Raw genomic sequence first — 57,671 nt, forward strand, 5'->3', positions numbered from 1 at the left:
GGGTTCGCGACGATCTTCTGGGTCTCGGTCGTCAGCGCCGTGACTTCGGTGGCGGTGCCGGTCTCCTGCGCGGTCGTCGAAGCGTCGGCGGCCGCGGGCGGTGCTGCCGAGTCCTTCATCGGTTTCGAGGGCTTCTTCGGCGGTGTCGCCGAACCCTGGGTTTTCGACGGCAATGAGGGGGTTGTTGTTGACGTCGTCGAGGACGTTGTCGGGGAAACAGCCGACGACGCGGTCGAGGAAGGTGTCGCAGAGGTCGTCGATTCCGACGGGCCGGGCGTGGTCCCGGCGGAGGCCGACGCCGGTGTCGCGACGATCAGGGCGGTGGCGGCGGCCGCGATGCCCGCGGTCAGCCGCCTTCGAGTTCTCGAGAATTGTGAGTGCCCTGAAAAGGCACCTGGGGGCATGATCATGAAGCCTCCGATAGAAACAGGATGACAGGTTTCGTGCATTGTTGAGAAGCCCGATGAACACCTGTCCGAGGTGGGCGGGCCACCCGTGGCGATCGCACACGCTAGCGGTATGTTCCGAAGGTGCTCAATGGGTATCCACAGGCTGCCTTGCCTGTGGACCTTGACCGCATTAGGACAGTGGGGCCTTCTATCCAGGTTGATCAGTGGTCTGTATCGTCTCCAAGCGGCACGTATACATGTTCGTATTCAGTCTTCTCGTCACCGGGTGGGGTCTCGACATGCGTGGGTGCGCTCTGGTTTCTGCTGTGTCGTCGGTGTCTCGCCGGATTGTCGGGACTGTTGTCGCAGGTGCGACGATCGCGAGCTTCGTCGTGGGGCCCGGTGCCGGGGCCGCGGCTGCATCGACGGCGTCGACAGCGAAGCGACCTGCGGTGCCTGATATCAAGCGCGCATCAGCACATCCCTTTCCGCTGCAAAAGGCGGCCGGTTCTACCCCGATGCCTGCTTTGCAGGTGACGGGCACATGGCCGGCGGCCCGGGAATTGGACGTTCCCGTTGTGCACCCGACGAAAGCGGGTTCGGCCCAAAGCCGGCAGGATGGCGACCCGACCTCAACAACCTCAACGGCGGTGATTCCGTTGTCGTTGACGGTCAGGGGTTCCTCAGCCGCCGCAGATTCCGGCACCGCCGGGAATAGGGCTGTCGAGCCGACTGTCCACGTGCAAATGGCAGACCGGGCCACTGCTGTGAAGGCCGGCGTGGACGGTGTCCTTTTCACGGTGGTGCCGCCACCGGGCTTCCAGCCGTTCGATGCGACGGCGGTGGTGGACTATAGCGGTTTCGCCGGCGCGGCCGGTGCCGACTACGGCAGTCGTCTGCGGTTGGTGGAGCTCCCGGCGTGTGTGTTGACCACGCCTGCCGTTCCTGCTTGTCAGGTGCAGAAACCGATCGCCGGCGGACGCAACGACGCCTCCGGCCGCAAGCTCACCGCTGACGTGTCGGTCGGTTCTGGCGCGGATGCCTTCGGCGGTTCGTCGGGGCACCGGATCAGTCTGGCGCGTACCGATGTGACGGCGAGTGTGGCCGCGACACGGCTGGTGCTCGCAGCTACTGCCGGGACTTCCGGAACCAACGGCGACTTCACGGCGACGTCGTTGTCGCCGTCGGGTTCGTGGTCGGCCGGCGGCGACAGCGGCGCGTTCACGTGGTCGTATCCGATCGCGGTCCCGCCGGTGGCGGCAGGTTCGGCGCCGTCGGTCGCGCTGTCCTACGACTCCGCCGGCATCGACGGCAAGACAGCGACCACCAACAACCAGCCGTCGTGGATCGGTGAGGGCTGGGACTATTCTCCGGGCTTCATCGAGCGCAGTTACCGGTCCTGCTCCACCTTCACGGATCTGCCGACGGCATCACAGACCCCTGATAACTGTTGGGCCGGGCAGATTCTGACATTGAGTCTCAACGGCAGTTCCAACGCGCTGGTCTGGGATCCGGTCACACAGCAGGTGAAGCTCCAGTCCGACGACGGATCCCGAGTCCAGCGTCTGACGGGTGCCAACAACGGCGCTCTCGGCGGTGAGTACTGGAAGGTCACCACGCCGGACGGTACCCAGTACTTCTTCGGCCGGGGCGGCGGTCCCGGGCAGACGACTCAGGGCGGTACCAGCTCGACCTGGACCGAGCCGGTTTTCGGCGCCCACTCCGGGGACCCGTGCTACAGCTCTTCGGGGTTCTCGTCTTCCGTGTGTACGCAGGCGTGGCGGTGGAACCTGGACTACGTCGAGGACGCCCACGGCAACGGCACCATGTATTACTACACGCCGGAGACCAACTACTACGGCAAGAACGGCTCCACGACCGGTGTGCAGTACACCCGCGGCGGGTATCTCAACAAGATCGACTACGGGCTGCGGGACGAGAACGGGTCGGTGTACGGCCCGGCCACGCCGGACCAGGTGCTGTTCACCGTCGGCGAGCGCTGCATACCGGGCACGCCTTCCGGGAACACCTGCGCGGATTCCCAGTTCACGACATCCAACAGCTCCTACTGGCCTGATGTGCCGATCGACCAGTCCTGTGCGTCCGGAGCCACGTGCAACGTGAACGCTCCGACGTTCTGGTCCCGGGAGATGTTGACGAACATCACCACGCGGTACTGGAACGGCTCGGCGTATGTGAAGGTCGACTCCTACGATCTGGGGCACCAGTTCCCCAACGGTGGCGATCCGGCTTTGTGGCTGAGTTCGATCACGCGTACCGGGTATGCGGCCGACGGTTCGTCGATCGCGATGCCGACGATCACGACCAAGGGCCAGCTGCTGGCCAACCGGGTGCCGAACTACAACAGCCTGCCGCCGATGCTGCACTGGCGGTTGACGGACCTGTTCGGCGACACCGGCGCGGTGACCTCGATCAGCTACTCCACCGGGTGTTCGTCCACGACGATCCCCTCAGATGCCTCCACGAACACCTCGCAGTGCATGCCGGTCTACTGGACCCCGACCGGGTACTCGGCACCGATCTTCGACTGGTTCGACAAGTACGTGGTCACCAAGGTGACGACGCGCGACCCGAGCGCCTTGACCGCAGCTGAGGCCACCAGCTACGCCTATGTGGGACCCGCGGCCTGGCACTTCGACGACAACGAGGTGGTGAAACCGGCCAACCGGACCTACGGCCAGTTTCGCGGATACGGCGAGGTCGACGTCAAGACCGGCGATCCCGACGCGCACGAGCAGCTGACCAAGACCGCGACCTTCTACTACCGCGGCATGAACGGCGACACGCTGCCCGGCGGCAAAACCCGCAGCGCGTCGATCAGCAACAGCCTTGGCGAGACCACCACCGACGACTACCGGTATCTGGACTCGCCGTATGAGACCGATGTGTTCAACGGCGACGGCGGTGCGCGGGTATCCGCGACCCTGACCGACTACACCGTAGCTGCCACCACGGCGACGCGGCCGCGTACCGGGCTTCCTTCTTTGACCGCGGATCTGGTCCGGACCGCCAGAACCAGGAAGCTCACCGACCTGGCCACCGGCACCTACCAGACCGCGACCACCACGAGCGCCTACGACGGGCTCGGCCGGGTGATCGCCTCGGATGCCAGCGGTGACAATGTGCCGGAGGTGTGCACCACCACGGCCTATGCCGACAACACGGCGCTGTGGATCAGGGACAAGCCCTCCGAGGTGATCCAGTCCCAGCAAGCGTGCCCGTCGGCCGGGACCGCGCAGTCCGCCGTGGTGGCCGACACGCGGACCTTCTACGACGGCTCGGTGACTCTTGGGCAGCTGGCCGGACCGGGTAACGCGACGCGAACCGATGTGCTGAACAACACCAACGGTGCGGCGGCCGCGTTCTTTACCAAGACCAGTTCCGGCTATGACACCTCCGGCCGCGTCACCTCCAGCGTCGATGCGCTCGGGCGCACCACCGGCACGGTATACACGCCCTCCGACGGCGGTGTCCTAACCCAGATCGCGGTCACGAACCCGGCGAGTCAGACCATGACCACGGTGGACAACCCCGACCGCGGCACCATCGCCTCCAGCACGGACGTCGCCGGCCACGTGACCTCGGCGACCTACGACGCACTGGGGCGCATGACGCAGCTGTGGAAGCCGGGTCGGGTGCAGGGCACGAACGCCCCGAACGAGACCTACTCCTACCTGATCCAGACCGCCGGCCCTGAGGTCGTGACCGGCAACGTGCTGGTCGACTACGGCACTGGCACCAACTACGTCACGACAGCCAAGCTCAGCGACGCCCTGGGCCGCCCGATACAGACTCAGACCGCGACCGAAGGCGGCGGGTCCCAGGTCTCGGATACGTTCTACGACGGCCACGGCTGGACCGTCGCCACCAACGACCACTACCTGATCAGCCAAGCCCCGTCGAATGTCGTGCAAAGCGTCCCGATCAACGCCGTCGACGCCCGCACCGTGAACACCTACGACGGGACCGGGCGCGTCACCCTGGCCAGCAAGTACAAACTGGGCAACGTCACACAGACCACGCAGACGATCTACGGCGGCGACCGGACCACGGTGATCCCGCCGACCGGCGGCGTCATCACCACCACGGTGAAGGATGTGCGCGGCCGGACCAGCGAACTCGACCAGTACACCGTCGCCCCCACCGTCAGCGGCAATGTAGTCTCCGGCGGCTTCTCCCAGCCGACCACATACAACTACGACGCTCTGGGACGGCAGACCCAGATCGCCTCCTCCGGCTCCACCTGGACGTTCACGCTGGACATGCTCGGGAACAAGCTCTCGCAGAACGACCCCGACACGGGCATCTCCAGCACCCAGTACGACCTGGACAACGAAGTCACCTCCACCACTGACGCCCGCGGGCAGAACCTCGCCTACACCTACGACATCCTCGGCCGTAAAACCGCCGAATTCTCGGGCTCGACCACCGGCACCAAGCTCGCGTCCTGGACCTGGGACACCCTGCAAGCCGGCAAGCTCTCCAACGAAACCCGGTACACCACCACCGGCAACTACGTCACCGGTACCAGCAGCTACGACGGCATGGGCAACCCCATGGCCCAGTACGTCACCCTGCCGTTCCAGGAGACCGGTATGAAGGGCACTTGGACCACCGGCTACTCGTACTCCTCGACCGGACTGCAGTTGTCCATCGGCCCCGCGCCGGTCGCGGGCGTCCCGGGCGAGACCATCACCAACACCTACGACGCCTTCGGCAAGCCGGTCGAGGTCGCGGGCACCTCCGTCACCGCGTCCCAGAACATGAACGGCTACGGGCTCCCCGGGCAGATCACCTACGGCGGCGGCGCCAGCAACAACGTGTGGCGCTCCTTTACCTACGACGCGCAGACGCTGAAGGTCACCGACGACAACGTCACCGCGCAACTGGCCACACCCCAGGTCAACGACACCCAGTACAGCTACGATCCGTCCGGCCAGATCACCCAGATCAACGACACCGAAGGCCCCAAGGGCATCTCGCCGGTCGATGACCAGTGCTTCACCTACGACAGCCTGGACCGCCTGAACGCGGCCTGGTCCGCCACCGACGCCTGCGCCGCCGCCCCGAACAACGGCGCCGGCGGCAACATCGGCGGCCCCAATCCCTACTGGCTGTCCTGGACCTTCAACGCCAACGGCACCCGCGCGTCGCAGACCACGCACGCCCTGCCCGCCGCCACCGGCGGCGACACCACCACCAACTATTCGTACAACATCGGCGGCACTCACAGCCTCGCAGCCACGATAACCAGCGGCCCGAACGGCACCACCGGCGCCAGCTACAACTACGACCAGTCCGGCGACACCAGCAGCCGCCCCGACGCCACCGGAACACAGAACCAGACGCTGAACTGGGACGCCGACGGACGGCTGGCCAAGGACACCGCCGCAGCCGGCACCACCACCTGGGTCTACGACGCCGACGGCAACCAGACCGTCCGCCACGACCCCGGATCGATGACCCTGTACCTGCCCGGCCAGGAAATCACCCGCACGTCGAACGGCACGATCAGCGCGATCCGCTACTACAGCCTCGCTGGCACCGTGGTGGGCGAATTCACCGGCCAAGCCGCCACGACCGAGTACCTCATCGGCGACCAGCACTCCACGAGCCAGATCGCCATCAATACCGGCACGCTCGCCGTCACCCGCCGAGCCTACGACCCTTTCGGCAACGCGCGCGGCGGCGTCACCGGCGGCACCTGGCCCGACAACCGCGGGTTCATCGACGCGCCGTCCTCGGCGGCCACCGGGCTGTCGGACATCGGTGCCCGCAAATACGATCCCGTCACGGGGCGGTTCATCAGCGTCGATCCACAGTTCAACTCCGCAGACCCCCAGTCACTGGCCGGATACACGTACAGCGACAACACGCCTGTGACGAACAGTGACCCGACCGGACTCCGGATGATATGTCCCGATGAGGACTGCGGAATCACTCACCCCAACTATGGATGCGCATCGGACGGCCTCGGGCACGTGTGTTCTGCGGCCGCCGGTGCAGCCGAAGCCACAAGCGCCTTCACTGGCGGGCTGGCCGGAGCCTCGACGAAGTTCGCCTCTTACTTCAAGAGTTTGGGTGAATCGATCACCCGGGACGTCACGGCCCTTTCCGACGGGGAATTCCAATCATTCATGTCGGATTTCGGCAAATTCACAAGACTGGTGAGTTCGGTCGCGAACTCCGGCTTCGCGGGCCTCGCACCCGGTGGCGGAATCCTCAACGAGGGGTCGGGTGCGCTCGCGAAACTGTCGAAGCTCGCGAACGTCAAGAGCTGGGGCGGTGCGACCCTCTTCGGGGCCGGAACGGCCGTGAGTCTGTGGTCGAACTACACGACCGATGAGAACAGCCGCCACCAGTCGCCGGTCAAGGCGGTCGAGGACGCGACGGTGCAAACCGCCGCGGACACGGTGGACACTTACGCGATGACCTCGGGCGGCATGGAAGCCGGCGCGGAGGTGGGCCTGTTCATCGGCGGGGCTCCAGGTGCGGTCGTCGGAGCAGGAGTTGGTGCGATCGCCGGGTTCGGCGCCTCGGTCTTCATCAACAACGGGATCAACAACTTCATCGGCGACAGGTGGGATGATTTCTCCAGTAGAGTGTCGGACGTCGCCAGCAGCGCGTGGAACGGCGCGACCAGCGTCGTGAGCAACACGGTTTCTGATCTCAACCCCATGAACTGGTCATTGTGAGGTCGGAATGGGTCTTGTGGTGGCCATGATTCTCGTCGGCCTGGTGGGGGCGGCGCAGTTCGCTGTCGCTGTCCGGACGTGGCGCAGGCCGGACATGGACCCACTGGACGTACCCTTCGCCCGGATGCTTCCCTTCGGCTCCGCCGGCCGTGCCGCGGTGAGCCGGGCGATGCTGCCCTGGGCCTGCGCCATGCTTTCCATCGTCGTTATCGTCGGGCTGCTGGCAGTCAAGCAGTACGTTGCCACGGCCCTCGTCATCATCTTCGGCCTCATGGGGGGCGGTTTGTCCGTCCTTGCCATCGCCTGGTTCAATCGGCCCGCGTTCTTGGTCCCGCCGCACCGCCGGGGTGAGACCGGACTGGTGAACGGCTGGTTCCAGCGCCGAGCAGCGTCCCGTCTCACGGGACAGTCGGGAGAAGGGCGGGGCGATGGTCGCAAATGACAGTGCGTTTCTGGTCGTCACACGTGACGCGGCGTTCATCAGCGACGTGTTTCGCGCTCACGACGTCATGGTGGACGGGGTCGGGCTGGCGAAAGTGAAGCGGGGCAAGTCTGTCCGCATTCCCGTACCGCCCGGTCGGCACCAGGTGCAGATGCGTGTCGACTGGTGCCTCAGTCGACCGCTCGAAATCGAGATACCCCAAGGCGGCGAGGTTCGTCTGGCCTGTGGCTCGAACCGGAAATCGGGCAGTGCCCTGAAGCATGTGATCGAGAATCGACTCGACTACCTGTGGCTGCGGGCCGAAGACCAATCCTCGGCGGCTGATACGTAGCCGACGTATAACGCGAAAAATCCTCCGGCCGGAATTCCGGTCGGAGGATTTTTCCGATGTGGCAGGTGAAGGATTCGAACCTTCGAAGCTTTCGCGACGGATTTACAGTCCGCTCCCATTGGCCGCTCGGGCAACCTGCCAGGGACGCATCCCTCGGGTCCGATCGGGATCGGCACCGTGGGGCGACGGCACAACAATAGCGGATGGCAGGGGGTGCTTCGCCACTCGGTTCTTTCGTGGGGCGGTTCTTTAGCGGGGTGCGCGGGGTGCGGGTGCGGTGGCCGGGGCGGGTGGGGCGAGCGGGGCGTGTGATCTTCGGGTGGGCGGGTGGTGGGGTTGTCGGCTTTTCGAGGGCCGGGGTCGGGGCCGGGTCGGTCGGTGCAGCGCGCCGGTCAGGCGGGGACCGCTTCGGTGAGCATGCGGCCGAGGTCGGTGCGGGTGTGCTGGACGCTGCGGCCTTCGCGCGTGGTGGTGATCAGGCCGGCGCGGCGCAGGGCGGCTGAGTGGGAGGAGGTCGTGGGCAGGCTGAGGTGCGCTCGGGCCGCCAGTTCGGTGGTGGTGCGGGGGTGGTCGAGGAGGCGCAGGATGCGGGCTCGGGAGGGCCCCAGGACGTCGGCGAGGGCGTCGCCCGGCGGGGTCGCGGTGCGGGGCGGGGGCAGTCCGGGGCCGGCCGGGTAGACGAGGAGCAGCGGGCGGCCGGGCCAGGCGCCGATGAGGGGCTCGTGGGTCCAGTGGAAGGTGGGCAGGAGGGTCAGGCCGCGGCCGGCGAGGTGGAGGTCGCGGTCTCTGGACGCCGGGAGGTGCCAGGTGGCCTCGTGCAGCCGGGCGCCGGGGGTCAGGGCGGCGAGGGCCGGTTCGACGCCGTGCTCGGCGGAGCTGAGGGCGAAGCGGGTGAACTCGGCGGCGTGGCGTTCGCGGACGGTGTTCCAGGACGTCGCCAGGACCGACTGGTAGGCGTCGCGCAGTCCCCGGTCGAGGAGGTCCCAGGCGTGGGCGTCCTGCGCGATCAGGGCCCTGACCCAGGGGGTCGGGGGCCGCTCGAGTTTGGCCACGTCCGAGCGGATGACCGTGCCGGGGGTGCCGCGGACCAGCTCCAGGCCCTCCTCGAGGTCGCCGGAGACCGGATCCAGGAACGCCGGGCCGCGGTCGGGCTGGAGCAGGTCCCACAGCGGCCGGGTGCTGGCGGGCAGGCTGTGGCCGACGTCGCGGCGCCAGCGGCCGAACAGCAGGGCCGAATCCCGGCGGCGGGACATCATCAGCGACAGCTTCAACTCCACCAACGGCGCGGGCCGCGCCAGGAAGCGCACGCGGGCGAAGTCGCCGGGGCTGAAGTGGATCCGCAACATCGTTCCTCCGCAAGCCTTTCCACCAGGATAGAAAGCCTCGCCGCGGTATGTCGTGCGGTGAATCCTCGCAGGCATGAGCCTGGATCGGCGAGGAGTCTCCCGCATCGTGACCGTGCTGATCCTGGCGCTCGCCGTGGCGGGCTGTCACGGGGGCAGCCCGCGCACGGTGCCGAGCGGGACGGCACATGGCACGGCGGCGACTACGAGTCCTGCGACGGATACGAGTTCTGCGACAAGGTCTTGCTCCGGCCAGCTGGCCGGCGCGCGGGCGCTGACGCTCACGACCAACGACGGTGTGACGCTCTCGGCGGTGGAGATCGGTGGCGGCGCCAAGGGGGTGCTGCTGGTTCCGGAAGCCGGTACGCAGGGTGAATGCGGCTGGATGTCCTATGCCGGTGAGCTTGCTGCGAAAGGGCTGCACGTCCTGCTCTTCGACATGCCGTGTCAGGGCACGAGTACGTGCTCGTCGTCGACGGCGGCGGATGAAGGACAGCCGGGATTCGGGAAAGAAGGCATCGCGGCCGTCGATGCCGCGCTGATCGAGCTGCACTCCGCCGGTGCCAAGACGATCGTGATGGTCGGCGCGTCGGCGGGGGCGACCACGGCGCTGGCCGCCGAAGCCGGAACCGCCGAGGACTCCTCGCCAGGTGTGGCGGCGGTCGTGGCACTCTCGGCCGACGAACTGGGCACCCTGCCGTCCGAGGCCGCGACCGTCCACGTCCCCGTCTTCATGGCGGTGGCGGACGGCGACAAGTACGTGTCGACAGTCGACGAGCGCAGCCTCTTCGACGCGCTGGGGGCGCCGCCGACGCTCAGGACGCTGGAGGTGCGGCCGGCCGGCGCGGGCCACGGCTGGGATCTGTTGGCCGACGACGGATTCAAGGGCAAGGTGACCGACTTCATCACGGCGCAGCTGGCCGCCGGCTACACCCTCTGGGGCACCGGCGCGAGGACGATCGTGCTGAGCAACGAGAGCGACGAGGACCAGGGGTCGTGGCAGGCGTACGCGGACCATCTCGTCGCCGAGGGCTACAAGGTCGCCATGTGGGACTATGGCGATCAGGACCCTGTGACGGGTCTCGACGCGATCGTGGCCGATCTCCGTGCGCATGGTTCCGGGCCGGTCTTCCTGCTGGGCGCATCGCAGGGTGCGAAGACGTCGCTGGTCGCCGCGGCGGGCATCAAGCCGCCGGTGACCGCGGTGGTGACGTTGTCTGCGGAGGCGATAATGAGGCCGGGTATCGACGTTTCGAGCTATGTCAAGCATCTGACGTGCCCGGTGCTCCTGCTCACCGCTGCGCAGGACGTCTACGGATCGGCCGACGCCGCCAAGACCTTCCAGGCGGACCTGCCGAACCTGGCGCGCACCCTGACCTACGACGGTTCGGACCACGGGACACACCTGCTGAGCGGATCCCATGGGGCGAAGGTGATCGCGGACATCGACGCGTTCCTGAAGGCGCACTGAGCCCGCTCGACCAGACCGATGGCGCCGGTGGAAACGGTGGTGGTGGCGGCCGGGGGTCGACTCACGCCCGGTTGACGGCCCGTGCCAGGCCCGCGGCGATGGTGGTGGCGAGGATCCACCCGGCGGCGGTGAGCAGATAGGCGACCCACTGGTAGCCGCCGGTGGGGACGTACGCCCGGCCCTGACCGAAGTTGATCACCGGCAGCAGCAGATCGAGGGAGTAGATCAGGGGATTGAAAGGGGGAGCCGCGCCCGGGCTGACCGCAACCGGATGATGCAGCCCGAAGACGACGACCCCAGTGACCAACAACGCGGCCAGCCAGCCCAACGCACGCTCGGGGCGGTAGCCGTAACCGACGGCGGCATCCTGCACGAAGCCCCACGGCCGCGCGGCGCGAGGCAGGGTACGACGCCGCGCGCGCTGCTTGGCGAGCAGCACGCGGCGGGCCTCGCCGTCCAGGCCCTGCCGGCGATAGACGGCGGCGAGCTGCTCGTAGGGGCCGGGGCGGTACCCGGCGGCCTCACGCGCGAGCCAGCCGATGTGTGAGGCGACGGGCCCGGGCTCGGCGATGCGGTCGTAGGTGAAGCCGTCGCGGGTGAAGTGCGCGGGCCAGGTGGCGGGATCGTCGTTGAGGACGCCGACTTGGGCGTTGGCGAGGTGGATGGCGCCGGCCGGCGGGGCGGCGAAGCGGAGGGTGAGTTCGGCGGCGCGGAGGTTGCCGAGGAAGAGGATGTTGGAACTGGAGCTGGAGCTGGGACCAGAGTTGGAACTAGAACTAGAACTAGAACTGGGGCTGGGGCTAGAACCGGAGCCGGAGCTAGAGCCGGAGCCGGAGCTGGAGCTAGAGCCGGAGCCGGAGCTGGAGCTGGAGCCGGAGCTAGAGCTAGAGCTAGAGCTAGAGCTGGGGTTGGAGCTAGAGCTAGAGCTGGGGTTGGAGCTAGAGCTAGAGCTGGGGTTGGAGCTAGAGCTAGACCTAGAACCTGAACCGGAAGCAACAGCAGCGCTCGTGGCAGTGGCCGCCCCCGCCAGCACCGCGTCCCGGAAGTCCAGATCGTTCCCCACCCGCGCGCTCCCGAACCGCACCGCCCCCGTCGTGCGCATGCCCCGGCAGCGGGCCGCGCCGCCTATCTCGGCGTAGCGGGCGTCGAGGGCGGTGGTGCCGTCGCCGTGGAGGGTGGCGCCGTCGAAGCGGGCGTGGCCGGTGATGCGGGTGCCGTCGATGCGGATCAGGCCCTCGGCTTCGAAGCCTTTGTAGCACTGGAGGTCGGCGCCGATTTTTGCCTGGTAGGCGATCAGTGCGATGCCGCCGGGCCGGTGCAGCTTTGCGTTCGCCAGGCGGAGCTGGCCCTGGATCTCCGCGCCGGAGAAGCGCAGCATGCCGTCGGCGTGCAGGTCGTCGCCGATCAGGTCGCTGCCGACCTGGATCCGGGCCGCGTCCAGGACCAGGCCGTCGGGGTCGCGCAGGTCGGCGCGCTCCAGGCTCATGACGCCGCCGACCTTCGCGTCGCGCAGGCTCGTGCGGCCCTCGATCGTCGTGCCCCACAGCATCAGGTCGCCGCCGACGCGGACCCGGTCGGCGCGCAGGGCCAGGTCGGCGGGGTGGTGCAGGTGCGCGTCGGTGATCAGGAGCCCGCCGCCGATGACGGCGTGGTCCAGGCGGAGGCGTCCGTCCACCCGCGCCTTGTGCAACGCCACCGTCGCCTCGACGTGTGTCAACGGCGCGTGCAGGCCCGCCAGGCGGGAGCCGCGCAGGTTCAGGCGGCGCAGGCGGGCGTCGTGCAGGTCGATCTCGTCCTGGAACCAGCAGTTCGTGAAGCTCAGCGAGAAGCCGAGCTCCCGGTACTCCAGCTCCAGCGGGCCCACCACGCGCGCGCCGACCACGCGCAGCGGTGCGCGCCGGTCGCCCGCGTCGTCGATCAGGCCCCTGACGAACTCGGCGCGCAGAGTGCGCTCCGGGCCCCAGGCCGCGCCGGCCGTGGGGTCGTCAGCCGCCGGGTCGCCGGTTTCGAAGGAGGTGCGCCCTCCGGCCAGGAAGTCCGTCCGGACCCGCTTCTCGCTGTCGCTGAGTCCGGTGGGGCGCATGGGACGTTTCTACCGTGGTTCGGCCAGCTCGATCGAGTCCTGAGGCGGCGTTCCCTTCGGCCGGCGCGGTTCGCGCACGCCGCCGTCCGGTCCCGGCGGCCAGCCCGGGCCGCCCGGTTCGCGGTCTCGCCTTCTCGCTTTTCTGGAACGCAGGGCGCGCTTGACTCGCTGCTTCACCGTCATGTACCGGGAACGCCTCGGAGGAAACCTGCGGTTCCGGAACGGAGATCGCGTACTCTCTCGGCGAACACCAGGAAGATCGCCACGCTCCCGACCGCCGCCGATGCGACGATGACACCATGCCCGAGCGCCCCCACGTCATCCTCAGCGCCGCCATGTCCCTGGACGGCCACCTCGACGACACCACCCCCGACCGCCTCATGCTCTCCGACGACGCGGACTTCGACCGGGTGGACGCGCTCCGGGCCGCCTCCGACGCGATCATGGTCGGCGCCGAGACCATCCGCCGCGACGACCCCCGCCTCCTGATCCGCGACCCGGAGCGCCGTGCCGAGCGGCTGAGCCGCGGGCTGCCGGAGCACCCGGTCAAGGTGACGGTGACCGGCGCCGGCGCCCTGGACCGCGCCGCGCGCTTCTTCACCACCGGCGGCCACAAGCTCGTCTACTGCGCCGACGCGGCCGTCCCGGCGCAGGCCGACCGCCTGGCCGCGGTCGCGGACACCGAGGTGATCCCGGCCGGCGCGCTGGTCGACTTCCCCGGCGTCCTCGCGGATCTGAAGCGGCGCGGCGTCGAGCGGCTGATGGTCGAGGGCGGCAGCTCGCTGCACACGCGGTTCCTCGCCGAGGACCTCGCCGACGAGATCCACCTGGCGATCGCCCCGTTCTTCGTCGGCGACGACCTGGCCCCGCGCTTTGTCCGCGCCGCGGAGTTCCCGCAGAACGCGCGGCGCCGGATGACCCTCGCGGAGACCCGGCCGATCGGCGATCTGGTCTTCGTGCGCTATCTGATCAGCCACGCGGCCTGATCAGTCACGGCTGACGGAGCGCGGCAGCCCGAACCGGACCGGCACGCCCGGCGAGAACAACACGCTGTCCGGCGGCCCGGACGCGACACCCGGCAACCCCGCCGCCGCGACCAGATCCTCGTCGCACGCCAGCAGTTCGGCGTGGTGCAGCGGCCACCGCGGGTGCGCGTTCGGCATGTGCACGGTCCGGCCGCCGAGCGTGAAATGCAGCCGCCAGCGGGCGGTGAGGAAGTGGTCCAGCGGGGAGGGGTTCTCGACGCTGGATCCGACCCGCACCCCGATCAGGCTCCGGGACGGCGGCAGGCCGGGCTCACGGCGCCGCGAGCCGTACCAGTACTCGTCGCCCACGCGGTACGCCGACATCCGGGCCCATCGGTACGGCAGGCGGAAAGCGGTCCGGGCCGTGGCGACCGGCAGCAGCCGCGACGCCTCCAGCGACCGGAACACCACGCCGCGCCGCCCGGCCGCGTCCACGGAGTACAGCCGCACATTGGTCTCGGGGAAGGTCCCGAGATAGGGCAAACCGGGCAGCGGCCACCACCCGATGCGGTGCATGCGGAAGGCTATGAGGCCCACGTAGGTAGCGCCGTCGATGACGTCGGGCCGCACGCCGGCGGGCAGCAACGGCGCCACCTTCGCCGGGTCGACGGCCCAGTGCAGGAACGTGGCGTCCAGCCAGGACTGCGTCATCAGCGGCCGGCCGGGCAGGCGCGGCGGATCCGCGGTGACCGGTTCGGGCTCGGGCGTCGGCCTCACCGCCGGCCCCGGCTCGGGCCCCGTTGGCTCCGGCTCAGGCCCCGCGGGCTCCGGCTCAGGCCCCGGCCCGGCCGCCGCAGCACCCCCCGCCGCGTCCGTCTCAGACCCCAATACCGTAAGCGTGCGTCACCCGGATGCGCAGCACCAGCCGCTTGTCGGCGACCATCGCGGCCCGGTACTCGTCCCAGTCCGGGTGCTCCTTCCCGGACGCCGCGCGGTACAGCTCGACCAGCTCGTCGACCGTGGCGTCGTCGGGCTTCTGCGCCACCGGCGTCAGCTCCGCGTCGCCGTCGTACACCGCGAACTTGTACGTCTCCGGCTGCACCATCAGCGTCGCGCGCGGGTCCCGGCGCAGGTTGCGGGTCTTGGCGCGGTCGTCGGTGATCGAGATCCGGATCACCTGCTCGGCGGGGTCGTAGGCGTAGGTGATGGCGGACAGCTGCGGCCGTCCGTCCTTCTTGATCGTCGCCAGCGTGGCGACGCCCCGCACGCCCAAGAGTTCCAGGAAGGCATCCATATCGTGATTCTAGGGTCGGGGCGAGGTGATACACATGAGCGCATGAAGTCATTCGGGGAACACCGAGGCCGGACCATATCCGTCGTCGCGATGCTGCTCGGCGCGACCCTGGTGGCCGGGTGTACTTCGTCCGGTTCGGTCGGTGGCAGCGGCGGCAGCGGCGGCAGCGGCGGCTCCGGGGGCTCCGGCGGTTCCTCAAACGGTTCCTCAGGCTCCGGCAAGCTCCCGAGCGGCAAGTTCACCTCGACCCAGGCCTTCGACTCCCAGAAGATCTCCTGGGGCGCGTGCACCAGCGAGCCCTCCGACGACCCGACCGCGGACCTGAGCGCCTTCCAGTGCGGCTCGGTCGTGGTCCCCCTGGACTACGCCAACCCCTCGGGCAAGGACGTCACCCTCGCCCTCGTGAAGTGGCCGGCCGCGGACCAGGCGAACAAGGTCGGCTCGCTGCTGACCAACCCCGGCGGGCCCGGCGCCTCCGGCGTGGACTTCGTCGAGGAGTCCAAGACCGAGTTCGACGGGGCGCTGCACGCGCACTACGACATCATCGGCTTCGACCCGCGCGGTCTGGGCCGCAGCGACCCGATCACCTGCCTGGACGACAAGACCCAGGACAAGCTCTACGAGCAGGACCCGCCGAAGGACGCGGCGGCCCGGGCGACCAAGGCCGAGCAGGACAGCAAGACCCTCGCCGCGGCCTGTGAGAAGAACTCCGGCGCCCTGCTGCCCTACGTCGGCTCCAAGTACGTCGCGCAGGACATGGACCTCATGCGCCAGGTCCTCGGCGACAAGAAGCTGAACTACCTCGGCATCTCCTACGGCACCTACATCGGCTCCGTCTACGCCGAGGAGTTCCCGGCGAACGTCGGCCGCATGGTGCTCGACGGCGCCGTCGACCCGAACGCCGACCAGCTGGAGTCCAACGTCCAGCAGCAGATCGGCTTCGAGAAGTCGCTGGAGAAGTTCGCCTCCGACTGCGTCACGAACTACGCCTCGCAGTGCCCGCTGACCGGCAGCCCGACCGCCGCCGCGCAGCAGCTCGGCCACTTCATCGACGGCCTGCAGGACAAGCCGCTGCAGACCGACGACCCGAGCCGGCCGCTGGACGCCACGCTGGGCTGGACCGGCGTCATCATCGGGCTCTACGGCGACGTCGGCTCGGACTGGTGGAAGTACCTGCGCGACGCGCTGACCAAGGCGATGAAGAACGGCGACGGCTCGGAGCTGCTGGCCGGCGCCGACCAGTACGACGGCCGCGACCCGCAGGGCCACTACAGCACCGAGCAGGACGGCCTGATCGCGGTGCGCTGCGCCGACTTCACCACCCCGGCGCCGAGCCCGGCCGCCGTGCAGAGCGCGTACAACCAGCTCAAGTCCGGGGCCTCGATCCTCAACTCCAACCTGGCCCCCGGCGACCTGGCGCAGCCGATGTGCGCGAACTGGCCGTTCCAGACCACCGAGAAGCCGCACCAGATAAAGGCGCAGGGCTCGGACACGATCCTCGTCGTCGGCACCACGGACGATCCGGCCACGCCGTACCAGAACGCCGTGAACCTGGCGAACGGCTTCGCCAACGCGCGGCTGCTGACTCGCGTGGGCACCGGGCACGCCGCGTTCGGCAGCGGCAACCAGTGCGCGCAGTCGGCGATGGAGGCGTACCTGGTCAGCGGCACGTTGCCGGCGCAGGGGACGCGCTGCACGGCGTGAGCCGGCCGTGAGAGGGAGCGCCACCGGGAACCCCTGTCGTCCGCGACCCGTTTAGGATCGCGGATAGTGTCAACGAATTTGGGGGAACACCCGTGATCTGCTTCTTCGATCCGGCGCACGGCCAGGCGTCCGTGAACGTCATGTGGCAGCCGCAGTGGGGCGTGGCGCGACCCGTCGAGGTCTGCCAGTTCTGCGCGCAGCGCATCCAGACCACTCAGCCGCCGTACTACCAGCCCGTCCAGCAGCAGGGTTACCCGCAGCAGGGCTATCCCCAGGCCGGCTATCCGCAACAGCAGGGCTATCCGGCGCAGCAGCCCGGCTACCCGCAGCAGGCGCAGTACCAGCAGCCGCCGCGCCAGGGCCACAGCACCGGCGCGGTGATCGGCGCGGGCGCGGCCGGCCTGGTCGGCGGGATGCTGCTCGGCGAGATGCTGGAAGGCGACGACAACAAGCGCGACGAGCAGCAGGCGTACGACCGCGGCTTCGAGGAGCGCGGCTTCGACGACCAGCGCAACGAGTACCAGCAGGAACAGTTCCAGCAGGAGCAGTTCCAGCAGAACGAGTACCAGCAGAACGAGTACCAGCAGAACGACTACAACAACGACTTCAACGGCGGCGGCGGCTTCGGCGGCGACGACTACAACAACAACAACGGCGGGAACGACGACGGTTTCTTCTAAACCGCACCAGTCGACGTCGGTCAAGGCCGGTCGCAGCCTAATATAAAAGTGCTAATACGCCGTCGGGGCGAGGGTCTGCAGATCCTCGCCCCGACGGTATTTCCACCCTCACCACCCTTGCTCACCCCTTACCGCGTAGACGCTTCCCCGCACGCGTATCACGAGGTGAACGCAAGTCCAGGCGTGTCGCAACGTAGAACCGTCTACGTCTTTCTGAGGTTCCTGACACCCTCTACTGTGACGAGTATCGATCTTCGCAATGTCTAGTCGCATTGCCATTTCCCGCTGCTCGTCGCAAGACCCTGTAAGGCACCACCCGGGCTCCACGTCAAAGGGGGCGCGCGGCGGCGTGGCCGCGCGCCGGGAGAAAGGCACATTATGCAGTTTGCCCGCAAACACCGCATCGCGGTGGTCGCGGTCACCGCGCTGGGTCTGGGGGTCGGCACGTCTGCCGCCGCCCTCGCCAGCCCGACGCCCGCCAGGCCGTCCGCGGCCCAGCAGCTGGCCGCGCTGTCGACCGGCGCGAAGCACCCCGTGATCGTGCTGCTCAAGAACCAGCACTCCGACCTGTCGGTCAAGACCGCCAAGGCGCAGCGCAAGGCCGCCACCAACGCCGACCAGGCTCCGCTGGTCAGCAACGCGCAGGCCACCGGCGCCCAGGACATCAAGAAGTTCTCGGTGATCAACGGCTTCTCGGCCAAGATGACCGACGCCGAGGCCCAGAACCTGCGGCAGAACCCGGACGTCGCGGCGGTCGTCACCGACCAGCAGCGCGTCGTCAACACCCTGACCGACGCCCAGAAGCAGGCCATCGCGGACGCCGCGAGCGCCAAGGGCAGCACCGCCACCGGCGCCGACGGCCAGACCCCGGCGGACAAGGTCATCCCGGGCACCTGCCCCACCGACCCCAGCAAGCCGCTGCTGGAGCCGGAGGCGTTGCAGACCACGAACACCGCCTTCCTGAACAAGAACCAGCCGCAGGCCCAGAACCTGGTCGACGGCAAGGGTGTGAAGGTCGCGTGGATCGCCGACGGTCTGGACACCAACAACCCGGACTTCATCCGCGCCGACGGCACCCCGGTGTTCAGCGACTACCAGGACTTCTCCGGCACCGACCCGAACGGCAACGAGAGCGGTGACGAGGCCTTCGGCGACGCCAGCTCCATCGCCGCGCAGGGCCTGCACAGCTACGACCTGTCGAAGTACGTCATGCCAGGCCACGCGCTCCCGGCCGGCTGCAACATCACCGTCCGCGGTGTCGCCCCCGGCGCCTCGCTGGTCGGCCTGAACGTGTTCGGCGCGGCCAACCTGGTCTTCGACTCCACCGTCGTGCAGGCCATCGACTACGCGGTGAACGTGGACAACGTCGACGTCATCAACGAGTCGCTGGGCAACAACGCGCAGCCCACCGAGGGCCTGGACGTCACCAGCCTGGCCGACGACGCGGCGGTCGCCGCCGGCGTCACGGTCGTCACCTCCACCGGCGACGGCGGCGTGACCAACACCGAGGGCCAGCCGGCCGTCGACCCGAACGTGATCGGCGTCGGCGCCACCACCACCTTCCGGGACCAGGCGCAGACCGGGACCGGCGGCGCGCGGAACCTGGCGAGCAGCTGGGCCTCCAACAACACCGCCGCGCTGTCCTCCTCCGGCACCAACGTCCGGGGCCGCGTCCCGGACCTGGTCGCACCGGGCCAGGGCGGCTGGGCGCTGTGCAGCCCCGAGGCGCGCTTCAGCGCCTGCGTGGACTACAACGGCAACCCGGCCTCGCTGGAGGACTTCGGCGGCACGAGCATGGCCTCGCCGCTGGTCGCTGGCGGTGCCGCGCTGGTCATCGAGGCGTACGAGAACACCCACGGCGGGGTTCGTCCGACGCCGCAGCTGGTGAAGCAGATCCTCACCTCCTCGGCCACCGACCTCGGCCTGCCGGCCGACCAGCAGGGTTCCGGCGAGCTGAACACCTACCGCGCGGTCCGCACCGCCATGTCCGTCAAGGACGACAACGGCTCGCCCAAGGCGCAGGGTGACGGCCTGGTGGCCACCACCGGCTCCGGCGACACCCAGGTCTCGCTGATCGGCAACGGCGGCTCCAAGCAGTCCGCGACGGTCACGCTGACCAACACCAGCCCGAACACGCAGACCGTCTCGGGAGGAGTGCGCGAGCTGGACACCACCGTCGCGGACGTCACCGGCACCAAGGCCGTGGACTTCACCGACCCGAACTCGCCGTGGTTCTACGAGGGCTACACCCTCGGCACCCCCGGCCTGAAGCGGCACTGGTTCAGCCAGACCTTCACCGTGCCGGCCGGCGCCGACCACCTCACCGGCACCGCGACCTGCGCCTGCGGCGGCACCAGCACGCTGCTGCGCCTGGTGCTGGTCGGCCCGAACGGCGAGTACGAGAACTGGAACAGCCCGCAGGGCACCACGAACTACGCGACCGTCGACCAGGCGAACCCGCCGGCCGGCACCTGGACGGCGTACTTCTACGCCAACGCCAACGCCACCGGCTTCAAGGGCAACGTCGCGTACGACTTCCTGGCCACCAAGTACAAGAACGTCGGCTCCGTGAGCCCGGCGAACGCGGTGCTCAAGCCCGGACAGTCGCAGAAGTTCACGGTGAAGCAGACGCTGGCCCAGAACCCCGGCGACGTCTCCGCGGCGCTGGCGTTCTCCACCTCGTTCCACCAGGTCACCACGATGCCGGTGACCAAGCGGACGCTGATCTCCACCGGTAACGACGGCGGCGCCTTCACCGGCACCCTGACCGGTGGCAACGGCCGGGCGAACACCCCGTCGCAGACCGAGTCGTTCTTCTTCGACGTGCCGAGCGGCAAGAAGAACATGGCGATGAACCTGGCGTTCACCGGCACCCACGTGGTCTCGGCCTACCTGGAGTCCCCGGACCACCAGGTGGTGTCGCTGAGCACGAACCTCGCGGTCGACGCGCAGGGCAACCAGAGCCTGCAGCCCGCGCTGACCGGCTACGTCGACGCCCCGGCCGCCGGCCGCTGGGTGCTCTTCCTGGACGACAACAACCCGGGCGTCCTGACCGGCGACCTGTCCGACCCGTTCAACGGCCAGCTGCGGTACAACTCGGCCGACGCCCACGCCAAGGGCCTGCCCTCGGGCTCGCTCGCGGCCGGCAAGGCGGTGACCGCGACGGTGACCATCAAGAACAACGGATGGGCCCCGCTGACGGTGTTCGCCGACCCGCGGCTGAACAGCAGCGCCGACTACGACCTGCCGGCCCAGCAGCCGCTGGGCGCGACGGTGCCGCTGCCGTTCGCGACCACCGGCCCGCAACCGTCGTTCCAGATCCCGACGCACACCACGGAGCTGCGCGCGTCGCAGTCCTCGACGATCCCGGCGGACTTCTCCACCAGCAGCCCCTCGGGCACGCCGGAGATCTACGGCGTCTCCAAGGGCCTGACCGCCTCGGTGACCGTGGACTCCCCGTGGGTGACCCCGGGCGTCTGGGGCCAGGACCCGACCCCGCTGGGCCCGACGAACGGCGCCGTGAGCGGCAGTGCGACCGAGGCGCAGAGCGTGACCACGCTGGCCTTCGACCGCTCGGCCGTGGCCTCGACCGGCGACCTGTGGCTCGACGGCGTCGACCCGACCGCGCCGGCGCTGGCGCCGGTGACCATCCTGCCCGGCCAGACCGGGACGGTCACCGTCACCTTCACGCCGACCGGCAAGAGCGGCACCAAGGTGAGCGGCGTGGTGTACGTGGACACGTACAACGCGGCGTTCGGCACCGGTGACGAGCTGACGGGCCTGCCCTACAGCTACACGGTGAAGTAGTCGCACCAAGACTGCGGGCGCCCGGACCTCGGCGGTCCGGGCGCCCGCTGTTGTGTGCCTGTGTGCCCCGCGGGTGCGCGCTGTCGCCGGCGTGGGCACTGATCAGTTTTTGAGAAGCCCGGAGCGGCGGGTCTTCCTACGATGGATCACATGGCGAACACGACGAAGAAGACAGCGAAGAAGGCCGCCGCCGGCTCCGAGGAGAACTTCAGCGCCGAGGAGCGCGCCGCGATGAAGGAGCGGGCCAAGGAGGTCCGTTCTTCCAAGAAGGCCGCCGACGCCGACCCCGAGGCCGAGGTCCTGGCGAAGATCGCGGAGTTCCCGCCGGACGACCGCGAGCTGGCCGAGCAGGTCCACAAGCTGGTGCTCGCCGCCGCGCCGACGCTGGTCCCGCGCCTGTGGTACGGCCAGCCGGCGTACTCGAAGGACGGGAAGGTGCTGGTGTTCTTCCAGCCGGCATCGAAGTTCAAGACCCGGTACGCCACGCTCGGGTTCAGCGACGTCGCGGCGCTGGACGAGGGGTCGATGTGGCCGACGTATTTCGCCCTGACCGCTCTGAGCGCCGCCGACGAGAAGCGGATCGCGGAGTTGGTGGCGCGGGCTGCCGCGTGAGGGCGGCGCCTGCCACGTGGGTCTGAGCAGGTCCGCGCGGCAGGTAGATTTGTGCGGGTGATCGAGCAGGGTGAACTGGACGAACCGGCGGACCGCGTGGCTGATGAGGCTGCTGTGGCCGCCGATGGTCCCGAGGACTTCGGGCCCGGGCTCGCCCCCGAGCGCCTGGCCCTGCTGCTCGACATCCTGGCCGAGGTCGAAACCCTGCCCACGGAACACCCCGACGCGGTGACCGTGCGGCGGGCGACGGCCGGCGTCTACAAGAGCGTCAAGCTGCGGCGCCGTGCCGACCGGCAGGCGCGGGTGATCGCCGCTGACCGTGCGGTCACCGCCAAGACCGCCACCGGCGCCCCGACCCGACTTGACGACGAGACGCAGGGGCTGCCGCTGAGCTCGGAGACCGCCGCGTCCGGCAACGCCGTCGCCGGGGTCCTGACCCGCGACCGCGGGTGCTACATCTGCAAGCAGCGGTACCGCGAGGTGCACGCCTTCTACCACAACCTGTGTCCCGACTGCGCCGCCGAGAACTGGAAGCGCCGCGACGCGCACGCCGACCTGACCGGCAAGCGCGCGCTGCTCACCGGCGGCCGGGCGAAGATCGGCATGTACATCGCGCTGCGGCTGCTGCGGGACGGCGCGCACCTGACCATCACCACGCGCTTCCCGAACGACGCCGCGCGGCGCTTCGCGGCGATGCCGGACAGCGGCGAGTGGCTGCACCGGCTGCGCGTCGTCGGCATCGACCTGCGGGACGTCGCGCAGGTGGTGGCGCTGGCCGATTCGGTCGCGGCCGAGGGGCCGCTCGACATCATGGTGAACAACGCCGCGCAGACGGTGCGGCGCTCGGCGGGGGCCTACGAGCCTTTGATCCGGGCCGAGGCCGCGCCGCTGCCTGATGGACCGTTGCCGGAGCTGATTTCGTTCGGGCGGTTCACGGGCTCCGGGTTGGTCGCGCTGCCCGGCCAGACACGTTCTTCGGAGACGATCACGGCGGACCTCGTCGGGGTCGGCGCCGATCTTGTCTCACTCGCGCTCACCGCCGGCTCGGCCGCGCCGGACCGCATCGCCGCCGGAACCGCCATCGACGCCGGTGGCCTGGTCCCGGACCTGGCGGACGTCAACTCGTGGGTGCAGACCGTCGAGGACGTCGATCCGATCGAGCTGCTGGAGGTCCAGCTGTGCAACTCCACGGCGCCGTTCATCCTCATCAGCAGGCTGCGTAACGCGATGAAGGCCTCGCCGTCGGCGCGCAAGCACATCGTCAACGTCTCGGCGATGGAGGGCGTTTTCAGCCGTGGCTACAAGGGCGCCGGCCACCCGCACACGAACATGGCCAAGGCTGCTCTCAACATGCTGACACGCACGAGTGCCAAGGAGATGTTCGAGACCGACGGCATCCTGATGAACAGCGTCGACACCGGCTGGATCACGGACGAGCGGCCGCATCCGGACCGTGTCCGGTTGGCGGGGGAAGGGTTTCACGCGCCGCTGGACCTGGTCGACGGCGCGGCGCGGGTCTACGACCCGATCGTGCGGGGCGAGCAGGGCGAGGATCTTTACGGGTACTTCCTCAAGGATTACGCGAACTCTGGTTGGTAGAGCGGCGGCGGTCCTGTCGGCTTTGGCGTAGGGCCCGCGGCGAGGCGCCGAAGGCCTTCCGGCACGTCTTGTTGAACGCCTGCAGGTCGGGGATCCCGACGGACGCCGCGATCGCCGTCACCGACAGCGTGGACGCCTGCAACAGGTGCAGCGCGTGGGCCATCCTCCGCGAGGCGATGTAGCCGACGACCGTGTCGCCGACGTGCTCGTGGAACAGGCGGGTGAGCTGGTTGTGCGAGACGCCGGCGAAGCGTGCCAGCTCGGCCACGACCAGGGGTTCGGCCAGATGTTCCTCGATGCGGCGGACCACGGCCGCGACGACCGGGTTGCGGGGCGCGGCGGTCCCGGCGTCGGCGAGGTCCGACACCCGCCACAGCGCGGCCCAGACCGCCGCCGCCGAGCGGTTCGGCGAGGTGGGGAAGGACGCGACGGCGTCGAGCAGCAGCTCGCGCAGGATCGGGAGCTCCGGGCCCGCGTCGCCGACGAAGGGGGCGCGGCGTCCGGGCATGGCGAAGTGGACGTACAGGTGCTCCGAGCGTCCGCGGTACCGGAACTCGACCTTCGTGCCGGGCGGGACCAGGCTGACGGTGCCGGGCCGGAGGTCGTGCCGGATGCCGTCGGCCACGAACGCCGCGTGGTAGCTGTACAGGTGGAGCTGCCAGAGGTCGGGGAGGCGGAAGACGTCGACCGCGGTGTTGATGCCGTGCACGCCGACGCCGGCGTTGGCCACGAGCGGCGGACCGGCTTCGATCTCCACGGTGAAAATCTACCAGTATCGGTGATCCAGACCGATCAACTTGCTGGCCTTTCGCCTCTAGCGTGGTGAACCGTGACCATGCAGCCCTGGTTCGCCGACGCCAAGCTCGGCATCTTCGTCCACTGGGGGATCTACGCCGTCGACGGCATCCCGGAGTCCTGGTCGTTCTACAACGGCGAGATCACCCACGAGAACTACATGAAGCAGCTCGACGGCTTCACCGCGAGCGCCTACGACGCGGGGGAGTGGGCCCGGCTGTTCAAGGCGGCGGGCGCGCGGTACGCCGTGCTGACGTCGAAGCACCACGACGGCGTCGCGCTGTGGGAGACGGCCGAGAACGACCTGAACGTGGTCCGGCGGACGCCGGCGGGGCGTGACCTGCTGGCGCCGTACGCGCAGGCGATGCGCGACGCCGGGCTCAAGGTGGGCATCTACTTCTCGCACCTGGACTGGTCGCACCCCGACTACCCGTTCCACACCCGCGAGGAGTTCGAGCGCGGCGTCGCCGAGGACCCGGAGGCGTGGGCACGCTTCCTGAAGTTCCACCGCGCGCAGCTGACGGAGATCGTCGAGGGCTACGCACCCGACCTGCTCTGGTTCGACGGGGACTGGGAGCGCCCCGAGGAGCAGTGGCGGATGGCGGAGCTGCGCGATCAGCTGACCGCGATGAAGGCGGACATGGTCTTCAACTCGCGGCTCCTCGGCTACGGCGACTACGCGACACCCGAGCAGGGGGCACCGATCACGCCGCCCGAGGGCCCGTGGGAGCTGTGCTACACGGTGAACAACTCCTGGGGCTTCCAGCGCAACGACCAGGACCACAAGCCGATCAGCCTGCTGATCCGCACCTTCGTCGAAACCATAGCCGGCGGCGGCAACCTGCTCCTGGACGTCGGCCCCCGCGCCGACGGCTCGATCCCCGCGGAGCAGACCTCGCGCCTGGAGGCACTGGGCAGCTGGATACGGCGCAACGAGCCGGCGGTGTTCGGCACAGTACGCGGCATCCCGGCCGGCCACGTCTACGCACCGACGACGCTCGCCGAGGACCGCCGCACGCTGTACGTGTTCTGCTACGACCCGCCACGCGACCCGGTCACGGTGCGCGGCCTGACCAGCCGAGTGAAGCGCGTGACGGCACTGGCGACCGGCGAGGAGCTGACGCACCGGCGCTACGGCGGCTTCGACACGATCCCCGCCGTGCTGGCGATCGACCCGCCGAGCGTGGCGGACCCGGTGGTGACGGTGCTGGCGATCGAGCTGGAGGGGGAGGTGGAGTTGTATCGGGGGGAGGGGCGGAGCTGAGGGGGTTGGGTTGGCGGGCGCGGGCTCGGGTCCGTAGGCCAGCCCGGCCAGACACAGAAGCGCGCGGCGGCTCCCCTCCGGATACCGCCGCGCGCTTGTGCCCGACTGCTCAGCAGCTCGAAATCCCCGGCCCGGCATACGCGCCCCGGTTCGGCGCGCCGGCCGGAATCGCGTTGCCGAAGTAGTCGCGGCCGCCGTTGCCCGCGATCGCGACACCGCTGCCGAGCGCCGGCGATCCCGCGCACAGCCGGTAGCCGTTCGCGTGAGCGCCGATGCCGGTGGCGGTTCCGCCGGCCGTGCCGGTTCCCGGGGTGGTCGCAGTGCCGAAGAAGGTGTTGTCGGTCAGCTGGTAGCTCGTCGCTGAGGACAGGGCGAAGGTCGCGTCGCCCGGTGCGCCCGCGTTCACCACCACGTTGTTCGTGAACCGCACGTTCCGGGCCGTGCTGTCGTTGTTCTCGCGCAGCACCGTCATGCCTGCACCGGGCCTGAGGGGCCCGAGCAGTTCAGCGAGTTCCCGGTGATCTGCACGTCGTCGAACCACGTCGGCACGCTCGTGCCGTGCACGCTGACGACGATCCCGTCGCTCCCTTCCACGTCCTTCGTGTCGTCGCCGAGCACGTCGATCAGCTTCCGGACATCCGGAAGTCGTACTCGGGCGGGACCGGCAGGTCGGGATGCGCGGCGAGCCACAGCAGGTCCAGCGAGGCCTCGCCCTCCTGCAGGTTGTCGACCGTGATGCCCTCGTCGAGGAGCCGCCGGACCTGGTCGATGTCGCCGGTGGTGAGGGCCGCCTGCGCGTGGTAGAGGCGGATGCGGCCGTGTTCGCGGTCTGCGACGCTCGACGCCGCGATGAGGTCGAGTGCTTCCGCGGCGCGGTCGGCGGCGAGCAGCGCCTGGAGGGCCTCGATGGTGAGCTCGCGGAGGTCCGGCTGGAGGCGGTGCGCTGCCACGGTCAGGTCGGCACGCTCGTCGCCCGACGCCGCGAGATGCGCCAGCGCACGCTGTGCCCAGGCGTTCGGGCGGTCGGCGAGGGAACGCGTCCAAGCCTCGCGGGCTCCGTCGCGGTCGTCGTCGGCGAGACGGAGGAGGCCGAGGTGGTAGAGAGCGTGCCAGTCGTCGGCCGACGCCTCGAGGAGCGAGCGCCAGAGCGGGCCCGTGATCGGGGACGCCGGCGGTTCGCTGGACGGCAATCGCTTTGTCTGCAACAGATCCAGCCACGGCTGTTGCTCCGCATCGCAGGACCCGAATGGCCGGAGCGCATCGGTGGACACCGCGTCGGCGGCGACTTCCAACGCACCCCAGCCAGACCCCCGATGCAGTACCTCAGGAACGGCACTCGCTCCAGCGCCGCCGCGCGCACCTGCGCCGGGCTCGCTCACCGCAGGTGCGCCCCCGGCAGGCGTGCGCGAGTCCACCGCAGCCGCACCGAACCGCTGCGCCTCACCAAGCGCAGCCTCCAAAGAAGCCCGCGGCACCAACCGCTCCAGCGCCCCCGCGACCGCCCCCCGAGACTCCTCCCACGTCCCGTGCACCGCCGCCGCATCCGCCTCCAGCAGCCCGTACGCCTCGACCCACTCCCACGTGGCCCCGCCGGGCAGCTCCAGATGCTCCAACTGCGTCCGCGCCAGCCCGGCCTGGATCTCGATGTACTCCGCGTCCGGCCCCGACAGCCACTCCTGCCAGCGCCGTCCGCCGGCGCCGACGCCCCACTGGAACAACTTCCGGCCGATCAGCCGGTCCGTCGAGGTCTGCACCAGGCCTGAGCCGTTCCCGTCCAGCGCGGCGATCCACCGGCGCTCGCCGGCCGGGATGTCCATGAAGAAGTCCGCCGCCGCCGGGAACCGCGCCGGGTAGCTCTGGTCGCCGGACGTGCCCGCCGGGAAGTCGATCAGCTTGAGCTGCGCCGTGTAGTCGAAGTGGAACGCACGCTCCGCCGGCGCCACCACGCGCACGTCAGCACTCTGCGGCACCGCGATGTTCGACCACCAGTACACCGGCGTCGGCGTCTCGGCCGGGTTGTGCAGCGCGACGTGCACCAGCAGCGTCGGCGACCCCGCCGGCAGCCACGCGTCGACCGTCATCACCACCCGCCGCATCCGCTCGAACTCGTACATCCGCAGCACCGGCGTGCCGTCCGGCGCGCTCAGCCGCACCGCGTGCAGCGGTTCGCAGGTCAGCGGCCAGTGCCCGGTGCCGCCGAGGTTCCACTCCACGCCGCCGGCCAGCCAGGCGTCGCGCAGTGCGAGGTTCGCCGGCTGCAGGATCGGGTTGCGGTGCAGCAGTTCGCGGCCGGTCGGCCGGTGCACCAGCGACCACAGGCGGCCGCCGTGGTCCGGGAGGAACGTGGCGGTCAGCACCTCGTTCTCCAGCACCAGAGTCGGCAGCTCGCGGTCCGTGCGCTCGCGGGTGTAAGAGTCCTGCGTCGTGTACGGCAGCAGCGTCGGGGGCCGGCCGTAGTCCAGGTTCCGGGCCATGTCCGGGTACGGGGCCACGGCGGAGTCGAAGCCGGGCCTGGCGATCCCGTGCAGGATCGGCAGCCGGCCCGCGGCCGGGTCGGCGGCGCCCGGGATGCGCAGGACGTCGCGTCGGAGTTCGGTGGTCACTTGCCTATCCCCACTGTCATACCTTGGATGATGCGGCTGCCGAGCCAGCTGAACAACGCGATCATCGGGGCCAGCACCACGCACACCCCGGCGAACATCGCGCCCCAGTCCAGGCCGTTGAGCTGGGCCTCCTGGACGAAGTTGGACAGCGCGACGGGCAACGTCACCTTGTCCTGGCTGTGGGTCAGCACGATCGCGAACAGCGTCTCGTTCCAGGCCGAGATGAACTGCAGCAGGAACGCGGTGACCAGGCCGCCGCGCGCCACCGGCAGGATGACGCGGGTGAACGTGCGCAGCGCGCCGGCGCCGTCCAGGACCGCGGCCTCCTCCAGCACCTGCGGGATGCCGGCGAAGAAGCCGGTCAGCAGGTAGACGGTGAACGGCATCGCAAGACCCAGATACACCAGGATCAGGCCGGGCTGGGAGTCGTCCAGGTTCACCTTGGCCATGCCGATGAACAGCGGCACCACCATCACCTGGCCGGGCACTCCCAGGCCCATCGCGAAGGTCATGCTCATGGCGCCGGAGACCCGGTTGCGGCGGCGGGCCAGCGCGTAGGCGCAGGGCGCGGCGACCGCGACGGCCAGCACCGAGGACAGCACCGCGACCAGCACGCTGTTCAGCGCCGCGCGGCCGAAGCCGCCGTCGGAGAACACCTTGCTGTAGTTGGCGAACTTCGGATGCGTCGGCGCGCCGAAGGGGTGGTTGAGGATGTCGGTGCCGTCGCGCAGCGAGGTGAGCAGGATCCAGCCGATCAGCGCGATGTCGGCGGCGACCACCACCCACACCACGCCGGTGGCGATGCGCATGGGCAGGCTGGCGGGCTTGCGCTTGCGCCGGGCGGCGGTCGTTGTTCGGGACGTCATGAGCTCCCCCGGATCAGTACTCGATGGGGTCGCGGCGCAGCAGCCTGCGCAGCACGACCGTGAAGACGACCACCAGGAACAGGCTCACCAGCGCGGCGGCCGTGGCCAGGCCCAGCTGCGGGGTCGAGGCGGTCGGGAAGGCCTCGATGTAGACGTACATGGCGGTGTTCCAGGAGTCCGACGGCGGCTGGGAGCCGCTGCTGCCGCCGTACATCAGGATCAGCTCGAAGATCTTCACCGAGCTCACCGTCCACAGCACCGCGCACACCGAGATCACGTCCCAGCACATCGGCAGCGTGACGTGCCGGAAGCGCTGGAAGGCGTTGGCGCCGTCGAGTTCGGCGGCCTCGTAGAGGTACTCCGGGATCTGGTCGACGGCGGCCATCAGGATCGCGGTGTAGTAGCCGGTGGCCGTCCACACCAGGGTGCCCAGGATCATCGTCTGCAGGTGCTCGGTGGCCAGCCACTGCGGCGGATGGCTCCAGCCGAGCGCTTCGAGGGTCTTGTTCACCGGGCCGGTGGGGGAGAACAGGACGCCCGCGGCGATCCCGAACACCATCGCGTTCACCAGGCACGGGAAGAACAGCACTGAGCGGGCGAACAGCTTGCGGTTCATCTCGCGCAGGATCAGCATCAGCGCGAAGGCGAACGCGAAGGTGAGGATGCCGCCGACGAAGAGGATCTTCAGCGTGTTGGTCAGCGAGTGCCGGAAGATCGGGTCCTGCCACAGGGTCTGGTAGTTCTTCAGACCCCGCCACTTCTTCGGGCCGATGCCGTCCCACTTGTAGAGGCTGGTCCAGGCCGCGTAGCCGACCGGGACCAGGAACAGCACGACGTAGATCAGGACGGCCGGCGTGGTGAACGCCCAGAACATGCGGCGCCGGGAACGCTCCAGCGGGGCCGCGCCGACCGGGGGACGCGAGGCGGACCCGCCCCGGACGCGGCGCGTCCGGGACGAGTCTTGGAGGGTGACAGGGGTGGCGGTGCTCATCGTGGTCAGCTCTGGCTCTTCCAGAACGAGACCTGCGCGGACTTCATCTTCGCCACGAAGGTCGCGGCGTCGATCTTGCCGTGCCAGAAGTCCAGGTAGTTCTGGTTCCAGACCTTGGTGGTCCAGTCGCCGGCCACGCCGTCGAAGGTGAGGCGCAGCTTGGGCGCGTTCAGGGTCTTCTGCACGTCGGCCAGCTCCGCCGGGGCCGGGATGTCGGTGCGCGGTGTGAGGTTGCCGGCCACGGTGGAGATGCCGGACAGCGTCTTCTTCTGCAGGAAGTAGGCCATGAACTGCTCGGCCTGGCTGACGTTCTTGGCGTTCTTGGTCAGCGCGAAGCCGAAGACCATCGAGTCCGGCTGGGTCGCGCCCGGCGGGAGCATGAAGCCGTACTTCCAGGTCGCCGGGATCTGCTTGGCGACCTCGGCGGTGACCCAGTTGCCGTTCATCAGGAACCCGGCCTTGCCGCCGGCCCAGTTGGTCTGCTGCGCCGGGTACTTCGTCGCGGTGTAGGTCGGGATGATGTAGCCGCCCTTGACCAGCTGCTCGACCTGCTGCGCGGCCTTCAGGACCGCCGGGTTGTCCCAGCTGGCGCCGGTCTTGTCGGTGGCCAGGTCGTTGAAGTTCACGCCGCCGGCGCTGACCAGGTAGTCGAACCACAGGCCGTTGGTCCAGGGGTCCTCACCCTCGGAGGCCAGGCACGGCTCGCTCTTGGCCTTCAGGGCGTCGCAGACCTTGATGAAGTCGTCCCAGGTGGCCGGCTGCGAGGTCATCGCGGCCGAGACAGTCGGGTCGGCGGAGTCGTAGAAGACGCCCGCGGTGCTGGCCTCGTACGGGATCACCCAGTGCTGGCCGCCGTCGGGGTCCTTGGGCAGCGAGTCGAAGTACTTCGACGGGATCGCGTCGGAGACCTTCTCGTTGTCGGTCGGGATGGTCATGCCCAGGACCGCCGAGAGGTCCTTGGCGTTGCCGTTCTGGGCCGCCGCGCCGTAGATGACGTCCGCGCCCTCGTCCCACATGTCCGGCGCCTTGCCCGCGGCCATCGCCGGGCCGATCTTCTTGGCCACGTCCCGGCCGGTCCACTCGACGTTGACCTTGATGCCGGTGTCGGCGGTGAACTGGGTGATCGCGGCCTGGATCACCTTGGCCTGCGGCTCGTCCTGGCGCCACATCGACCAGTAGCTGAAGCTGCCGCCGGACTTGCCGGAGCCGGAGCCGGACGAGGTGCTGCTCTTGCTGCTGGAACACGCGCTCACACCGACCGCGAGGACGGCGGCGGTGGCTATCGCGAGAAGCCGGGGGCTCCGGCCGGTGCTGCTGCCCATATTCGTTTCCTCCGAAGGCTTCCACGGACCGCCGATCGGCCGCGTGAAGGATCAATGCGGATCGCATGGGGATCACTCGGGGTGCTGGGAGGAGACAGTAGGACGCCGCTCGCGTGAACTACAAGCATTCTTTGCAAGATTTCTTTTGGTGATGCGAGATTGAGATCTTTGATTGCACAGGCTCGCAGGAAGTTGCAAAAGCTGCGAGAAACGGCGGCGCAAGACGGCCGCGCCGCTGTGAGCTGGGGCGGAGCCGGATGTTCCGAGGAAGGGGGCTGCTAAGGCCTGCTACAGCTGGCGGACGCTGTAGTCGTAGCTGCACGGCAGCGGGTGCTCTTCGCGCAACCGCTGTGACACGACCGGACCGAGCCCGCCGGCCTGCCGGGAGTGGAACTCCCACCACATGTCCGACAGCGGGTCCTCGCCCTCGCGGACGTCCTCGACGACCAGACCGGTCTCCAGGATCCGGCGGGCGCGCACCAGATCGCCGGCGTCCAGGGCGGCGCGGCACTCCAGCATCAGGATCCGCCCGGCGAAGCGGTCGGGCTCCTTGAGCCGGTCGACGATGTCGAGCGCCTCGGCGGGGCGTTCGGCGTGGATCAGGGCGCGCAGCGTCTCGATGGTGAGCGGGCGCAGGCGCGGCGAGAGCTGCCAGGCGCGCAGGTAGCGGTCGGCGGCCTCGCCCGGGAGGCCCTCGGACTCGTCGAGGATCGCCAGATTCCGGTGCGCCCACGCGGTTTCGGCCTGGGCCATGGACTTCTCCCAGGCCTCGCGCGCGCCGGTCAGGTCGCCGCCGTGGTAACGGTTCACGCCCAGGTGGAGCCAGGTGAACCAGGTCGCGTGCGCGGGGTCGGAGGTGGCTTTCTCCAGCAGCGCGCGCCAGACCGGGCCGACCGCGTAGGACGACGGCGGCAGCGCCGGGGCCGGCGTCGGCATCTGGCCCTTGCGCACCAGCGAGAGCCAGGACTGCTGGTCGCGGCCGATGGTGGCGTCGGGGAAGGGCGTGCCGGGCAGGTTCAGCGCACGGTTGCGGCCCAGGGCGCGGCGTTCCAGGGCGCCCCAGCCGGTGCCGGCGTGCAGGACCTCCTCCGGCGGCTTCTCGGCCAGCGCGGTCATGGTCGCGAGCTCTTCGTCGAGGCGGTGCGCGGGGAGCAGGTCGGCGAGTGCGGCGGCCGCGGCTTTGGTGGCGTCGGGCCATTTCGCGCCGTGCACCTCGTCGGGATCCGTCTGGAGCAGGCCGTACGCCTCGACCCAGGACCACGACTGGCGCCCCGGGAGCCGCAGGTGTTCCAGCTGGGTGCGGGCCAGGCCGGCCTGGATCTCGAAGTACTCGTGGCGCGGGCCGGACAGCCAGTCCTGCCAGTTGCGCCCGCCGGAGCCGGTGCCCCAGTGGAACAGCTTGCGGCCGCGCATCCGGTCGGTCGAGGTCTGGAAGAGCCCTGATCCGCTCGCGTCGACGGCGGCGATCCAGCGGCGCTCGCCGTCCGGGATCTCGGCGAAGTAGTCGGCGCCGTAGTCGATGCGGCCGGGGTAGGACGTGTCGGCGTCGCGCCAGCGCGGGAACGGGATGCGGCGCATCTTGCCGGTGTAGGAGAAGTGGTACGCCGAGGTCGCGGGCATCAACGCGCGGGAATCAGGGGTCTGCGGTACGGCGGCGCTGCTCCACCAGTAGACCGGGGCGTCCTCCGGGAAGGGGTTGTGCACGCGGACGTGCACCAGCAGGACCGGGGAGCCGTCGGGCAGGTAGCAGTCGAGCTGGTAGACCAGGCGGCGCTGGCGCTCGTACTCGTACATGCGCAGGACCGGCGTGCCGTCGTCCCGGGTGAGGCGGACGGCGTGCATCGGGGAGCAGGTGAGGGCGGTGTGGCCGAAGGTGCCGAGGTTCCACTCGACGCCGCCGGCGAACCAGGCGTTGCGCAGCGCCAGGTTGGCGAGCTGGAGCTTCGGCGGGAAGTGCAGCAGCTCGCGGCCGCTGGGGCGGTGGCGCAGGGACATCAGGCGGCCGCCGTAGCCGAGGAGGAACTCGGCGCGCAGCAGGTCGTTCTCCAGAACCGCCGTGACCAGCTCCCGGTCGGGGGTCTCGCGGGTGTAGCCGTCCTGGAAGGTGTAGGGGAGCAGGGACTCGACGTGGCCGTAGCCGAGGTTGGCGACCATTTCGGCGTCGGCCTCGGAGACGTCCAGGCCGCCGCGCGGATCCGCGAGCTTGCGTAGCGGCGGAAGCGGGTTCTCCGGGCCGAGCGCGGCCACGGGCAGGAGCGCGGAGGCCAGGCGCAGGACGCTCAACCGACGGCCCCCTAGGATTTGGCGCTGATGGGTCTACAGCTTGCAGGCAGGTCTACACCTTGCAGGATTGCTTCAGTGTGCCAGAAAATCTTGCAAGGAAGGTCACGATCTCAGCATGGAGTGCGCGGAAGGAGCTTGGCGTGAACCGCTACGAGCGCTGGAGTGTCCTGCTGGAGATGCTCGCCGAGCTGGGCAAGCTGGAGATCGAGGAGACCGCGGAGAAGCTGGGGGTCTCGGCGGCCACCGTGCGCCGCGACTTCGACGAGCTCGCCGCACAGCAACTGCTGTCCCGAACGCGCGGCGGCGCCACGGCCCACAGCGTCTCCTACGACCTGCCGCTCCGCTTCAAAGTCGCCCGCCACGCCCCGGAGAAGCAGCGCATCGCCTCGGTCGCGGCCGGCATGGTCGCGGTCGGCTCCACGGTCGGCATCAACGGCGGCACCACCGCCACGGAGGTGGCGCGCGCCCTGGCGACCCGCGCGGACCTGGCGGGCGAGCAGCGCGGCCCGGCGGTGACGGTGGTGACGAACGCACTGAACATCGCCCAGGAACTGGTGGTCCGCCCCTACCTGCACGTGGTCGCGACCGGCGGCGTCGGCTCCCCCAAATCCTACGAACTGGTCGGCCCGGTAGCAGCGGCGATGCTCGAGCGCGTGGCCCTGGACCTGGCCATCCTCGGCGTGGACGCCCTGGACGCCGAGCACGGCGCCAGCGCCCACAACGAGGCGGAGGCGACAGTGAACCAAACCCTGGCCTCGCGCGCACGCCACGTGGTGGTGGTCGCCGACTCATCGAAGCTGGGCCGGCGCGCGTTCGCGCGGATCTGCCCGATCTCGGACGTCACGACGCTGGTGACGGATGGGGACGCGCCGGAGGAGATGGTGGGGCGGTTCACGGAGCTGGGGGTGCGGGTGGTGCGGGCTTAGGAGGGCTCCGCACGCCAGCCAACACACCAAGCCAGCTGTATCCGACACGCCTCGCGCGTTGCCACCCCGACCTGCGTGGCGCGAGGCCGGTACCGGCGAGTCGCAGCGTCAGCCGTCGGCGAGCGGCGCCCTGATGACCATATGCCGATCGATGTTCGCCACCACCGCCGCAGCCAGCTCGGCGTCGGCGCCGGTGTCCGCGGCCCAGTGCTCCACCGCCGCCAGGAAGTCGATCAAGTCCTCGCGCAGGGCGGCAAGCAGGCCGGGCAGGGCATCGGTCGCGAGTGTCACAGCATTCTGCGATCCCCTGTCCTGCCGGATCGTGATGCCGTCGGCGGTCCGTTCGATAGCCGGCGTGGGATGGCCGAGCCACGTGTCCGGCCATGCCCGCCAGCCTTCGAGGTCGGCGCAGCAGCCCGGGTGCACCGCCGTTTCGGCGTCGGCGGCGTGGATTCCGCCGGCGATGACCAGGTGGTCCGATGTGGCGATCCAGCGCAGTGCCTCGGTCGCGGTCGGTTCGGTGTCGGCGTCCTCCGGGCGGCACCACTTGGCCAGCGCCGCCATGACCGTGCCGATCGTGGCCGGGGCGGTCGCGCCGTCCAGGACGTCCCAGTGGAGCGTGTCCGTGCTGGCGATCGGCCATGGTGCGTCGTCCGCGTCGGCCCAGGGCTCGATCTCCACCACCGCGCGCAGCGTCGCCATCCGCCGATCGTCCCATGCGGGAACCGAACCCCATCCGGGAACCGAACGTAGATCGGCCGCATCCAACGGCCATGGACCTCAACCTCAGCATCACCCGCCGGGCTCTCGTGCTCGGCGTCGCGACCGTGCTCGCCGCCGGCGGGGCGGTCGCCATCGGGATGTCCGGCGGTAGTTCGGCGCCGGATGCCAGTGCCGCGCCCTTTGGGGCCGCGCTCGTTGCGAACGGTGCGCCGGTGGCGCCGGATGCGTTTCCCGGCATCACCGTGGAGGGCACTGGGAAGGTGACCGGGACGCCGGACACGCTCGTGCTCAGCCTGAGCATCACCAAGGTTGCCTCGGATGTCAGCTCCGCGATGAACGGGGTCTCCGCGACGATGGGTGCGGTGCAGGCCTCGCTGAGTGGGAACCACGTCGCGGCCGGCGACCAGAAGACGTCCGGGCTGAACGTCGGTCCGCAGTATGAGAATTCGAGTGGTAAGCCGACGGTCAGCGGATATCAGGCTTCGGAGAACCTGACCGTGACGCTGCGCGATCCGAAGTCCGCGGGCGCCGTCATCGGCGCGGCGACGACGGCTGGTGGGAACGCCACCCAGATCTCCGGATTGTCGACCGATCTGCAGAATGACTCCGGGCCGCTGGCGCAGGCGCGGGACGCCGCCTTCAACGACGCCAAGGCGAAGGCCGAGCAGTACGCGAAGTCGGCGGGCCGCACTCTGGGCCAGGTGGTGCGGGTCGAGGAGAACGACGGCAACCCGGCCCCGACGCCGGTCAACTTCGCGCCCATGGCGTCCGGGGCGTCGCCGGCGAACCCGGTGCCGATCCAGATGGGCAGTACCGATGTCACGGTGCAGGTGACCGTGGTGTTCAGCTTCGCTTGAGCCGTTCGGCTGCCCGCCGTTCGGGTCGGCTGGTCGTGTCCTACTTCCGCTCGGCCAGCACGCGCAGCAGCCCGACCAGCGAGGAGGACGTCGCGATCTGCCCGGCGTCGATCAGCCCGAGTACCTCGTCCAGCGGAATCCACGCCACCTTCTCGGCTTCGTTCTCCTCCGTCGGCTCCCCGATGTACTCGGCGCCGACCGCTCGGAACAGCCGGTACTGCGACCGCAGCATCCCGCCGACCGGGTGAAAGGACAGCAACGGCGTGACATCGCTCACCCGCCAGCCGGTCTCCTCCTCGACCTCGCGGCGCGCGGTGTCCGCCGGATCCTCGCCCTCCTCGATCAGGCCGGAGGGGATCTCCCAGACCCACTTGTCGATCGCGAACCGGTGCCGCCAGATCAGCAGCACCTCCTCGCGCCCGGCCTCCGTCCTGGTCACCACGCAGCTCGCGGCGCTGCGGGTGCGGATGACGTGGTGCTCGAAGCGGGTGCCGTCGCCGAGTTCCACGTCGGCCATGAGGACGTCCACCCAAGGGTTCTCATACACGGGCCACTCGGAGTGCACGGTCCAGTGGCTCCGGCTGCGCGCCGGGGGCGCGGCCGAGACGTCCGGGGTGTCGCCGCGGATGTCGCCGCGGGTCTCGTCGGGTGTCTCGTGAGACGGCGTCGGCTCAGGCTCTGACATGCGGCTGAGCGTAGTGGACCGGGGTCGCGACACGGCGTGCCGAAACCCGATTTCGCGCCTGGCCCAAGACCGTGTAACTTATTCCCTGCTCGCCCCTTTAGCTCAGTCGGCAGAGCGTCTCCATGGTAAGGAGAAGGTCTACGGTTCGATTCCGTAAAGGGGCTCAGGTCACACCGGGGGTCCGGTGGACACGAAAGGGTGAAAGCCCGTGTCCACCGGACTGTTCCGGTAGTTGATCGAGTGGCGGTGTAGCTCAGCCTGGTAGAGCAAGCGGCTCATAATCGCTGTGTCGCCGGTTCAAGTCCGGCCACCGCTACGCATCTGGCAAAACCCTCAGCCCTGCAAGGTACTCTTGCAGGGTTGTCCATCGTGAGGGCCGACCTGGGAAGGTCCGGAGCCCTCGAGAAGTAGAAAGAGGCACCCCAAGTGGCTGCTGTCGACGTCCGGCCGAAGATCACCCTCGCGTGCACCGAGTGCAAGCGGCGCAACTACATCACCAAGAAGAACCGGCGCAACGACCCGGACCGTCTTGAGCTGAAGAAGCACTGCCGCTGGTGCAACAAGCACACCCCGCACCGCGAGACCCGCTAGTCCCGTGGCCCCGGGTCCGGCTCTCAGCCGGGCCGCGCTCGCCCCGCGCTAGCGTCGTAGCAGGCCCGCACTGCCGGGTCACGCCTCGCGGCCTGTAGTTTTGGACCGCCCCGCCGACTCCCGATCACGGAGTGGGCGCGGGCGGTTTCTTCGTATCCAAGGAGGCACAGGGACGATGGCCCTGGACGTCGGTTTCATCGGCCGCACCTATCCGCCCACCGCGGTGTATGAGGTCGGCCGCGAGAAGATCCGCGAGTTCGCCGACGCGATCGGGGACCCGAACCCGGTCTACCGCGACCCGGCGGTGGCCCAGGACCTCGGGCACCGCGACGTGCTGGCGCCGCCGACCTTCCCGATCGCCATCACCTGGCCGGCCGCGACGGTCATCATCGAGGACCCGGACTTGGGCCTGGACTTCAGCCGGGTGCTGCACGGCGAGCAGCGCTTCGTGCACAACCGGCCGATCTACGCCGACGACCAGCTGACCGCGACCGTGATCATCGAGGACATCACCGAGCGGATGGGGCAGGGATTCCTGAGCACCCGCACGGAGCTGAACACCGTGGACGGCGAGTTGGTGGTGACCGGCTTCTCCAAGCTGGTCGTGGTCGGAGCCGGCGGCGGCGAGGGGGAGCAGGCGTGATCAAGTTCGCTGACGTCTCGAAGGGCGACGTGCTGCCCGCCCAGACGCTCCCGATCCGGCGCGTGGACCTGGTGAAGTACGCCGGCGCCTCCGGGGACTTCAACCCGATCCACTGGAACGAGCGATTCGCGCAGTCGGTGGGGCTGCCGGACGTCATCGCGCACGGGATGTTCACGATGGCCTCGGCGATCCGCGTGGTCACCGACTGGTGCGGGGACCCGGGGATGGTCGTGGAGTACCAGGTGCGGTTCACCAAGCCGGTGGTGGTGCCGGACGGCGTGGACGAGGATTCCGGGGCCCGGCTGACGGTGACCGGGAAGGTCAGCGCGGTCAACGAGGACGGGACGGTGCGGGTGGACCTGGTCGCGACCAGCGAGGGTGAGAAGGTGCTGGGGCTGGCGCGGGCCGTGGTCCGGCTGCCCTGACACTGCCCTAGCACTGCCCTAGCACCGCCCTGCCACTGCTCTGCCATCGCCCTGACCTGCCCTGTCCGAACAGTTCGGACTCCGTGACGATCGTTCGGAGACTGAGATGGCACGCCCGCCGGGCCCGGCACCCGGTAGCGTGTCCCTCATGCTCGAACAGGCCTCGGCACCCCTCGCGCCCCTGACCACCCTGCGTGTGGGCGGACCGGCGCGGCGCATGGTGACCGCGACCACGGAGCAGGAGATCGTCGAGACCGTCAAGGACTGCGACCGCCGGGGCGAGCCGCTGCTGATCCTGGCCGGCGGCTCCAACCTGCTGATCGGCGACGACGGCTTCGACGGCACCGTGCTGAAGATCGCGCACACCGGCGTGACGAAGCAGAAGACGTGCTCGGGCCTGCGCCTGGGCGTCGCCGCCGGCCACGACTGGGACGCCTTCGTCGCCGAAGCGGTGGACCTCGGCGCGGTCGGCGTCGAGGCCCTGAGCGGCATCCCCGGCTCGGCCGGCGCCACCCCGATCCAGAACGTCGGCGCCTACGGCCAGGACGTCGGCCAGACCATCGCCTGGATCCGGGCGCTGGACCGCGAGACCGGCGACATCCGCGGCATGCAGTCCCGCTGTCTGGAGTTCGGCTACCGCGACTCGGTGTTCAAGCAGCACCCGGGCAAGTACGTGGTCCTGACGGTCTGGTTCGGCTTCGACCCGCCGGCCGCCTCCGAATCCGAGCGCCTGTCCGCCCCGATCCGCTACGCGGAACTGGCCCGCGCACTCGGCGTCGAGGAAGGCGACCGCGCGCCGCTCGCCCTGGTCCGCGAGACCGTTCTGAAGCTGCGCGCCGCCAAGGGCATGGTCCTGAACGCCGAGGACCACGACACCTGGTCGGCGGGATCGTTCTTCACCAACCCGGTCCTCGACGCAGCGGCCTTCGACGCCCTCGCCGCCCGCGCGACCGTGGCACCCCCGCGCTTCCCAGCCCCGGACAACCACGTGAAGACCTCGGCCGCCTGGCTGATCGAGCAGGCGGGCTACCCCAAGGGCTACGGCGCCGGCGCGGCGACCCTGTCGACGAAGCACACCCTGGCCCTGACGAACCGCGGCGACGCGGCGGCCGCCGACGTACTCCGGCTGGCGCGCGAGATCCGGGACGGGGTGCGAGACCGGTTCGGGGTGGAGCTGGTGCCCGAGCCGGTTTTCGTGGGCGCTGATCTGTAGCTTCGATAGTGGGGGTGGATCGCAAGTAAGCGATCGATCACTGCATATCAGGCGATAACGGGCGAGCCGGGCGAATGGCGCATCTGGTCTCGCGCTCGGACCCGGGCCGGCACGCCACAACCGGGGGCCGCGCCAGCCGGGCTGGCGCTGAAATGCTCATGCGGACCAAGTCTCCACACGCGAGTCGGCGGGTGAGTGGGCCGTACCCCACTCACCCGCCGAGCTTGTGTCCCTCCTTACGGGGTGCGCCTCACGACGTGGGCGCCGTCAGGTCGTAGATCGTGACGCCGTCGACGGTCTGGGCCTTGTAGTGGGCTGCGACCCAGGTGCTGATGGAGGTGCCTTCGTCGGCGCCGCCGTTGGCTCGCATGCCGATGCCGCCGCCGATGTAGTAGTGGATCTTGTGTTGGGCGACGTCGGCCTGGAACTGGGCCAGGGTCGGGGAGGGGTCGGAGCCGTTGAAGCCGCCGATGGCCATGACGGGGTCGCCGGTGCCGAGTTGGTAGCCGGAGGCGTTCTGGGCGCCGATGGCCGCGGCGACCCAGGTGTAGCTCGACGCGTTCTGCTTCAGCAGGGCCAGGATCTGGGCGCCGGGCTTGCTGCCGTCGAGGAAGTTGTTCATGCCGCCGGTGCCGCCTTCGGCGCGGGTGCCGCCGCCGAAGCCGCCGCCGGGGAACTGGTTGGTCGTGCCGCCCTGGGTGCCACCGGTGCCACCGGTACCGCCGCCGAACCCGCCGCCGGTACCACCCGTGCCGCCGGTCCCGCCGGTGCCGCCGCCGAAGCCGCCGGCCGGCGGGGTCTGCCCGGTCGTGCCGCCGGTCCCGCCAGTGCCGCCGCCCTGGAAGCCGGGGAAGGTGCCGGTGAAGTGCCGTCCGGTCCGTCCACCGCCGCCGAAGCCGCCGCCGGGACCACCGAAGCCCTGCCCGGCCGGTCCGGCCGAGGGGATGGAGCCGCTGTGCCCCTGGCTGGTCGTGGCCACGGCGTACGCCGCCGGGCCCAGCAGCGCCGCGCCGACGCCGATGGCCACCGCGGCCAGTCGCAGAGCCCTGTTACGCGGCGCCTCGGCGGCCGCAGCGGGAGCGGGAGTAGGCGCGATCGCAGGGTCCTGAGAAGAACCGTCAGCGGCGGCCGCAGCACCCTCGACCGGCACCCAACCGGGCTGCCCGACCGGAGCCGGAGCACCGGTAGCGGTACCGGCAGCGGCAGCGCCAGAAGCACCACTCGCGCCCTGCGCCCCGCTCCGCAGCCACCCCGGCCCGGCCAGCAGCAGCACCGTCCCGACCACCCCGGCGACCGCGATCAAATACCGCAGCCACGAGTACCAGTCCGGTGTCTGTCCCAGCAGGTGGAACGACCACCACGTGGTCACCCCCACCGCACCGGCCAGCCCGATCCGCGCCAGCGGCTCGGTCCGCCGCGCCCACACCATCCCGCCGCCGATGCCGAGGGTCACCGCGATGAGCGGCGCCAGCGCGATCGTGTAGTACGGGTGGAAGATCCCCTGCATGTAGCTGAAGACCGCGGCCGTGCTCACCAGCGACAGCCCCCACGCCAGCAGCGCGGCCCGCGCGTGGTCCGTGCGGCGCGCCCGGCCGGCGGCCCACAGGCCGAAGACGAACAGCACCAGCGCGGCCGGGATCAGCCAGCTGACTTGGCTGGCGACCTCGGAGCCGAACATCCGCCCGATGCCGGTGCCCGAGCTGAAGCCGCCGCCGCGCCCGCCGCCGGTACCGCCGGGCGGGGTGAACGTCCCGCCGGCGCCCGCCGCACCAGTCGCACCGGTGGTGCCAGTCGCACCCGCGGCACCCGCGGCGCCGGCGGCACCCGCCGCACCCCGCGCCGCGCCGCCGCCGAAGCCGCCGCCCACACTCCCGGTCTCGTTGCCGGTCAGCCGGCCGAAACCGTTGTACCCGAACGTCAGGTTCAGGAAGCTGTTGTCCTGCGAGCCGCCGATGTAAGGCCTCGAATTCGCCGGCGTCAGCTGCACGATCGCGACCCACCAGCCCGCGCTGACCACGATCGCCAGCCCGGCCGCGCCGATCTGCCACAGCCGGCGCAGGAACCTGCCCGGCCCCAGCGCCAGATACACGGCGGTCAGCGCGGGCAGGATCAGGAACGCCTGCAGCGTCTTCGTCAGGAACGCGACCCCGATCAGCGCCCCGGCCAGCACCAGCCAGCGGGTGCTGCCGTACTCCATGGCCCGCACCACCGCGTAGACGGAGATCGTCATCAGCAGCACCAGCAGCGCGTCGGGGTTGTTGAACTTGAACATCAGCACCGCGACCGGCGTCACCATCAGCGCGCCCGCCGCGAGCAGCCCGGCCGCCGCGCCGATCCGCGCGTCGCGCGTCCGGCTCAGCACCCGCTTCACCGCCGCGTAGACGACGCCGCACGTCGCGACGCCCATCAGCGCCTGCGGCAGCAGCATCGTCCAGGAGTTGAAGCCGAAGATCCGGCCCGAGATCTCCATGACCCACAGCGAGGCCGGCGGCTTGTCGACCGTGATCGAGTTGCCGGCGTCCAGCGAGCCGAACAGCATCGCCTTCCAGCTCTTCGTGCCGGCCTGGACGGCCGCGGCGTAGAACGAGTTGGCCCAGCCGGAGGACGACAGGTCCCACAGATACAGGACCGCCGCGGCCACCAGCACGCCGAGCAGACCGGGCCGGGCCCAGCGCGGATCGGACTCGGGCCCGCGCCAGAGGCGCGTCAGGCGGCCGGTCAAGCCGGCGGCCGGGGCGCCCGACGGGGAGCCCGTTCGGTATCCGACGTCTGACGTCGGGGACAAAGTGCTCATGACAGTTCTCCAGAAGTCTGACCCGCCCGGACCGGGGTCTCGTGGTCGGCGGACGTCAGGGGATGGTGCCTCGGGTGGAAGACCCAGGCGCGGAGCAACACGAAACGGGCCAGCGTCGACAGGCCGTTGGCGACGACCAGCGCCGCCACTTCCGTGGTGCGGGAGGGATGGTGCACGGCCGCGTGGACCCCGGCCAGAGTCCCGGTCGACAGCACCAGGCCGATGCCGAAGGCCACGAGCCCGCCGACCTGGTCGCGCAGCGCGTTGCGGCTGCCGGTGACGCCGAAGGTGAAGCGGCGGTTGGCCGCCGTGTTCGCGACCGCGGTGATCGCCAGCGCGACGGCGTTCGCCGCGAAGGCTCCCATCGGCGCGCGCAGCAGTACGTAAAGGAGCAGATAGGCGATCGTGGACAGCACGCCGATGGTCGCGAAGACCGGGATCTGCCACTTCAGCCCGGGCGGCGGATCGGCCGCCAGCACCCGGGCCCGGACCGGCGCGCCGGACGAGGACCGCAGCGAGGCCTTGGCGACCCGCCACATGCCCCGCAGGTCCGCCTTGGCGGTCTTCACGATGTCGACCCGGGAGTCCGGGTCGTCGACCCAGTCCACCGGCACCTCGTGGATCCGCAGCCCTGAGCGCTCGGCGAGCAGCAGGAGCTCGGTGTCGAAGAACCACTCCTCGTCCTGCACCCGGGGCAGCAGCGCCTGGACGACCTCGGTCTTGGCGGCCTTGAACCCGCACTGCGCGTCCGAGAAGCGGGCCGCCATCGTGGTGCGCAGCAGGAAGTTGTACGTGCGCGAGATGAACTCCCGCTTCGGACCGCGCGCCACGGCGCTGCCGCGGGCCAGCCGCGAGCCGATCGCCAGGTCCGAGTGGCCGCTGAGCAGCGGGGCCACCAAGGGCAGGAACGCGTTCAGGTCGGTGGACAAGTCGACGTCCATGTACGACACGACGTCGGCGTCGGACGTGGACCACACGGCACGCAGCGCGCGGCCGCGGCCCTTGAGGTCCAGATGGACCGCCCGCACCCCGCTCAACTCCCGTGACAGCCGGGCGGCGACCGCCCACGTGCCGTCGGTCGAGGCGTTGTCGGCCACAGTGATCCGGAAGGGATAGGGCAGGTTCTCGACGAGGTAGCGGTGCAGTCTGCGCACGCTGGCCTCCAGGACGTGCTGCTCGTTGTAGACGGGCACCACGACCTCGACCAGCCGTCTGCGCGGCCCACCCGCCGCCCCGGTGCCGGCGTCCGGCGGTTCGCGGTCGGTGAGAGCGGTTGCGTTCATGCCCTCGACGCTCGCGGCGCGGCGTGGGAGGGGAATGAGGCTTCGATGAAGCACTGATGAGAATGGGCGCGGTGCAGGTCGGACGTGTGAGCGTCTGTTGACAAACCTGAGATCGCGAAGCGGACGCGGAGCGTCGGAACCACGGCGCGGCGGCCGGGATTCCGACGTGGTCGTCACTGGATCAGTCTCGTTCGACTGCGGACGGTAGTGTCCATGATGACAAAGCCCTGATGGTCTCGGCTCAGGCCTCGGCGGTGCCGGGCAGGAACAGCCGTGCGATGGTTCCGGGGCCGTCGTACGGCCGCTCGAAGGCGATGATGCCTCCGGACTCGCGCGCCGCGCGGGCCACGATCGCCAGCCCCAGACCGCTGCCGGGCATGGCACGCGCCGTGGGGGAGCGCCAGAAGCGCTCGAAGACGTGCGGCAGCTCCTCCGGCGGGATGCCCGGCCCGCGGTCGCGCACGGTCAGCGAACCGTTGGCCAGCCGCACCTCCACGGCGGCTCCCGGCGGCGAGAACTTCACCGCGTTGTCGAGGAGGTTCACCACCGCGCGCTCCAGCGCCGCGCCGTCGCCGTGCGTGGTCCACGGATGCAGGTCGTCGATGATGGTGACCGGGGTTTCGCGTGCGGCGCCGCGCGGCCGGACACGCTCCACGGCACGTGCGGTGACCTCGTGCAGCGCCACCGGGGCGGTGACGGTCATGGCCTGCTCCGGACGCGACAGCTCCAGCAGGTCGGCGATCAGCACCGTCAGCTCGCGCATCTGCGTGCGAGCGCCGGTGAGCAGTTCGGTGCGCTTGCCCTCGGGCAGCGACCGACCGGACTCCTCGGAGCGGATCAGCAGGTCGATGGCAGTACGCAGAGATGTCAGGGGAGTTCGCAGCTCGTGGCCGGCGTCGTCGACGAGGCGTTTCTGCTCCTCCCGGGACGCCTGCAGGGCCGCGGTCATCGAGTTGAAGGACTCCGAGAGCCGCGCGATCTCGTCGTCGCCGGACACCGGCATCCGGACCGACAGGTCTTCGGTGCGCGCGACGTGCTCGACCGCGGAGGTCAACTCGTCCACGGGACGCAGCCCGGCGCGCGCGACCAGCAGTCCGGCGGTGGCCGCGCCGCCGATGCCGATCAGCGAGACCACGATCAGCAGCCAGGCCAGGCTGCTCAGGGAGTCGTCGATGGGGCCGTAGGCCTGCGACTTGAGGAAGACTCCGGGGTGGTGCGGGTCCGGGTTGGCCACGATCTGGACGCGGACCTTCTCACCGGTGGCGTTGACGCCGTCGCGCCAGTGCGAGGTGCCCGGCGGCGCGTGCTCGATCTGCAGGTCCGCGGTCTGGCCCTGGACCGCGGTGGATCCGGGCAGGGGACAGGTCTGAGTCCCGTCGAAGAAGGTGACGCTGACCGCCGCCGGCGGGAAATGGTTGACGCTGGTGTGCGTCGGGCTCGCCGCGCCGGCGCTCCCGCTGTTCGCCGCTCCCTTCCCGATGTCGCACGGAGACCGGGGCTGGTAGTCGGCCGGATCCGGTCCGCCGCCGCGCCCGCCCTCGGGGTACAGGCCGAAGCCCGGATCGCGGCTGCCGGCGATCGCGCTGTCCATCTGGTTGTGGAGCCGGTCCCGCACCGCGACGTAGGAGATCAGGGACACCGCGCCGATCGCGATCGCCACGGCCACGGCGCTCATGATGGCCAGCCGCGACCGCAGGGGCATGCGTCGCCTCATCGGCGCGCGCCGGAAGCGGTGCGCAGCGCGTAGCCGACCCCGCGCACGGTCTGGACCAGCCGGGGGAGGCCGTCGAACTCGGTCTTCTTGCGCACGTACATGACGTAGACGTCCAGCGAGTTCGAGGCGGGCTCGAAGTCGAAGCCCCAGACCGCGCGCAGGATCTGCTCGCGGGTCAGCGCCTGGCGCGGGTGGGACAGGAACATCTCCAGCAGCAGATACTCCGTCCGGGTGAGTTCGATGAGCTGGCCGGCGCGGGTCACCTCGCGGGTGAGCGTGTCCATGCGCAGGTCCTCGTACTCCAGGACGTGGTCGCCGTGCCCGGCCGCGCCCGGCGCGGCCTCGGTGCCCTCGACGGTCAGCGCGCCGCGCCGGAGCAGGGCCCGGACCCGGGCCAGCAGCTCGTCGAGCTCGAAGGGCTTGGCCAGGTAGTCGTCGGCGCCGGCGTCCAGGCCGGCGACGCGGTCCCCGGTGAGGTCCCGGGCGGTGAGCATCAGGACCGGCAGGTGCGGGTCGGCGGCGCGCAGCCGGCGGCAGGCGGTGAGCCCGTCCATGCCGGGCATCAGCACGTCCAGCACGACCAGGTCCGGTCGGCCGCGTTCGACCTCGGCCAGCGCGGCCCGGCCGTCGTTCGCGGTGCGGACCGCGTACCCCTCGAACTCCAGGCTGGAGGCGAGCACGGCGCGGATGCCGGGCTCGTCGTCGACGACGAGGATCTCGGAGATGCTCTGTCCTGCCGGGGACCCGGCCGGACCAGCGAGGAAGGGCGTGGGAGAGCTCACGGCGACCACTATCGGCGGGGTGGATGAGGAACGTCTGAGAATCCGTCAGGAGAAGTATGAGAGCTTTTCGGCTCCCGGACCACGGGTTCTCAGCTGCGGCGGCCGGTTTTGTCGAGGTGTTGCCCGGGGCGTGTGGGGCGCGTGGACAGGCCTGTTGACAGGTGTGAGTGAGCTCGGCACCGGGGTTGCGGGGCTGATTAGTGACTGCTAACTTACTTCTCATGAGCCCCCGCATGAGTGCCGAAGAACGACGCGACCAAGTGGTGCGAGCCGCGGTCGCCGAGTTCGCCGTCCGCGGGCTTGAGGGCACCTCGACCGGCGACATCGCCAAGCGGGTCGGGGTGTCGCAGCCCTACCTGTTCCGACTGTTCCCGACCAAGCGCGACCTGTTCATCGCCGCCGTGCAGTACGGCGCGACGCAGGTGCGCGACGTGTTCACCAAGGCGGCCGAGGGCAAGTACGGACACGCCGCGCTCGCCGCGATGGGCGACGCGTACCAGAACCTGCTCATGGAGGACCGCCTGGTGCTGAACATGCAGCTCCAGCAGTTCGCCGCCTGCCACGACCCGGAGGTCCAGGCCGCCGTGCGCGGCGCCATGCAGGGCCTTTGGCAGCACATGGAGAACCTCTCGGGTGCCCCGCTCGGGGTCCGCGTGGACTTCCTGGCCAAGGGCATGCTGTGCAACGTCATCGCCGCGATGGGGCGCGACAACGTCGAAGACCCGGAGTGGCAGCCGATCCTCAACGTGCTGCGCGACGACACCGCCGTCGCCGCCGACACGGCCGAGGAGCTCGACGCGGAAGCCGCGAAGGGGTGCTCGGACGAGCGGTCCGGCAGCCCGGCCGAGCCCGAGTACGCGAACTACATCGCAAAGGCGTTCACCGACTGACCTGACCGGTCGGCAGGACGCAGTCCGATCCGCCGCGAGGCACCTTCAGCGCCACCCGTCTGTCCACCAAAGTTAGTGACTGCTAACTACCCAACCTGCCCGACCTGCGCTGTTCCATGATCTGGAGGGGATCACCATGAGCACCGAGACCATCGGCCGGCACCAGGGCCCACCGTCGGACGGCCTCCTGGCCGCCACCATCGGCCACCCGGTCCGCACCTTCGTCATCACCGGGGTCGCCATGTTCATGGCGTCGCTGGACAACCTCGTCGTCAGCATCGCGCTGCCCTCGATCCGGGAGTCCCTGCACGCCGGCCTGTCCGGCCTGCAGTGGACGGTCTCGGCGTACACCCTCACCTTCGCCGTCTTCCTGCTGACCGGCTCCACGCTCGGTGACCGCTTCGGCCGGCGGAACATGTTCGTCATCGGGCTCGCGGTCTTCACCGCCGGATCGGTGGCCTCGGCGCTGGCGCCGAACATCGCGGTGCTGATCGCGGCGCGCGCCGTGCAGGGCCTGGGCGGCGCGGTGGTGGTGCCGCTGAGCCTGACGATGCTGTCGGCGAGTGTGCGTCCGGAGAAGCGCGGCGCGGCCGTCGGCGCGTGGAGTGCCATCTCCGGGCTGGCCGTGGCGCTGGGGCCGGTGGTCGGCGGCGCCGTGGTGGAGGCCGCGTCGTGGCAGTGGATCTTCTGGGTGAACGTGCCGCTGGGCGTGGTGCTGCTGCCGCTGGCGTGGTTCGGGCTCACCGAGAGCCGCGGCCCGGCGCGCCGGCTGGACGTGATCGGGACCGTGCTGGCCACCGGCGGTCTGCTGGGCGTGGTGCTGGGCCTGATCCGGGGCGGCGACGTCGGCTGGACCAACGCGCTGGTGCTGACCGGGTTCGTCGGCGGCGGGGCGCTGCTGGTCGCCTTCGTGGTCTGGGAGCTGCGGACCGACGCGCCGATGGTCCCGATGCACCTGTTCCGCGGCCGGGCCTTCCCGCTGACCAACTTCAGCACCCTGCTGATGTCCTTCGGGATGTTCGGCGCGATCTTCTTCCTCTCGCAGGTCTTCCAGACCGTGTACGGCTTCTCGCCGCTGGGCTCCGGACTGCGGGTGCTGCCGTGGACCGGCATGCCGATGCTGGTGGCGCCGGTCGCCGGGATCCTCTCCGACCGGATCGGCGGCAAGTGGATCGTCACGGTCGGCCTGGGCCTGCAGGCGGTGGCGCTGGCCTGGGTGGCCGCGGTGATCTCGACCAAGCTGGACTACACCGCGCTGCTGCCGGCCTTCCTGATCGGCGGGGCCGGGATGGCGATGTTCTTCGCGCCGATCGAGAACCTGGTGCTCGGCTCGGTGCGGCGGGACCAGGAGGGCATCGCCTCCGGCGTGAACAACGCGCTGCGCGAGTTCGGCGGGGTGCTGGGCATCGCGGTGATGGGCGCGGTGTTCTCCGCGACCGGCGGCTACGGCCCGACCGCGACCGAGTCCGCCGACCAGCACTTCATCGACGGCCTGATCCCCGCGGTCTACACCGGCGCGGCAATCCTGGCCGTGGCCACCGCCGCGATGTGGCTGGTCCCCGGCCGCCGGGCCGCCTCACAGCTCGGGGATGACTCCGACGCGCAGCAGGAAGCCGAAGACATAACCCAGGGCGTTGGTGGCCCAGTGGAAGGACATCGGCACCAGGAGACTGCCACTGCGACGGCGTAGCTCGCAGAACACCGCACCGCCGAGGCCGGTGAACACCACGGTCCCGAGATCAGCCAGCGCCGCCCCCAGCTCCGAAGGCCCCAGGAGCGAGGTGAGCGCTGGCTTCTCGGTGTTCAGGTGCAGCGAGGACAGGATGTGCCAGCACCCGAACATCAGGGAGCTGAAGGTGGTGGCGCCCAGCGGCGGCCACCGCCGCAGCGCCAGGCCGAACAGCACGCCGCGGAACGCCACCTCCTCGGCCAGCACGGTGGCGAACGGCACGTCGACGAACACCCGCACCGCGACCTGCCAGGCGCCCAGCGAGGCGTAGCGCTGGTCGGTGAACAGCGAGCGCGTGGCCGGCAGCAGGGCACCGCCGAGGTAGACCACGGCCACCCCGCCGATGATGACGCCCGACCACTTCAGGCCCAGCGGCCAGGATTTGCGGTCCAGGCCGAGCTCTTCGAGCGCGTGGCCGGACCACCAGGCCAGGGCCGCGAACAGGCCGGTGACGATGGCGGCGACGGCCAGGTCCGGCAGGCTGTCGAACCAGTGGACGCGGTGCTCCAGCCAGTTCAGCGCGGCCAGGAGGAGGACGGCGAGGATGAGGGCCAGGCCGTTGCTGAGGGGGCGCCGGAGGTGGCTGGCCAGTCGGGTGCCGGCGCCCGGGCTCGGTTCCGGCTTCGGACTCGGCTTCGGACTCGGCTTCGGACTCGGCTTCGGACTCGGCTTCGGACTCGGTTCCGGTCCCGGCGCCGCACTTGGTTCCGGCTCCGGGCTTGGCATGGGACTCGGTTCCGGTCCCGGCGGCGCAGTCGGGTCCGGCTCCGGCTCCGGGCCCAGCGTGGCACTCGGTTCCGGCGTCGGCGTCGGCGTCGGCCTCGGCGTTCGTGTCGGTGTCGGCGCCTGCCCCGTCGCCGGTCGCGGCTCCTCGGCCGGCTTCAACTCCACCTCCGGTTGATCGCGGCCATCACGTTCTCCAGATCCTCGGTCCGCCCCGCGCTCCAGCCCGGCGGCGGCAGCACGGCGGCCCAGCCGTCGCAGGCGCCGGTGCCGTAGCTGTGGCCGTGCGGCGTCGGCATGCCGAAGGAGACCGCCAGGTCCACCGTGGTCTGCCAGAAGGAGACGATCGGGTAGTAGCGCAGCTGCGGTGTGATGTCCGGGCCCAGGGGCGGGGAGGCCCAGCCGGGCTTGTCGAACAGCAGGTCCGGGGTCCACCACACCACCGGGTCCGAGGCGTTCTGCAGGTACACCACGCGCGGGTGGCCCCAGGGCGCGCCCCAGGGGAAGCGCAGGTCCACCGCGGGCCACTGGCCGAAGCGGATGTTCTTCGCCCCCTGATACACCGGCTGCCAGACCGGCGAGCCCGGGTCGCGGTGCGCGGTGATCTGCTGCCAGATCCGGCTGGCCTGCGGCGGGCCCTCGAACAGGACGCCGTCCGCGCCGTCGATCAGGGCCTGCGGGGTGGTGAAGACCGAGTCCAGGGCGTAGGAGCCCAGGGACTCGCCGGAGAGGACCAGCTTGGGGCGGCGGTCCGCCGGGATCGCGAGCAGCCGGGTGTGGACCGCCTGGTACAGCGCGCGGGCCGCGTGCCCGGCGCGCTCCTGGTCGACCAGGAACGAGATCCAGCTCGGCAGGTACGAGTACTGAAGTGCCACAGTCGCGGTGTCGCCGTCGTACATGTACTCCAGCGGGGTCGGGATGTTCCGGTCCACCCAGCCGCTGCCGGTGGTGCCGACCAGGTTGATCACCTTGCGGTTCCACGCGCCGGTCCGGTCCATCTCGTGCAGCGCCAGGGTCGCGGCGCCGGTGAAGTCCGCGGACTCCACCTGCTCGCCGACGTAGACCCGGATCGGCGGGAGCGCGGGCTGCCCGGAGAACGCCGCGAGCTCCTGCGTGGTCGGGGCGGTGGCCACGAAGGTGCGGCCCTTGGTGCCCAGGCTCGACCAGCTCACCAGCGACGGCGGGCTGCCGGCCACCTCCGGGGAGGACGGCCGGTGGATGCCCGGCTCCGTGCCGTCGTTGGCCTGCCGCGAGACGTGGTCCATGAACCCGATGAAGCCGCGGTCCCAGAGCACGTTCTTGGTGCCGACCACGACCAGCGTCGTGCACACCATCAGCCCGGCGGCGTAGGCCAGCGGCCAGGGCACCAGCCGCCCGAACCAGGCCACGAGCTTGCGCGCGAGCAGCCGGACGGCCCGGCACAGGACCAGCAGGAACAGGAACGTCCCCAGCGACAGCCCGATGATGATCCCGGCGTTCCAGGTCGAGGACTGGTTCTGGCCCATCAGCAGCTGCAGTTCGCGCTGCGCCCGGGCGCCCCAGACCACCACGGACACGCTCACCACGAGCAGCACCACCGGGATGAACTGCCAGGAGCGCTTCCGCAGGTGCTCGCCCAAGGTTCGGCCGCGGCGCCGCGCCACCGACCGGACCAGGGTGCTGAGCAACGAACCGACGCCGTAGCCGGCGATACCGGTGATGCCGCCGAGCAGCCCCTGCATGATCCACGGCCGGGGGAGCAGCGAGGGGGTCAGCGACAGCCAGAAGAAGAGCGTCGCGAAGCAGTAGCCGGTCAGGTCCGGCCAGCGGCGTACGACCCAGGACGGATCCGGCGGGTCCCAGTACGGCTTCCGGACGAACGACGCGACGCGGTGCGTCAGCCGCCGGCGGTGCGCGGAGCCCGAGCCGGAGTCGGAATGCTCGGTTGTGGAGGAGAAGTCCGTGAGATCCGATTTCTCCATCCGGCCATTATCAGCGCTCTCACGGCGAAATCGTGGGACCGCCGGACCGTCCGGGCCGCGATCGCGCGGAAGGGCCCCGGCGCGACGCCGGGGCCCTTCCGCAGGTGGTTCTGGCTCAGCGCGCCTCGCCGAGCAGCTTCTGCAGCCGCGACACGCCCTCGACCAGGTCCGCGTCGCTCAGCGCGTAGGACAGCCGCAGGTAGCCCGGGGTCCCGAAGGCCTCGCCGGGCACCACGGCGACCTCGGCCTCGTCCAGGATCAGCGAGGCCAGCTCGGCCGAGCTGGCCGGGTGCTGCCCCCGGATCTCCTTGCCCAGCAGCGCCTTCACCGAGGGGTACACGTAGAACGCGCCCTTCGGCTCCGGGCACAGCACGCCGGGGATCTCGTTCAGCATCCGCACCATGGTCTGCCGGCGGCGGTCGAAGGCCAGCTTCATCTCGTTCACCGCGGCCAGGTCGCCGGACACCGCGGCCAGCGCGGCGACCTGCGCGACGTTGGAGACGTTGGAGGTGGCGTGCGACTGCAGGTTGGTGGCGGCCTTGACCACGTCGGCCGGGCCGATCAGCCACCCGACCCGCCAGCCGGTCATCGCGTAGGTCTTGGCCACGCCGTTGACGATCACGGTCTGCTCGGCGAGCTCCGGCACCGCCTTCAGGATGGAGGTGAAGCGCGCGTCGCCGTAGACCAGGTGCTCGTAGATCTCGTCGGTGAGGACCCACAGGCCGTGCTCCAGGGCCCAGCGGCCGATCGCCTCGACCTGCTCGGGGCTGTAGACCGCGCCGGTCGGGTTCGACGGCGACACGAACAGCAGGACCTTGGTGCGCTCGGTCCGGGCCGCCTCCAGCTGCTCCACCGAGGCCAGGTAGCCGGTGGTCTCGTCGGTGACCACGTCCACCGGCACGCCGCCGGCCAGCTGGATCGCCTCGGGGTAGGTGGTCCAGTACGGGGCCGGGACGATGACCTCGTCGCCGGGGTCCAGCAGGGTCGCGAAGGCGTTGTAGATGGCCTGCTTGCCGCCGTTGGTGACCAGGACCTGGTTCGCCGACACCGACACGCCGGAGTCGCGCAGCGTCTTGTGCGCGATCGCCTCCTTGAGCTCCGGCAGCCCGCCGGCCGGCGTGTACTTGTGGTACTTCGGGTCCTGAGCCGCCTTCAGCGCCGCCTCGACGATGTAGGCCGGGGTCGGGAAGTCGGGCTCTCCGGCGCCGAAGCCGACCACCGGCCGGCCGGCCGCCTTGAGCGCCTTCGCCTTGGCGTCCACGGCCAGGGTCGCGGACTCGGCGATGGCGCCGACGCGCTGGGAGACGCGCCGGGACGGGGAGGGTGTGTTGGCTGCGGAGGCTGTCATGCCTTCCATCGTCCCACCGCAGGGGGGTCGTTCGGGGTGACGTTCCACGAAAGGAGACGCCCGCGACACGGCCGGTATGCGTGCCGGCTCCGAACCCGTTCGCAATCGGGGACGTGCGTCCCGTACACTCTCGATCGGCGGATTCCCCTTCCCCACCTCGGCGAGGTAGGTTTGTGGAGCACGCTTAGGCAAAGGGTCGTAGCTCAACTGGCAGAGCACCGGTCTCCAAAACCGGGGGTTGGGGGTTCAAGTCCCTCCGGCCCTGCTTAGGCGCCCAGGAAAGCCCGGTAACGGGCTCTCCTGGGCGCGAAGCGTGTTCGCGGCGAGACCCGCCGCGCCAACTTGCCACTTTCACCGAATGTGATGAGGACCAGGTGACCGAGACGAGCTCGACCTCCGCGATGTCGAAGCCGGACCGCGGGCGCGGCGGTGACCGCCGCCCCGAGCGCCGCCGGTCGCCCCTGGGCCGGATCAGCCTGTTCTACCGACAGGTCATCGCCGAACTGCGCAAGGTGGTGTGGCCGACCCGCAACGAGCTGGTCACCTACACGACCGTGGTCATCGTGTTCGTCGCGATCATGGTGGGGATCGTGGCTACGCTGGACTACGGGTTCAGCAAACTGGTGATGTGGGTGTTCGGCTGAGCGTCGTACCGATCCCACCACCCCGAGCGAAGGAAGTATGAGCGACCGTGTCTGAGACGTACGAGGACCTCGAAGAAGCGACTGTTCTCGTGGAGAACGACGACGAGGCCGTCGAGGCGGAGGTCGCCGCAGGTGCGCCCGAGGACGGCACCGAAGAGGGCGCCGAGGGCGCCGAGGGTGCCGAGGCCGAGGCCGACAGCGGGCCCGCGCCCGGCAGCCCGGAGGCCATCGAGGAGTTCCGCGAGGCGCTGCGCCGCGCGCCCGGCGAGTGGTACGTGATCCACAGCTACGCCGGCTACGAGAACCGGGTGAAGCAGAACCTCGAGACCCGCATGACCACCCTGAACATGGAGGACTTCATCTTCCAGGTCGAGGTGCCCATGGAGGAGGTCGTCGAGATCAAGGGCGGCCAGCGCAAGCGGGTCAAGCGCAACAAGTTCCCCGGCTACGTGCTGGTCCGCATGGACCTGACCAACGAGTCCTGGGGCGTGGTGCGCAACACCCCCGGCGTCACCGGCTTCGTCGGCAACGCCCACGAGCCGTACCCGCTGACCCTGGACGAGGTCGTGAAGATCCTGCTCGAGGAGCAGCCGGAAGAGGTCAGCGGCAAGCAGAAGGCGCCGGCCGAGGTCAAGGTGCTGGACTTCGAGGTGGGCGACTCGGTCACCGTCATCGACGGCCCGTTCGCCACGCTGCAGGCCACGATCAACGAGATCAACGCCGACTCGCAGAAGGTCAAGGGCCTGGTGGAGATCTTCGGCCGGGAGACCCCGGTGGAGCTGAGCTTCAACCAGATCCAGAAGAACAGCTGAGCCGCTTCTCCCCCAAAGGTATGACCGGTCTTCATGCTGCTTTCGCAGGCGGCTGACAAGGGCGCCCCACTAGCCTGGGGCGCCCTTAACATTTCCTGAAGATTCCGTGGGGGGATCTCATGGCTTTCCGCATGTCCCGGCGGCTGTCCGCGGCCGCGATCGTCTCGGCCTCGCTGGTCGGCCTGGCGGTCGCACCGCAGGCCGGTGCCACCGTCGCCGGCGTCCCGGCGAGCAGCCCGCTGACCGTCAGCCACACCGACGGCTCCCTGGAGACCGTGGGCGGGGGGACCTCCTCCGTGCCCTGGGCCGGGACCGACGTCTCCTGGTCGCCCGACGGCAGCAAGTACGCCTTCTCCGCCAACAACCAGATCTACACCGCGAACGCCGACGGCTCCGGTCTGAAGATCGTCGCGCACGGCGCGGCCTCCGGCGCGCAGCCGGTCTGGGCCTACGGCGGCGAGCTGCTGGTCTTCGCCGGCTGGGACCCGACGGTCAGCAGCTCCGGCCCGACCCAGCTGATGGCCACCTGGTCCAACGGCGCGGCGAACGACAACGGTCTGCCGGTGTCCTGGCCGCTGCCGAAGGTCGCCGCGGCCGGCACCGCGGACTCCAGCCCCGACTACGGCGGCGACGTGCTGGCCTTCGCCCGGGCCACGGTCTCCGGCGGGACGAACACCTCCGACGGGATCTGGATCCGCAGCAACGCCGGGAACTACGTCCCCTTCCAGGTCGCGTCCTCCGGTGTCGCGCCGACCGTGTCGCCGGACGGCAAGACGGTCGCGTTCGTGCAGGCCGACAAGAACAAGGTGCCGCAGATCTGGACGGTGCCGACCTCGGTCCCGGCCGGCGGGCTGCCCACCCCGGTGCAGCAGACCTTCGTGCCCGCCGGATCCGCGAGCACCCCGACGATCACGGTCGCCAACCCGGTGTTCTCCCCGGACGGCAGGCGGATCGCCTTCGACGAGACCTCGGTCTCGGCCGGCGCGGCCAAGGGCACCAGCCAGGTCCGCTCGGTCGCGCTGAACACCGATCCGAAGGCCACGGTGAACACCGAGGTCGTCTTCGCCGTCACCGGTGCGCTGAGCGGCACCGAGCACCTGGCGTACCGGACCGAGTACACCAAGCAGGTGCTGCGGCTGGCCGGCTCGGACCGGCTCGGGACCGCGCAGTCGGTGTCGCAGTCGCAGTGGCGGAACAACGGCGACGCTTCGGACTCGGTGCGGTCGCAGGCCAGTGTGGCCGTGCTGTCCCGTGACGACCTGCCGGCCGACGCGCTGGCCGGCTCGACGCTGGCCGCGCGGCAGAACGGCCCGCTGCTGCTGACCGGCAGCACGGCGCTCTCGCCGCAGGCCGCCGCCGAGCTCAAGCGGATCCTGCCGGCCGGCGCGACGGTCTACCTGCTGGGCGGCACCCAGGCGCTGTCCCCGGCGGTCGCGAACTCGGTGCACGCGCTCGGGTTCACCGTCGTCCGGATCGCCGGGGCGGACCGGTACGACACCGCGGTGAAGATCGCCGACCGGGTCACCGCGCACCCCAGCCAGATCCTGGTGGCCACCGGCAACGACTTCGCCGACGCGCTGTCCGCGGGCGCGGCGGCCGGCGCCAACTACGGCGCGGTCGTGGTGCTCAGCGACGACAAGACGATGCCGGCCGAGACGGCGCAGTACCTGCACCGGTTCGGGACGGACTTCGGGCCGAACTCGGACGTCGTGCTGACCGCGGTCGGCGGCCAGGCGCTGGCGGCGATCGACTCCGAGCACCTGGGGTACTGGCGGGTGAAGCTGGTCGGCGCCGACCGGTACCAGACCTCGTACTTGGTGGCGAGCACGTTCTTCCCGTACATGACCGCTGCTGGCGTGGCCACCGGCTCGGCGTGGCCGGACGCGCTGTCCGGCGGGGCCGCGATGGGCAGCATGGGCGGCCCGCTGCTGCTGGTGAACCCGGCCACGGGGCTGTCCGGGCAGGACACCGCGCTGCTGGACGCGAACCGCGGGGAACTGTCCGGCGGCTTCGTGTTCGGCGGGCCGGTGGCGGTGCCGACCGGGGTCGACAAGGAGCTGGCGAAGGCGATCGCCGGTCCGCTGGGCGTGATCGACGGCGGCGGGAACAAGGTGGCCGCCGCGGGGTCCGGCTCGGGGGTCGCGGGGTCGGGGGTCTCGGCGGCGCGTGCGGCCGCGGACCTGGCTTCGGCGCTGCCGAGCGGGGCTCATGGTCTGGCCAAGCCGGTTCGGCCGTAGCTCGGCCGTGATTCGGCCGTGGTTCGGCCGTAGGCAACGCTGTATCGGCTTAGCGACATAGCGATGTAACGACGTAACGGATGTCGTGAGCCGTGAGGAACAACGCTCCTGGGAGCGATGTTGTGCATGAGGCCTCCGTACCGGTCCTGACCGGTGCGGGGGCCTCGCGGCGTCCGGGGCACGGCAGCCGGTCCGGTAGGCTTGGCTGCTGTTGCCTTATGGCGACGTCCCTCCGCCGTGCCCTTGGTAGGGGTTATCGGCGACGTCTACAGAAACGAGTACGGGAATGCCTCCCAAGAAGAAGCTCACCGCGGTCATCAAGCTGCAGATCAAGGCCGGTATGGCGAACCCGGCCCCGCCCGTCGGCCCGGCTCTGGGTCAGCACGGCGTGAACATCATGGAGTTCTGCAAGCAGTACAACGCGGCCACCGAGTCGCAGCGCGGCCAGGTCGTCCCGGTCGAGATCTCGGTGTTCGAGGACCGCTCCTTCACCTTCATCACGAAGACCCCGCCGGCGGCGAAGCTGATCCTGAAGGCCGCGGGCATCGAGAAGGGCTCGGGCGTCCCGCAGAAGGACAAGGTCGCGACCCTGTCGCAGGCCCAGGTCCGGGAGATCGCCGAGACCAAGATGCCCGACCTGAACGCGAACGACGTCGAGGCCGCGATGAAGATCATCGCCGGCACCGCGCGTTCCATGGGCGTCATCGTCTCCGACAGCTGAGCTGTCCGAGCCGGAACACCAGCAGTACCAGCACCACCGGAACCAGTGGCAGAGCCGCGCGCGGCTCGCGAAGACCACACCTCACCATCCCTAGGAGAGCAGCAATGAAGCGCAGCAAGGGCTACCGCAACGCCGCGGCGAAGATCGACGCCGACGAGCTGTACACGCCGGTGGCGGCCATCCGCCTGGCGAAGGAGACCTCGGTCACCAAGTTCGACAGCTCCGTCGAGGTCTCGATGCGCCTGGGCATCGACCCCCGCAAGGCCGACCAGATGGTCCGCTCCACCGTCGTGCTCCCGCACGGCACCGGCAAGACCGCCCGCGTGCTGGTCTTCGCCCAGGGCGACAAGGCCGAGCAGGCCCGCGAGGCCGGCGCCGACATCGTGGGCTCCGACGAGCTCATCGACGAG

General features: G+C 70.0%; 46 protein-coding genes and 4 tRNA genes (1 of these 50 running past the window's edge). 28 read left to right on the plus strand and 22 right to left on the minus strand.

The window, feature by feature from the left end; genetic code table 11:
* The 4 genes from ABH920_RS46500 to ABH920_RS46515 form a co-directional block, all read left to right on the plus strand.
* Window positions 1-435: hypothetical protein (locus ABH920_RS46500; protein WP_370355785.1), on the plus strand; the 435-nt coding region annotated here is incomplete at its 5' end.
* A 733-nt stretch (window positions 436-1,168) separates the two neighbouring features.
* The gene (locus ABH920_RS46505; protein ID WP_370355786.1) at window positions 1,169-7,105 is read left to right on the plus strand and encodes an RHS repeat-associated core domain-containing protein; all 5,937 of its coding nucleotides are present in this window, start codon (window positions 1,169-1,171) and stop codon (window positions 7,103-7,105) included.
* Window positions 7,106-7,130: 25 nt separating this feature from the next.
* A complete protein-coding gene (locus ABH920_RS46510) occupies window positions 7,131-7,547 on the plus strand; it encodes a hypothetical protein (RefSeq protein WP_370355787.1) in 417 nt (138 codons plus the stop codon).
* Window positions 7,534-7,878, plus strand: coding sequence for a hypothetical protein (locus ABH920_RS46515; RefSeq protein WP_370355788.1), 345 nt, complete (start codon window positions 7,534-7,536; stop codon window positions 7,876-7,878). The genes ABH920_RS46510 and ABH920_RS46515 overlap by 14 nt, the downstream gene beginning before the upstream one ends.
* A gap of 59 nt (window positions 7,879-7,937) precedes the next feature.
* On the opposite strand, the gene ABH920_RS46520 is transcribed toward ABH920_RS46515, so the two are convergent.
* Window positions 7,938-8,018: transfer RNA gene (locus tag ABH920_RS46520), tRNA-Tyr, on the minus strand.
* Between the two features lie 252 nt (window positions 8,019-8,270).
* Window positions 8,271-9,224, minus strand: a complete 954-nt coding sequence (locus ABH920_RS46525; RefSeq protein WP_370355789.1) for an ArsR/SmtB family transcription factor — start codon at window positions 9,222-9,224, stop codon at window positions 8,271-8,273.
* Window positions 9,225-9,297: 73 nt separating this feature from the next.
* On the opposite strand from ABH920_RS46525, the gene ABH920_RS46530 reads away from it, so the two are divergent.
* On the plus strand, window positions 9,298-10,692 hold the full coding sequence (locus ABH920_RS46530; protein ID WP_370355790.1) for an alpha/beta hydrolase: 1,395 nt from the start codon (window positions 9,298-9,300) through the stop codon (window positions 10,690-10,692).
* 61 nt (window positions 10,693-10,753) lie between these two features.
* On the opposite strand, the gene ABH920_RS46535 is transcribed toward ABH920_RS46530, so the two are convergent.
* Window positions 10,754-12,775, minus strand: a complete 2,022-nt coding sequence (locus tag ABH920_RS46535) for a hypothetical protein (RefSeq protein WP_370355791.1) — start codon at window positions 12,773-12,775, stop codon at window positions 10,754-10,756.
* A gap of 299 nt (window positions 12,776-13,074) precedes the next feature.
* On the opposite strand from ABH920_RS46535, the gene ABH920_RS46540 reads away from it, so the two are divergent.
* Window positions 13,075-13,761 (plus strand): RibD family protein, encoded by a 687-nt coding sequence (locus ABH920_RS46540; protein WP_370355792.1) that lies wholly within the window; start codon window positions 13,075-13,077, stop codon window positions 13,759-13,761.
* Here ABH920_RS46540 and ABH920_RS46545 read toward each other — a convergent pair whose 3' ends face one another.
* Both ABH920_RS46545 and ABH920_RS46550 read right to left on the minus strand, forming a co-directional pair.
* Window positions 13,762-14,451, minus strand: a complete 690-nt coding sequence (locus ABH920_RS46545; protein ID WP_370355856.1) for a YqjF family protein — start codon at window positions 14,449-14,451, stop codon at window positions 13,762-13,764.
* A gap of 166 nt (window positions 14,452-14,617) precedes the next feature.
* Window positions 14,618-15,034, minus strand: coding sequence for a PPOX class F420-dependent oxidoreductase (locus ABH920_RS46550; protein WP_370355793.1), 417 nt, complete (start codon window positions 15,032-15,034; stop codon window positions 14,618-14,620).
* Between the two features lie 42 nt (window positions 15,035-15,076).
* On the opposite strand from ABH920_RS46550, the gene ABH920_RS46555 reads away from it, so the two are divergent.
* From ABH920_RS46555 to ABH920_RS46575, 5 genes are all read left to right on the plus strand, one after another.
* Window positions 15,077-16,738, plus strand: a complete 1,662-nt coding sequence (locus ABH920_RS46555; RefSeq protein ID WP_370355794.1) for an alpha/beta hydrolase — start codon at window positions 15,077-15,079, stop codon at window positions 16,736-16,738.
* 92 nt (window positions 16,739-16,830) lie between these two features.
* On the plus strand, window positions 16,831-17,418 hold the full coding sequence (locus tag ABH920_RS46560) for a hypothetical protein (RefSeq protein ID WP_370355795.1): 588 nt from the start codon (window positions 16,831-16,833) through the stop codon (window positions 17,416-17,418).
* Between the two features lie 378 nt (window positions 17,419-17,796).
* Window positions 17,797-21,225 carry a S8 family serine peptidase gene (locus ABH920_RS46565; protein WP_370355796.1) on the plus strand — a complete coding sequence of 1,143 codons (3,429 nt, stop codon included), beginning with the start codon at window positions 17,797-17,799 and terminating at the stop codon, window positions 21,223-21,225.
* Window positions 21,226-21,375: 150 nt separating this feature from the next.
* Window positions 21,376-21,837: an iron chaperone gene (locus ABH920_RS46570; protein ID WP_370355797.1), complete on the plus strand. Its 462-nt coding sequence runs from the start codon at window positions 21,376-21,378 to the stop codon at window positions 21,835-21,837.
* Between the two features lie 96 nt (window positions 21,838-21,933).
* Window positions 21,934-23,436: an SDR family NAD(P)-dependent oxidoreductase gene (locus tag ABH920_RS46575; protein ID WP_370355857.1), complete on the plus strand. Its 1,503-nt coding sequence runs from the start codon at window positions 21,934-21,936 to the stop codon at window positions 23,434-23,436.
* On the opposite strand, the gene ABH920_RS46580 is transcribed toward ABH920_RS46575, so the two are convergent.
* Entirely contained in the window at window positions 23,408-24,202 is a 795-nt protein-coding gene (locus ABH920_RS46580; protein WP_370355858.1) for a helix-turn-helix domain-containing protein, read from the minus strand. The genes ABH920_RS46575 and ABH920_RS46580 overlap by 29 nt on opposite strands.
* Window positions 24,203-24,271: 69 nt before the next feature.
* On the opposite strand from ABH920_RS46580, the gene ABH920_RS46585 reads away from it, so the two are divergent.
* The gene (locus ABH920_RS46585) at window positions 24,272-25,495 is read left to right on the plus strand and encodes an alpha-L-fucosidase (RefSeq protein WP_370355859.1); all 1,224 of its coding nucleotides are present in this window, start codon (window positions 24,272-24,274) and stop codon (window positions 25,493-25,495) included.
* Between the two features lie 109 nt (window positions 25,496-25,604).
* On the opposite strand, the gene ABH920_RS46590 is transcribed toward ABH920_RS46585, so the two are convergent.
* The 7 genes from ABH920_RS46590 to ABH920_RS46620 all read right to left on the minus strand — a co-directional run bounded on the left by ABH920_RS46590 (window position 25,605) and on the right by ABH920_RS46620 (window position 33,560).
* Window positions 25,605-25,967, minus strand: a complete 363-nt coding sequence (locus ABH920_RS46590; protein ID WP_370355798.1) for a hypothetical protein — start codon at window positions 25,965-25,967, stop codon at window positions 25,605-25,607.
* Entirely contained in the window at window positions 25,964-26,113 is a 150-nt protein-coding gene (locus tag ABH920_RS46595; RefSeq protein ID WP_370355799.1) for a hypothetical protein, read from the minus strand. Before ABH920_RS46595 ends, ABH920_RS46590 begins: the two co-directional genes overlap by 4 nt.
* 5 nt (window positions 26,114-26,118) lie before the next feature.
* The gene (locus ABH920_RS46600; RefSeq protein ID WP_370355800.1) at window positions 26,119-28,098 is read right to left on the minus strand and encodes a DUF5107 domain-containing protein; all 1,980 of its coding nucleotides are present in this window, start codon (window positions 28,096-28,098) and stop codon (window positions 26,119-26,121) included.
* Window positions 28,095-28,964 (minus strand): carbohydrate ABC transporter permease, encoded by an 870-nt coding sequence (locus ABH920_RS46605; RefSeq protein ID WP_370355802.1) that lies wholly within the window; start codon window positions 28,962-28,964, stop codon window positions 28,095-28,097. The genes ABH920_RS46600 and ABH920_RS46605 overlap by 4 nt, the downstream gene beginning before the upstream one ends.
* Before the next feature lie 13 nt (window positions 28,965-28,977).
* Window positions 28,978-29,955: a carbohydrate ABC transporter permease gene (locus ABH920_RS46610; protein WP_370355804.1), complete on the minus strand. Its 978-nt coding sequence runs from the start codon at window positions 29,953-29,955 to the stop codon at window positions 28,978-28,980.
* Between the two features lie 5 nt (window positions 29,956-29,960).
* Window positions 29,961-31,277 (minus strand): ABC transporter substrate-binding protein, encoded by a 1,317-nt coding sequence (locus ABH920_RS46615; RefSeq protein ID WP_370355806.1) that lies wholly within the window; start codon window positions 31,275-31,277, stop codon window positions 29,961-29,963.
* 288 nt (window positions 31,278-31,565) lie between these two features.
* The gene (locus ABH920_RS46620) at window positions 31,566-33,560 is read right to left on the minus strand and encodes a DUF5107 domain-containing protein (protein WP_370355807.1); all 1,995 of its coding nucleotides are present in this window, start codon (window positions 33,558-33,560) and stop codon (window positions 31,566-31,568) included.
* Between the two features lie 140 nt (window positions 33,561-33,700).
* On the opposite strand from ABH920_RS46620, the gene ABH920_RS46625 reads away from it, so the two are divergent.
* Complete coding sequence (locus ABH920_RS46625) at window positions 33,701-34,486, plus strand: DeoR/GlpR family DNA-binding transcription regulator (protein ID WP_370355808.1); 786 nt, start codon at window positions 33,701-33,703, stop codon at window positions 34,484-34,486.
* Between the two features lie 108 nt (window positions 34,487-34,594).
* Here the strand turns inward: ABH920_RS46625 and ABH920_RS46630 are convergent, their stop codons facing one another.
* On the minus strand, window positions 34,595-35,188 hold the full coding sequence (locus ABH920_RS46630) for a hypothetical protein (protein WP_370355809.1): 594 nt from the start codon (window positions 35,186-35,188) through the stop codon (window positions 34,595-34,597).
* A gap of 71 nt (window positions 35,189-35,259) precedes the next feature.
* On the opposite strand from ABH920_RS46630, the gene ABH920_RS46635 reads away from it, so the two are divergent.
* Window positions 35,260-36,066 carry an SIMPL domain-containing protein gene (locus tag ABH920_RS46635; protein ID WP_370355810.1) on the plus strand — a complete coding sequence of 269 codons (807 nt, stop codon included), beginning with the start codon at window positions 35,260-35,262 and terminating at the stop codon, window positions 36,064-36,066.
* 40 nt (window positions 36,067-36,106) lie between these two features.
* On the opposite strand, the gene ABH920_RS46640 is transcribed toward ABH920_RS46635, so the two are convergent.
* Window positions 36,107-36,751, minus strand: a complete 645-nt coding sequence (locus tag ABH920_RS46640; protein ID WP_370355811.1) for an NUDIX hydrolase — start codon at window positions 36,749-36,751, stop codon at window positions 36,107-36,109.
* A gap of 91 nt (window positions 36,752-36,842) precedes the next feature.
* On the opposite strand from ABH920_RS46640, the gene ABH920_RS46645 reads away from it, so the two are divergent.
* The 6 genes from ABH920_RS46645 (at window position 36,843) to ABH920_RS46670 (ending at window position 39,623) form a co-directional block, all read left to right on the plus strand.
* A tRNA-Thr gene (locus ABH920_RS46645) sits at window positions 36,843-36,915 on the plus strand.
* Between the two features lie 78 nt (window positions 36,916-36,993).
* A tRNA-Met gene (locus ABH920_RS46650) sits at window positions 36,994-37,067 on the plus strand.
* A 110-nt stretch (window positions 37,068-37,177) separates the two neighbouring features.
* Window positions 37,178-37,342 carry a 50S ribosomal protein L33 gene (gene rpmG / locus ABH920_RS46655; RefSeq protein ID WP_194892873.1) on the plus strand — a complete coding sequence of 55 codons (165 nt, stop codon included), beginning with the start codon at window positions 37,178-37,180 and terminating at the stop codon, window positions 37,340-37,342.
* Between the two features lie 175 nt (window positions 37,343-37,517).
* Window positions 37,518-37,985: a MaoC family dehydratase N-terminal domain-containing protein gene (locus ABH920_RS46660; protein WP_370355812.1), complete on the plus strand. Its 468-nt coding sequence runs from the start codon at window positions 37,518-37,520 to the stop codon at window positions 37,983-37,985.
* The gene (locus ABH920_RS46665; RefSeq protein WP_370355813.1) at window positions 37,982-38,410 is read left to right on the plus strand and encodes a MaoC family dehydratase; all 429 of its coding nucleotides are present in this window, start codon (window positions 37,982-37,984) and stop codon (window positions 38,408-38,410) included. The genes ABH920_RS46660 and ABH920_RS46665 overlap by 4 nt, the downstream gene beginning before the upstream one ends.
* Window positions 38,411-38,558: 148 nt before the next feature.
* Window positions 38,559-39,623, plus strand: coding sequence for a UDP-N-acetylmuramate dehydrogenase (locus ABH920_RS46670; RefSeq protein WP_370355814.1), 1,065 nt, complete (start codon window positions 38,559-38,561; stop codon window positions 39,621-39,623).
* 250 nt (window positions 39,624-39,873) lie between these two features.
* Here ABH920_RS46670 and ABH920_RS46675 read toward each other — a convergent pair whose 3' ends face one another.
* From ABH920_RS46675 to ABH920_RS46690, 4 genes are all read right to left on the minus strand, one after another.
* Window positions 39,874-42,417: an ArnT family glycosyltransferase gene (locus ABH920_RS46675; RefSeq protein ID WP_370355815.1), complete on the minus strand. Its 2,544-nt coding sequence runs from the start codon at window positions 42,415-42,417 to the stop codon at window positions 39,874-39,876.
* Entirely contained in the window at window positions 42,414-43,700 is a 1,287-nt protein-coding gene (locus tag ABH920_RS46680) for a glycosyltransferase (protein WP_370355816.1), read from the minus strand. The genes ABH920_RS46675 and ABH920_RS46680 overlap by 4 nt, the downstream gene beginning before the upstream one ends.
* Before the next feature lie 241 nt (window positions 43,701-43,941).
* Complete coding sequence (locus ABH920_RS46685; RefSeq protein WP_370355817.1) at window positions 43,942-45,402, minus strand: ATP-binding protein; 1,461 nt, start codon at window positions 45,400-45,402, stop codon at window positions 43,942-43,944.
* 8 nt (window positions 45,403-45,410) lie between these two features.
* Window positions 45,411-46,196, minus strand: coding sequence for a response regulator transcription factor (locus tag ABH920_RS46690; RefSeq protein ID WP_370355818.1), 786 nt, complete (start codon window positions 46,194-46,196; stop codon window positions 45,411-45,413).
* Window positions 46,197-46,417: 221 nt separating this feature from the next.
* Here ABH920_RS46690 and ABH920_RS46695 point away from each other — a divergent pair, with 221 nt between their 5' ends.
* Both ABH920_RS46695 and ABH920_RS46700 read left to right on the plus strand, forming a co-directional pair.
* Window positions 46,418-47,086 (plus strand): TetR/AcrR family transcriptional regulator, encoded by a 669-nt coding sequence (locus ABH920_RS46695; protein WP_370355819.1) that lies wholly within the window; start codon window positions 46,418-46,420, stop codon window positions 47,084-47,086.
* A 136-nt stretch (window positions 47,087-47,222) separates the two neighbouring features.
* Complete coding sequence (locus ABH920_RS46700; protein ID WP_370355820.1) at window positions 47,223-48,776, plus strand: MFS transporter; 1,554 nt, start codon at window positions 47,223-47,225, stop codon at window positions 48,774-48,776.
* Here ABH920_RS46700 and ABH920_RS46705 read toward each other — a convergent pair.
* The 3 genes from ABH920_RS46705 to ABH920_RS46715 all read right to left on the minus strand — a co-directional run bounded on the left by ABH920_RS46705 (window position 48,663) and on the right by ABH920_RS46715 (window position 52,847).
* A complete protein-coding gene (locus ABH920_RS46705; protein WP_370355821.1) occupies window positions 48,663-49,541 on the minus strand; it encodes a lysostaphin resistance A-like protein in 879 nt (292 codons plus the stop codon). The genes ABH920_RS46700 and ABH920_RS46705 overlap by 114 nt on opposite strands.
* A gap of 155 nt (window positions 49,542-49,696) precedes the next feature.
* On the minus strand, window positions 49,697-51,499 hold the full coding sequence (locus ABH920_RS46710) for an alpha/beta hydrolase (RefSeq protein WP_370355822.1): 1,803 nt from the start codon (window positions 51,497-51,499) through the stop codon (window positions 49,697-49,699).
* A gap of 115 nt (window positions 51,500-51,614) precedes the next feature.
* Window positions 51,615-52,847, minus strand: coding sequence for a pyridoxal phosphate-dependent aminotransferase (locus ABH920_RS46715; RefSeq protein WP_370355823.1), 1,233 nt, complete (start codon window positions 52,845-52,847; stop codon window positions 51,615-51,617).
* Between the two features lie 192 nt (window positions 52,848-53,039).
* Between ABH920_RS46715 and ABH920_RS46720 the strand changes: the two genes are divergently transcribed.
* The 6 genes from ABH920_RS46720 to rplA form a co-directional block, all read left to right on the plus strand.
* Window positions 53,040-53,112, plus strand: a tRNA-Trp gene (locus tag ABH920_RS46720).
* 109 nt (window positions 53,113-53,221) lie between these two features.
* Window positions 53,222-53,491 (plus strand): preprotein translocase subunit SecE, encoded by a 270-nt coding sequence (secE, locus tag ABH920_RS46725; protein WP_370355824.1) that lies wholly within the window; start codon window positions 53,222-53,224, stop codon window positions 53,489-53,491.
* Window positions 53,492-53,538: 47 nt separating this feature from the next.
* Window positions 53,539-54,303 carry a transcription termination/antitermination protein NusG gene (gene nusG, locus ABH920_RS46730; protein WP_370355825.1) on the plus strand — a complete coding sequence of 255 codons (765 nt, stop codon included), beginning with the start codon at window positions 53,539-53,541 and terminating at the stop codon, window positions 54,301-54,303.
* Window positions 54,304-54,422: 119 nt separating this feature from the next.
* Complete coding sequence (locus tag ABH920_RS46735) at window positions 54,423-56,540, plus strand: cell wall-binding repeat-containing protein (RefSeq protein ID WP_370355826.1); 2,118 nt, start codon at window positions 54,423-54,425, stop codon at window positions 56,538-56,540.
* 286 nt (window positions 56,541-56,826) lie between these two features.
* A complete protein-coding gene (gene rplK, locus ABH920_RS46740; protein WP_370355827.1) occupies window positions 56,827-57,261 on the plus strand; it encodes a 50S ribosomal protein L11 in 435 nt (144 codons plus the stop codon).
* Window positions 57,262-57,365: 104 nt separating this feature from the next.
* Window positions 57,366-57,671: the beginning of a 50S ribosomal protein L1 gene (rplA, locus tag ABH920_RS46745; protein ID WP_370355828.1), read on the plus strand. 408 nt of this gene lie beyond the right edge of the window; only the first 306 of its 714 coding nucleotides appear in the window; its start codon is at window positions 57,366-57,368; its stop codon lies beyond the right edge, outside the window.

Source organism: Catenulispora sp. EB89 (assembly GCF_041261445.1).
GTDB lineage: Bacteria > Actinomycetota > Actinomycetes > Streptomycetales > Catenulisporaceae > Catenulispora.

Coding starts and splice junctions, on each gene's coding strand:
- ABH920_RS46510 (WP_370355787.1), top strand. CDS start 7,131: ATGATTCTCGTCGGCCTGGTGGGGGCGGCGCAGTTCGCTGTCGCTGTC.
- ABH920_RS46515 (WP_370355788.1), top strand. CDS start 7,534: ATGGTCGCAAATGACAGTGCGTTTCTGGTCGTCACACGTGACGCGGCG.
- ABH920_RS46525 (WP_370355789.1), bottom strand. CDS start 9,224: ATGTTGCGGATCCACTTCAGCCCCGGCGACTTCGCCCGCGTGCGCTTC.
- ABH920_RS46530 (WP_370355790.1), top strand. CDS start 9,298: ATGAGCCTGGATCGGCGAGGAGTCTCCCGCATCGTGACCGTGCTGATC.
- ABH920_RS46535 (WP_370355791.1), bottom strand. CDS start 12,775: ATGCGCCCCACCGGACTCAGCGACAGCGAGAAGCGGGTCCGGACGGAC.
- ABH920_RS46540 (WP_370355792.1), top strand. CDS start 13,075: ATGCCCGAGCGCCCCCACGTCATCCTCAGCGCCGCCATGTCCCTGGAC.
- ABH920_RS46545 (WP_370355856.1), bottom strand. CDS start 14,451: ATGACGCAGTCCTGGCTGGACGCCACGTTCCTGCACTGGGCCGTCGAC.
- ABH920_RS46550 (WP_370355793.1), bottom strand. CDS start 15,034: ATGGATGCCTTCCTGGAACTCTTGGGCGTGCGGGGCGTCGCCACGCTG.
- ABH920_RS46555 (WP_370355794.1), top strand. CDS start 15,077: ATGAAGTCATTCGGGGAACACCGAGGCCGGACCATATCCGTCGTCGCG.
- ABH920_RS46565 (WP_370355796.1), top strand. CDS start 17,797: ATGCAGTTTGCCCGCAAACACCGCATCGCGGTGGTCGCGGTCACCGCG.
- ABH920_RS46570 (WP_370355797.1), top strand. CDS start 21,376: ATGGCGAACACGACGAAGAAGACAGCGAAGAAGGCCGCCGCCGGCTCC.
- ABH920_RS46585 (WP_370355859.1), top strand. CDS start 24,272: ATGCAGCCCTGGTTCGCCGACGCCAAGCTCGGCATCTTCGTCCACTGG.
- ABH920_RS46590 (WP_370355798.1), bottom strand. CDS start 25,967: ATGACGGTGCTGCGCGAGAACAACGACAGCACGGCCCGGAACGTGCGG.
- ABH920_RS46605 (WP_370355802.1), bottom strand. CDS start 28,964: ATGACGTCCCGAACAACGACCGCCGCCCGGCGCAAGCGCAAGCCCGCC.
- ABH920_RS46610 (WP_370355804.1), bottom strand. CDS start 29,955: ATGAGCACCGCCACCCCTGTCACCCTCCAAGACTCGTCCCGGACGCGC.
- ABH920_RS46615 (WP_370355806.1), bottom strand. CDS start 31,277: ATGGGCAGCAGCACCGGCCGGAGCCCCCGGCTTCTCGCGATAGCCACC.
- ABH920_RS46630 (WP_370355809.1), bottom strand. CDS start 35,188: ATGGCGACGCTGCGCGCGGTGGTGGAGATCGAGCCCTGGGCCGACGCG.
- ABH920_RS46635 (WP_370355810.1), top strand. CDS start 35,260: ATGGACCTCAACCTCAGCATCACCCGCCGGGCTCTCGTGCTCGGCGTC.
- ABH920_RS46640 (WP_370355811.1), bottom strand. CDS start 36,751: ATGTCAGAGCCTGAGCCGACGCCGTCTCACGAGACACCCGACGAGACC.
- ABH920_RS46660 (WP_370355812.1), top strand. CDS start 37,518: ATGGCCCTGGACGTCGGTTTCATCGGCCGCACCTATCCGCCCACCGCG.
- ABH920_RS46670 (WP_370355814.1), top strand. CDS start 38,559: ATGCTCGAACAGGCCTCGGCACCCCTCGCGCCCCTGACCACCCTGCGT.
- ABH920_RS46675 (WP_370355815.1), bottom strand. CDS start 42,417: ATGAGCACTTTGTCCCCGACGTCAGACGTCGGATACCGAACGGGCTCC.
- ABH920_RS46680 (WP_370355816.1), bottom strand. CDS start 43,700: ATGAACGCAACCGCTCTCACCGACCGCGAACCGCCGGACGCCGGCACC.
- ABH920_RS46685 (WP_370355817.1), bottom strand. CDS start 45,402: ATGCCCCTGCGGTCGCGGCTGGCCATCATGAGCGCCGTGGCCGTGGCG.
- ABH920_RS46695 (WP_370355819.1), top strand. CDS start 46,418: ATGAGCCCCCGCATGAGTGCCGAAGAACGACGCGACCAAGTGGTGCGA.
- ABH920_RS46700 (WP_370355820.1), top strand. CDS start 47,223: ATGAGCACCGAGACCATCGGCCGGCACCAGGGCCCACCGTCGGACGGC.
- ABH920_RS46705 (WP_370355821.1), bottom strand. CDS start 49,541: ATGCCAAGCCCGGAGCCGGAACCAAGTGCGGCGCCGGGACCGGAACCG.
- ABH920_RS46710 (WP_370355822.1), bottom strand. CDS start 51,499: ATGGAGAAATCGGATCTCACGGACTTCTCCTCCACAACCGAGCATTCC.
- ABH920_RS46715 (WP_370355823.1), bottom strand. CDS start 52,847: ATGACAGCCTCCGCAGCCAACACACCCTCCCCGTCCCGGCGCGTCTCC.
- ABH920_RS46735 (WP_370355826.1), top strand. CDS start 54,423: ATGGCTTTCCGCATGTCCCGGCGGCTGTCCGCGGCCGCGATCGTCTCG.
- rplK (WP_370355827.1), top strand. CDS start 56,827: ATGCCTCCCAAGAAGAAGCTCACCGCGGTCATCAAGCTGCAGATCAAG.